This is a genomic window from Roseateles noduli, from assembly GCF_050626985.1.
In the GTDB taxonomy this organism is placed as follows: domain Bacteria; phylum Pseudomonadota; class Gammaproteobacteria; order Burkholderiales; family Burkholderiaceae_C; genus Roseateles; species Roseateles noduli_A.
Genome location: NZ_CP192463.1, coordinates 3,893,888 through 3,949,790, shown reverse-complemented (window position 1 = coordinate 3,949,790; position 55,903 = coordinate 3,893,888). Strand labels below are relative to the sequence as shown.

Annotated in this window: 52 protein-coding genes (2 of these 52 cut by a window edge); 39 read left to right on the top strand and 13 right to left on the bottom strand. The window is 68.9% G+C overall.

Going from position 1 to position 55,903, the window contains the following annotated elements:
- The 3 genes from mpl to thiD form a co-directional block, all read right to left on the bottom strand.
- On the bottom strand, positions 1–313 hold the 5' end (the start) of the coding sequence (mpl, locus tag ACQ4L4_RS17275) for a UDP-N-acetylmuramate:L-alanyl-gamma-D-glutamyl-meso-diaminopimelate ligase (protein ID WP_431100153.1). It extends 1,052 nt beyond the left edge of the window; 313 of the gene's 1,365 nt are visible here — the first part of the coding sequence; the start codon lies at positions 311–313; the stop codon falls past the left edge of the window.
- A gap of 148 nt (positions 314–461) precedes the next feature.
- The gene (gene hemL / locus ACQ4L4_RS17270) at positions 462–1,748 is read right to left on the bottom strand and encodes a glutamate-1-semialdehyde 2,1-aminomutase (RefSeq protein ID WP_431100152.1); all 1,287 of its coding nucleotides are present in this window, start codon (positions 1,746–1,748) and stop codon (positions 462–464) included.
- 81 nt (positions 1,749–1,829) lie between these two features.
- Positions 1,830–2,789, bottom strand: a complete 960-nt coding sequence (thiD, locus tag ACQ4L4_RS17265) for a bifunctional hydroxymethylpyrimidine kinase/phosphomethylpyrimidine kinase (RefSeq protein ID WP_377160246.1) — start codon at positions 2,787–2,789, stop codon at positions 1,830–1,832.
- A 134-nt stretch (positions 2,790–2,923) separates the two neighbouring features.
- Between thiD and ACQ4L4_RS17260 the strand changes: the two genes are divergently transcribed.
- The 11 genes from ACQ4L4_RS17260 (at position 2,924) to ACQ4L4_RS17210 (ending at position 19,474) form a co-directional block, all read left to right on the top strand.
- On the top strand, positions 2,924–3,115 hold the full coding sequence (locus tag ACQ4L4_RS17260; protein ID WP_431100151.1) for a rubredoxin: 192 nt from the start codon (positions 2,924–2,926) through the stop codon (positions 3,113–3,115).
- 125 nt (positions 3,116–3,240) lie between these two features.
- Positions 3,241–3,636, top strand: coding sequence for a response regulator (locus ACQ4L4_RS17255; protein ID WP_331615093.1), 396 nt, complete (start codon positions 3,241–3,243; stop codon positions 3,634–3,636).
- Positions 3,637–3,758: 122 nt separating this feature from the next.
- A complete protein-coding gene (locus tag ACQ4L4_RS17250) occupies positions 3,759–4,124 on the top strand; it encodes a response regulator transcription factor (RefSeq protein ID WP_088406380.1) in 366 nt (121 codons plus the stop codon).
- A 4-nt stretch (positions 4,125–4,128) separates the two neighbouring features.
- Entirely contained in the window at positions 4,129–4,647 is a 519-nt protein-coding gene (locus ACQ4L4_RS17245) for a chemotaxis protein CheW (protein ID WP_377160250.1), read from the top strand.
- Positions 4,648–4,708: 61 nt separating this feature from the next.
- On the top strand, positions 4,709–6,970 hold the full coding sequence (locus ACQ4L4_RS17240; RefSeq protein ID WP_431100150.1) for a methyl-accepting chemotaxis protein: 2,262 nt from the start codon (positions 4,709–4,711) through the stop codon (positions 6,968–6,970).
- Between the two features lie 86 nt (positions 6,971–7,056).
- The gene (locus ACQ4L4_RS17235) at positions 7,057–13,851 is read left to right on the top strand and encodes an Hpt domain-containing protein (protein ID WP_431100149.1); all 6,795 of its coding nucleotides are present in this window, start codon (positions 7,057–7,059) and stop codon (positions 13,849–13,851) included.
- A gap of 62 nt (positions 13,852–13,913) precedes the next feature.
- Positions 13,914–14,972, top strand: coding sequence for a GGDEF domain-containing protein (locus ACQ4L4_RS17230; protein ID WP_431100148.1), 1,059 nt, complete (start codon positions 13,914–13,916; stop codon positions 14,970–14,972).
- Between the two features lie 4 nt (positions 14,973–14,976).
- Positions 14,977–16,026: an alpha/beta hydrolase family protein gene (locus tag ACQ4L4_RS17225; protein ID WP_431100147.1), complete on the top strand. Its 1,050-nt coding sequence runs from the start codon at positions 14,977–14,979 to the stop codon at positions 16,024–16,026.
- A 342-nt stretch (positions 16,027–16,368) separates the two neighbouring features.
- On the top strand, positions 16,369–17,814 hold the full coding sequence (locus ACQ4L4_RS17220; protein WP_431100146.1) for a CHASE3 domain-containing protein: 1,446 nt from the start codon (positions 16,369–16,371) through the stop codon (positions 17,812–17,814).
- Complete coding sequence (locus tag ACQ4L4_RS17215) at positions 17,795–18,433, top strand: response regulator (RefSeq protein ID WP_431100145.1); 639 nt, start codon at positions 17,795–17,797, stop codon at positions 18,431–18,433. The genes ACQ4L4_RS17220 and ACQ4L4_RS17215 overlap by 20 nt, the downstream gene beginning before the upstream one ends.
- 156 nt (positions 18,434–18,589) lie before the next feature.
- Positions 18,590–19,474 (top strand): response regulator, encoded by an 885-nt coding sequence (locus ACQ4L4_RS17210; RefSeq protein WP_431100144.1) that lies wholly within the window; start codon positions 18,590–18,592, stop codon positions 19,472–19,474.
- 45 nt (positions 19,475–19,519) lie between these two features.
- On the opposite strand, the gene ACQ4L4_RS17205 is transcribed toward ACQ4L4_RS17210, so the two are convergent.
- On the bottom strand, positions 19,520–20,986 hold the full coding sequence (locus ACQ4L4_RS17205) for a cryptochrome/photolyase family protein (protein WP_431100143.1): 1,467 nt from the start codon (positions 20,984–20,986) through the stop codon (positions 19,520–19,522).
- 35 nt (positions 20,987–21,021) lie between these two features.
- On the opposite strand from ACQ4L4_RS17205, the gene ACQ4L4_RS17200 reads away from it, so the two are divergent.
- The 7 genes from ACQ4L4_RS17200 (at position 21,022) to ACQ4L4_RS17170 (ending at position 26,592) form a co-directional block, all read left to right on the top strand.
- A complete protein-coding gene (locus ACQ4L4_RS17200; protein ID WP_377160266.1) occupies positions 21,022–21,600 on the top strand; it encodes a YqgE/AlgH family protein in 579 nt (192 codons plus the stop codon).
- Positions 21,601–21,614: 14 nt separating this feature from the next.
- A complete protein-coding gene (gene ruvX, locus ACQ4L4_RS17195) occupies positions 21,615–22,019 on the top strand; it encodes a Holliday junction resolvase RuvX (RefSeq protein WP_377160268.1) in 405 nt (134 codons plus the stop codon).
- A complete protein-coding gene (gene pyrR / locus ACQ4L4_RS17190) occupies positions 22,016–22,516 on the top strand; it encodes a bifunctional pyr operon transcriptional regulator/uracil phosphoribosyltransferase PyrR (protein ID WP_431100142.1) in 501 nt (166 codons plus the stop codon). Before ruvX ends, pyrR begins: the two co-directional genes overlap by 4 nt.
- Before the next feature lie 4 nt (positions 22,517–22,520).
- Positions 22,521–23,483 carry an aspartate carbamoyltransferase catalytic subunit gene (locus ACQ4L4_RS17185; RefSeq protein ID WP_377160272.1) on the top strand — a complete coding sequence of 321 codons (963 nt, stop codon included), beginning with the start codon at positions 22,521–22,523 and terminating at the stop codon, positions 23,481–23,483.
- Positions 23,484–23,553: 70 nt separating this feature from the next.
- Positions 23,554–24,882, top strand: a complete 1,329-nt coding sequence (locus tag ACQ4L4_RS17180) for a dihydroorotase (RefSeq protein WP_431100141.1) — start codon at positions 23,554–23,556, stop codon at positions 24,880–24,882.
- Entirely contained in the window at positions 24,882–25,619 is a 738-nt protein-coding gene (locus ACQ4L4_RS17175; protein ID WP_431100140.1) for a lysophospholipid acyltransferase family protein, read from the top strand. The genes ACQ4L4_RS17180 and ACQ4L4_RS17175 overlap by 1 nt, the downstream gene beginning before the upstream one ends.
- A 100-nt stretch (positions 25,620–25,719) precedes the next feature.
- A complete protein-coding gene (locus ACQ4L4_RS17170; protein ID WP_431100139.1) occupies positions 25,720–26,592 on the top strand; it encodes a ribose-phosphate diphosphokinase in 873 nt (290 codons plus the stop codon).
- 125 nt (positions 26,593–26,717) lie between these two features.
- Here the strand turns inward: ACQ4L4_RS17170 and gpmA are convergent, their stop codons facing one another.
- Positions 26,718–27,461, bottom strand: a complete 744-nt coding sequence (gene gpmA / locus ACQ4L4_RS17165; RefSeq protein WP_297526590.1) for a 2,3-diphosphoglycerate-dependent phosphoglycerate mutase — start codon at positions 27,459–27,461, stop codon at positions 26,718–26,720.
- 211 nt (positions 27,462–27,672) lie between these two features.
- On the opposite strand from gpmA, the gene ACQ4L4_RS17160 reads away from it, so the two are divergent.
- From ACQ4L4_RS17160 to ACQ4L4_RS17125, 8 genes are all read left to right on the top strand, one after another.
- Positions 27,673–28,878: a hypothetical protein gene (locus tag ACQ4L4_RS17160; RefSeq protein WP_431100138.1), complete on the top strand. Its 1,206-nt coding sequence runs from the start codon at positions 27,673–27,675 to the stop codon at positions 28,876–28,878.
- Positions 28,879–28,899: 21 nt separating this feature from the next.
- The gene (locus ACQ4L4_RS17155; RefSeq protein ID WP_431100137.1) at positions 28,900–29,328 is read left to right on the top strand and encodes a hypothetical protein; all 429 of its coding nucleotides are present in this window, start codon (positions 28,900–28,902) and stop codon (positions 29,326–29,328) included.
- Between the two features lie 150 nt (positions 29,329–29,478).
- A complete protein-coding gene (locus ACQ4L4_RS17150) occupies positions 29,479–30,993 on the top strand; it encodes a methyl-accepting chemotaxis protein (protein WP_431100136.1) in 1,515 nt (504 codons plus the stop codon).
- A 183-nt stretch (positions 30,994–31,176) separates the two neighbouring features.
- Entirely contained in the window at positions 31,177–31,596 is a 420-nt protein-coding gene (locus ACQ4L4_RS17145) for a rhodanese-like domain-containing protein (RefSeq protein ID WP_377160287.1), read from the top strand.
- A 72-nt stretch (positions 31,597–31,668) separates the two neighbouring features.
- Positions 31,669–31,926, top strand: coding sequence for a glutaredoxin 3 (gene grxC / locus ACQ4L4_RS17140; RefSeq protein ID WP_377160289.1), 258 nt, complete (start codon positions 31,669–31,671; stop codon positions 31,924–31,926).
- A 119-nt stretch (positions 31,927–32,045) separates the two neighbouring features.
- Positions 32,046–32,516 (top strand): protein-export chaperone SecB, encoded by a 471-nt coding sequence (gene secB, locus ACQ4L4_RS17135; protein ID WP_431100135.1) that lies wholly within the window; start codon positions 32,046–32,048, stop codon positions 32,514–32,516.
- A 109-nt stretch (positions 32,517–32,625) separates the two neighbouring features.
- A complete protein-coding gene (locus tag ACQ4L4_RS17130; protein ID WP_431104961.1) occupies positions 32,626–33,636 on the top strand; it encodes an NAD(P)H-dependent glycerol-3-phosphate dehydrogenase in 1,011 nt (336 codons plus the stop codon).
- 11 nt (positions 33,637–33,647) lie between these two features.
- Positions 33,648–34,622, top strand: a complete 975-nt coding sequence (locus ACQ4L4_RS17125) for a Bug family tripartite tricarboxylate transporter substrate binding protein (RefSeq protein ID WP_431104960.1) — start codon at positions 33,648–33,650, stop codon at positions 34,620–34,622.
- A 52-nt stretch (positions 34,623–34,674) separates the two neighbouring features.
- Here ACQ4L4_RS17125 and trmL read toward each other — a convergent pair whose 3' ends face one another.
- Together trmL and ACQ4L4_RS17115 are read right to left on the bottom strand one after the other, a co-directional pair.
- The gene (gene trmL / locus ACQ4L4_RS17120; protein WP_431100134.1) at positions 34,675–35,145 is read right to left on the bottom strand and encodes a tRNA (uridine(34)/cytosine(34)/5-carboxymethylaminomethyluridine(34)-2'-O)-methyltransferase TrmL; all 471 of its coding nucleotides are present in this window, start codon (positions 35,143–35,145) and stop codon (positions 34,675–34,677) included.
- 24 nt (positions 35,146–35,169) lie between these two features.
- Positions 35,170–35,877: a ComF family protein gene (locus ACQ4L4_RS17115; RefSeq protein ID WP_431100133.1), complete on the bottom strand. Its 708-nt coding sequence runs from the start codon at positions 35,875–35,877 to the stop codon at positions 35,170–35,172.
- A 63-nt stretch (positions 35,878–35,940) separates the two neighbouring features.
- Here ACQ4L4_RS17115 and ACQ4L4_RS17110 point away from each other — a divergent pair, with 63 nt between their 5' ends.
- From ACQ4L4_RS17110 to ACQ4L4_RS17080, 7 genes are all read left to right on the top strand, one after another.
- Entirely contained in the window at positions 35,941–36,858 is a 918-nt protein-coding gene (locus ACQ4L4_RS17110; RefSeq protein WP_431100132.1) for a biotin synthase, read from the top strand.
- Between the two features lie 279 nt (positions 36,859–37,137).
- On the top strand, positions 37,138–38,322 hold the full coding sequence (gene coxB, locus ACQ4L4_RS17105) for a cytochrome c oxidase subunit II (RefSeq protein WP_431100131.1): 1,185 nt from the start codon (positions 37,138–37,140) through the stop codon (positions 38,320–38,322).
- 87 nt (positions 38,323–38,409) lie between these two features.
- Positions 38,410–40,041, top strand: a complete 1,632-nt coding sequence (ctaD, locus tag ACQ4L4_RS17100; protein WP_431100130.1) for a cytochrome c oxidase subunit I — start codon at positions 38,410–38,412, stop codon at positions 40,039–40,041.
- Between the two features lie 37 nt (positions 40,042–40,078).
- Positions 40,079–40,198: a cytochrome oxidase small assembly protein gene (locus ACQ4L4_RS17095; protein ID WP_431100129.1), complete on the top strand. Its 120-nt coding sequence runs from the start codon at positions 40,079–40,081 to the stop codon at positions 40,196–40,198.
- Positions 40,195–40,815, top strand: a complete 621-nt coding sequence (locus tag ACQ4L4_RS17090) for a cytochrome c oxidase assembly protein (RefSeq protein ID WP_431100128.1) — start codon at positions 40,195–40,197, stop codon at positions 40,813–40,815. Before ACQ4L4_RS17095 ends, ACQ4L4_RS17090 begins: the two co-directional genes overlap by 4 nt.
- Positions 40,816–40,849: 34 nt before the next feature.
- Complete coding sequence (locus tag ACQ4L4_RS17085; RefSeq protein WP_431100127.1) at positions 40,850–41,101, top strand: DUF2970 domain-containing protein; 252 nt, start codon at positions 40,850–40,852, stop codon at positions 41,099–41,101.
- A 25-nt stretch (positions 41,102–41,126) separates the two neighbouring features.
- On the top strand, positions 41,127–42,011 hold the full coding sequence (locus ACQ4L4_RS17080; RefSeq protein WP_431100126.1) for a cytochrome c oxidase subunit 3: 885 nt from the start codon (positions 41,127–41,129) through the stop codon (positions 42,009–42,011).
- 128 nt (positions 42,012–42,139) lie between these two features.
- On the opposite strand, the gene ACQ4L4_RS17075 is transcribed toward ACQ4L4_RS17080, so the two are convergent.
- Entirely contained in the window at positions 42,140–42,349 is a 210-nt protein-coding gene (locus tag ACQ4L4_RS17075) for a DUF2909 domain-containing protein (RefSeq protein WP_297529916.1), read from the bottom strand.
- Positions 42,350–42,416: 67 nt separating this feature from the next.
- On the opposite strand from ACQ4L4_RS17075, the gene ACQ4L4_RS17070 reads away from it, so the two are divergent.
- Genes ACQ4L4_RS17070 through ACQ4L4_RS17050 form a run of 5 tightly spaced genes read left to right on the top strand, consistent with a single transcriptional unit; the run spans position 42,417 to position 46,696 of the window.
- A complete protein-coding gene (locus ACQ4L4_RS17070) occupies positions 42,417–43,199 on the top strand; it encodes an SURF1 family protein (RefSeq protein ID WP_431100125.1) in 783 nt (260 codons plus the stop codon).
- Positions 43,180–43,908 (top strand): SCO family protein, encoded by a 729-nt coding sequence (locus ACQ4L4_RS17065; RefSeq protein WP_431100124.1) that lies wholly within the window; start codon positions 43,180–43,182, stop codon positions 43,906–43,908. Before ACQ4L4_RS17070 ends, ACQ4L4_RS17065 begins: the two co-directional genes overlap by 20 nt.
- 19 nt (positions 43,909–43,927) lie before the next feature.
- Positions 43,928–45,127 carry a COX15/CtaA family protein gene (locus ACQ4L4_RS17060; protein ID WP_431100123.1) on the top strand — a complete coding sequence of 400 codons (1,200 nt, stop codon included), beginning with the start codon at positions 43,928–43,930 and terminating at the stop codon, positions 45,125–45,127.
- Positions 45,124–46,032 (top strand): heme o synthase, encoded by a 909-nt coding sequence (gene cyoE / locus ACQ4L4_RS17055; protein WP_431100122.1) that lies wholly within the window; start codon positions 45,124–45,126, stop codon positions 46,030–46,032. Before ACQ4L4_RS17060 ends, cyoE begins: the two co-directional genes overlap by 4 nt.
- 43 nt (positions 46,033–46,075) lie before the next feature.
- Complete coding sequence (locus tag ACQ4L4_RS17050; protein WP_431100121.1) at positions 46,076–46,696, top strand: SCO family protein; 621 nt, start codon at positions 46,076–46,078, stop codon at positions 46,694–46,696.
- Positions 46,697–46,878: 182 nt separating this feature from the next.
- On the opposite strand, the gene rpoH is transcribed toward ACQ4L4_RS17050, so the two are convergent.
- From rpoH to ACQ4L4_RS17025, 5 genes are all read right to left on the bottom strand, one after another.
- On the bottom strand, positions 46,879–47,793 hold the full coding sequence (gene rpoH / locus ACQ4L4_RS17045) for an RNA polymerase sigma factor RpoH (RefSeq protein WP_431100120.1): 915 nt from the start codon (positions 47,791–47,793) through the stop codon (positions 46,879–46,881).
- Between the two features lie 157 nt (positions 47,794–47,950).
- Entirely contained in the window at positions 47,951–50,767 is a 2,817-nt protein-coding gene (locus ACQ4L4_RS17040) for an ATP-binding protein (protein ID WP_431100118.1), read from the bottom strand.
- 147 nt (positions 50,768–50,914) lie between these two features.
- Positions 50,915–52,345, bottom strand: a complete 1,431-nt coding sequence (locus ACQ4L4_RS17035; protein WP_431104959.1) for an efflux transporter outer membrane subunit — start codon at positions 52,343–52,345, stop codon at positions 50,915–50,917.
- A 118-nt stretch (positions 52,346–52,463) separates the two neighbouring features.
- Positions 52,464–54,104, bottom strand: a complete 1,641-nt coding sequence (locus ACQ4L4_RS17030) for an MDR family MFS transporter (RefSeq protein ID WP_431104958.1) — start codon at positions 54,102–54,104, stop codon at positions 52,464–52,466.
- A 28-nt stretch (positions 54,105–54,132) separates the two neighbouring features.
- Complete coding sequence (locus tag ACQ4L4_RS17025; protein WP_431100117.1) at positions 54,133–55,326, bottom strand: HlyD family secretion protein; 1,194 nt, start codon at positions 55,324–55,326, stop codon at positions 54,133–54,135.
- Positions 55,327–55,432: 106 nt separating this feature from the next.
- Between ACQ4L4_RS17025 and ACQ4L4_RS17020 the strand changes: the two genes are divergently transcribed.
- Positions 55,433–55,903: the 5' portion of a CerR family C-terminal domain-containing protein gene (locus ACQ4L4_RS17020; RefSeq protein WP_431100116.1), read on the top strand. It continues 261 nt past the right edge of the window; 471 of the gene's 732 nt are visible here — the first part of the coding sequence; it begins with the start codon at positions 55,433–55,435; the stop codon falls past the right edge of the window.

The window sequence follows — 55,903 nt, the reverse complement described above, 5'->3', positions numbered from 1 at the left end:
GGAGCACGTGCTCCGCCAGCCATTGCGGTCCGCTGGTGTAGGGCAGGCCGGCGTCGAGGATGGCCTCCATCAGCGGGAAGCGTCCCTCGGACGAGCGCGTCACCACGTTGCCGATCACGAACAGGTCGGGCTTGAGGGCCAGCTGTTCCGCGCCGAAGCCCTGGATCAGCTCGATGCCCAGGGCCTCCAGCTGCGTCGACATCGGCGGATAGACGTTGGCATCGCAACCGGTCACCGTGTGGCCGGCTTCGCGGGCGAGGGCCGCCAGGCCGCCCATGAAGGTGCCGCAGATGCCAAGGATGTGGATATGCATGTCTGTCTCTCAGCTGCTGTACCAATCGGTAAGCAAGCGTAATGCCTGTCGCGGTTTGAAAGGATCGCGACAGTGCTGGCTCAGTGTTTGCCGAGGCCAGGCTTTCCCGAACCGGCAACCGGGCCGCCCGCCCGGTCTGCCGACGCGCTCAGCGCAGTGCGGCGCGAGCTGCTGCCAGCGTGGCGTCGATGTCGGCATCGGTGTGCGCGGCGGACACGAAGCCGGCCTCGTACAGCGCCGGTGCCAGGTACACGCCGGCGTCCAGCATCGCGTGGAAGAAGCGGTTGAAGCGCTCCTTGTCCGTCGTCATGACGGTCGTGTAGTTCTGCGGCAGTTCCGGCATCAGGAAGAAGCCGAACATACCGCCTTCGCTGTCGGCGCTGAAGGGCACGCCGTTCTCGGCCGCCACGGCCTTCAGGCCGTCGACCAGACGGCGCGTGCGCGCCGACAGGGCATCGAAGAAGCCGGGCTTCTTGATCTCGCGCAGCGTCGCCAGGCCGCAGGCGGTCGCCACCGGGTTGCCCGACAGCGTGCCCGCCTGGTAGACGCCGCCCAGCGGGGCCAGGTGGCGCATGATCTCGCGGCTCGCGCCGAAGGCCGCCAGCGGCATGCCGCCGCCGATGACCTTGCCGAACACGCTGATGTCCGGCACGAAACCGGGGATCAGGTCGGCGTACACGCCTTGCGCGCTGCGCAGGCCGACGCGGAAACCGGTCATCACCTCGTCCAGCACCAGCAGGGCGCCGTGTTCGCGGCACAGCTCGCGCATCCGGGTCATGAAGGGCACGCTGGCGCGCACGAAGTTCATGTTGCCGGCGATCGGCTCGACGATCACGCAGGCCAGTTCCGGGCCGTGCAGGACGAAGGCCTCTTCCAGCTGGGCGACGTTGTTGTACTCCAGCACGATGGTGTGCTGCGCCGTCGCCTCGGGCACGCCGGCCGAGGTCGGGTGACCGAAGGTCGCCAGTCCCGAGCCTGCCTTCACCAGCAGCGCGTCGGTGTGGCCGTGGTAGCAGCCCTCGAACTTGATGAACTTGTTGCGCTGCGTCGCGCCGCGGGCCAGCCGGATCGCGCTCATCGTCGCCTCGGTGCCGGAGCTGACCAGGCGGACCTGCTCGCAGCTGGGGACCAGCGCCAGGATCTCCTCGGCCAGTTCGACCTCGCGCTCGGTCGGCGCGCCGAAGGAGAAGCCCTCCAGCACGGCCTTCTGGACCGCCTCGACGACCGCCGGATGGCCGTGGCCCAGGATCATCGGGCCCCAGGAGCCGATGTAGTCGATGTAGCGCTTGCCGTCGGCGTCGACGATGTAGGCGCCTTCGCCGCGCGTGATGAAGCGCGGCGTGCCGCCGACCGCGCGGAAGGCGCGCACCGGCGAATTCACGCCGCCGGGAATGACGCGCTGGGCGCGGGCGAACAGGGTCTCGTTCTGGCTCATGGGGAAATCCGGTGCTGCGTGGCGCTCGGCCAACTCAAGGCGGAAAAGGACAAGGGCGCCGCGCGGGCGCCCTCGGCGGTCTCAATGGATGCGGCGAGGGCCGCGGCTGGGCGGCTCGTCGATCGGCATCTCGTCGGTGGCCGGCGCGGTCTCGGCGCCTTCCTCCCCCTCCTCGCCGGGCGGCAGCGCCCAGAAGAAGCGGTCCGGCACCACGTTGCCCATGCCGGGGCGGAAGCCCGCCTCCAGCGACTGGTCGAGGAAGGCGAGCGCCTCGCCGACGGCGTCGTGCGGTTCGGAGCCTACCGACAGCAGCGCCGCCAGCGCCGCCGACAGCGTGTCGCCCGAGCCGACGAAGCTGGCCTCGAAACGCTCGAACTTCTCCCCGGTGATCGCGCCCTGGGAGTTGGCCAGCACGTTGTCGATGTACTGGTTGGGCAGCTGGATGCCGGTCACCAGCACGTTCGCGGCGCCGTGTTGCTGCGCGGCGACGGCCAGCTCGCGCGGGGATGCCGGGCGGTCCGCGTCCCAGTCGGGCAGCAGGCAGTCGCTCAGCGTCTTCTGGTTGCCGACCAGCACCAGCGTCTGCGGCAGCACCAGTTCCCGGAACGCGTCGAGGTAGCTCTGCTGCTGTTCCTCGTCCAGCCAGGAGATGCTGGGCAGGTAGGCCACCAGCGGCACGTCGGGATAGTCGGACAGGACCTCGGCGACCGAGGAGACGCCTTCGGCGCTGCCCAGGAAGCCGACCTTCCAGGCGGCGACCGGGACATCCTCGAGGATGGAGCGGGCCTGCTCGACGATGCAGTCGCCGTCCAGGGTCTGGTGGTCGAAGACCTCGGCGGTGTCGCGCATGACGATGGCGGTGACGACCGGCAGGGCGTGCGCGCCCATGGCGGCGATGGTGGCGACGTCGCCGGCGCTGCCGCCCGCGCCGCTGGGGTCGGACGCGTTGAAGCTCATCACGCAGGCCGGGGGCGGCGAGTCCTGGTCATCGATCGCGGCGGCGTCCTGGGGATCTTGTTGGTGCGGGTCTGGGCGGCTCATGAATGGTTCGGCGATAAGCCGTGAACTGGTGCGCATAACGTGAAGAAGCACCGCAACCGACTGTTGTTTCATCGGTACTTCCGCCCCCCGGGCCTGACCGGGGGCATGGCTACAATCTTTCGATCATTGTAGTGATGCAAAGTCAACCCATCGTGAGCGAAGCAAGGACCTGGATGTGCCTGATCTGCGGCTGGATGTACGACGAGGCCGAGGGCGACCCTGAACACGGCATCGCTGCCGGCACGCGCTGGGAAGATGTCGACATGAACTGGACCTGTCCCGAATGCGGCGCCCGCAAGGAAGACTTCGAAATGGTCCAGATCTGACCCTCGCATCGAGCTTTCGGCCAGGGGCCGGTCCTCGATCATCCGGCGTTCCTTCCAGTGCTCGGCGCCTGTCGCGAGCCTGAAATCTCTTTGACAACCATTGTCTGAACAATACGGAGAAGAGCTTGGATTCCAGCGCAAGCCCCCGCACGGCGACCAAGGTGCTGGTCATCGATGACAGCAACACGATCCGCCGCAGCGCCGAGATCTTCCTGAAGCAGGGCGGCCATGAGGTCGTCCTGGCCGAAGACGGTTTCGACGCGCTGGCCAAGCTGAGCGATTACCAGCCCGACCTCGTGTTCTGCGACATCCTGATGCCGCGCCTGGATGGTTACCAGACCTGCGCCATCATCAAGCGCAACCCGCAGTTCGCGTCGGTGCCCGTGATCATGCTGTCGTCCAAGGACGGCCTGTTCGACAAGGCCCGCGGCCGGATGGTCGGCTCGCAGGACTACCTGACCAAGCCCTTCACGAAGGACCAGCTGCTGCAGGCGGTCCGACAGCATTGCCAGGTGGGCTGACCGGCTCGACGGACAGCCCGCTTTCAACGACCTCATCCACGACATCCAACGACGCTCACGCCTGGCTCGAACGACGAATCCACCGACGCGAATCGACACGAGCCAAGACAGAGGGAGATCCCATGCCCATCCACAAGATCCTGCTGGTCGACGATTCGAAGACCGAGCTGCACGCGCTGAGCGACCTGCTGACCAAGCGCGGCTTCACCGTGCGCACCGCCGAGAACGGCGAAGAGGCGATGAAGCGCCTGGCCGAGGAAAAGCCCGACCTCATCCTGATGGACGTGGTCATGCCCGGCCAGAACGGCTTCCAGCTGACCCGCGCCATCACCCGTGACGAGCGTTATGCCGACGTCCCGGTGATCATGTGCACGAGCAAGAACCAGGAAACCGACAAGGTCTGGGGCATGCGCCAGGGCGCGCGCGACTACGTCGTCAAGCCGGTCAAGGCCGACGAGCTGCTGGCCAAGATCAAGGCGTTGGGCTGACATCATGGCCAACAAGCAAGCGCTGCGCGAACTTCAACAACGGCTGGCGCAGCGCATGCAGGCGGCGCGTGAAGCGCCGCAGGCCGCGAGTTGGCTGGCGGTCGAATGCGCGGGCCTCGGCCTGCTGCTTCCGCTCAAGCAATCCGGCGAAATTTTCACGCCGGTGCCGCTTCAGGCGGTCCCGTACACGCAACCTTGGATGCTGGGCGTGGCCAACTTGCGGGGCGGTCTGCACACGGTCGTGGATCTGTCGGCCTTCCTGGGCCTGCGGGGTCCGGCCCCGCTGACATCGGCCCACCGGCTGGTGTCGATCAATCCGGAACTGGGCATCAACTGCGCGCTGCTGGTGGACCAGCTGCTGGGCTTGCGCGGCGATGAACAGCTCCAGGCCGAGCCCGATGCGGGCGGCCATCCCGATTTCGCTCCTGCCCGCATGCGCGACGGGCAGGGCCGGCGCTGGCAAGTGCTGGACCTGGATGCGCTGACGCAGCATCCGCAATTCCTGCGCATTGTTTTGAACTGATAGCCAGACGACGGTCCCGTCACAGGCGCCGATTCGACGAACGAGATCAAACGAGGGTGAGATGAGCTTCCTGGACAAGATCAAGAACAAGGGCAAGAACGAGGGCAACGACGACTTCGACGCCGGTCCGCAGACCGACGCGGGCTCGGCGCCGGAGGACACGCAAGACTTCCAGCCCTCGATCATCACCACGGCACAGCCCACGCCGGAGTTCCAGGACACGTCCGCGGGCTACCAGCCTTCGGCGTCCGCCCCGGAATCGCCTCAGCCGATGCCGGCCGTGGCGCGCCAGCCCGAGCAGCGCCGCACCGGCCTGTTGACGGCGCTGGTCGCCGTCGGCCTGATCGGCACGGCGACGACGGTGTCCTGGTCGCTCATCAGCTCGAACCGCTCCGCGGCGCAGGTGCGCGGCGCGGGTCAGGCGGCGACGCAGTCCCAACGTCTGGCCAAGGCGGTCTCGACCGCGCTGCTGGGCAACAAGAACGCGTTCCCGGAAATGAAGGAAGCGTCGGAGATCCTGACCGGCGTGATCGGCTCGCTGCGCGACGGCAGCGGTGAGCTGGCCAAGGCGCCGGGCTCGGTCGATCCGCTGCTCGAGAAGATCGCCCCGATGGTGGCGCGCGCCGACAAGAACACCAAGGTCATGCTGGCGCAGGAAAAGGTGTTGACGCAGGTCGGCGCCGCGCTGCGCGCGATCAACCGGCAGTCGTCCGACCTGCTGGAAAGCGCCGAGGCCGTGGCCTCGCTGTCGCTGCAGAGCTCGGCGCCGACGGGCGAAGTCGCGGCGGTCGGCCAGCTGGTGATGCTGACCCAGCGGATCGGCAAGTCCGCCAACGAGTTCCTGACGCAGGAAGGCGTGAGCCCCGAGGCCGTGTTCCTGCTCGGCAAGGACCTGAACGCGTTCCGCGAGATCGCCCAGGCGCTGCTGAACGGCAACCCCGAGCTGCGCCTGAACGGCGCCAAGGACGCGCAGGTGCGCGAACGTCTGAAGGTGCTGCTGACGCAGTATGACCAGACCCGCTCGCAGGCCACCGCCATCCTGTCGAACCTGCAGGGCCTGGTGTCTGCGCGGGAAGCGCAGACGGCGATGCTCAATGACTCGGAATTGCTTCGCAAGGACCTGGACGACCTGGGCGTCGGCCTGGAATCCGCCGGCGGTCTGAATCCGGCGGTGCTGATCGCCATGCTGGCCTCGCTGGCGGTGCTGGTGATCGGTTCGGTCGGCTTCCTGCGGCTGTACGTGTCCGACCAGTCGCGTCGTGCCCAGATGGCGGAAGAACAGCGTCGGGAAGCCGAGGCGCAGGAGCAGGAAGCCAAGCGCGTCAACGACGCGAACCAGGCCGCGATTCTGCGACTGATGAACGAACTGCAGACGGTCGCGGAAGGCGACCTGACGCACCAGGCGACCGTGACCGAGGACATCACGGGCGCGATCGCCGACTCGGTGAACTACACCGTGGAAGAACTGCGCTCGCTGGTGCACCAGGTGCAGACGACGGCGGTCCGGGTGACGGACACGACCGCGCAGGTCGACCAGACCTCGACCGAACTGCTGGCCGCGTCGACCGAACAGCTGCACGAGATCCGCGCCACCGGCGAGGCCGTGCTGCAGATGGCGCACCGGATCAACCAGGTGTCCGCGCAGGCCCAGCAGACCGCCGACGTGGCCCGCCAGTCGCGGGAAGCGGCGGAGCAGGGCCTGGAGGCGATGCAGAACAACATCGGCGGTATGAACCAGATCCGCGACCACATCCAGGAGACGTCCAAGCGCATCAAGCGGCTGGGCGAGTCCTCGCAGGAAATTGGCGAGATCACCGAGCTGATCTCGGACATTACCGAGCAGACCAACGTGCTGGCGCTGAACGCGGCCATCCAGGCGGCGTCGGCCGGCGAAGCGGGCCGCGGCTTCTCGGTCGTGGCGGAAGAAGTGCAGCGTCTGGCGGAACGTTCCGCCGACGCGACGCGCCGGATCGCGGCGCTGGTCAAGACCATTCAGACGGACACGCACGATGCGGTGGCCGCCATGGAGCGCTCCACGCTGGGGGTGGTCGAGGGGACGAAGCTGTCAGACGCGGCCGGTCGCGCGCTGGAAGACATCGACTCGGTGTCGCGTCGCCTGGACGACCTGATCGGCCAGATCTCGACGGTCGCGCAGAACGAAGCGCGCGCCGCCAACGAGGTCGGCGCCAACATCCAGCACATCTTCGCGGTGACCGAGCAGACCTCCGACGGTACGCGTTCCACCGCCCAGATGGTGCATGAGCTGTCGCGGTCGGCGGAAGCGCTGAAGCAATCGGTGGCCCGGTTCAAGGTCACGTCCTGATCGGACGGGCCCCACCACGCGGCCACACCGGTAGACCAGGGATCACCCCGCACCGCGTCGACAATTAGAAGAGAACAAGAGCGAGCATGGACCTTACGCGCGAATCCGAGTTCCCCGCCGACCTGAGCCCCTTGGCCTGGGTCCAGGAGGAGCTGCGCCGCACGCTGGAATCGGTGCACAAGGCCCTTCGCCGCGTGCTGCGCGATGCCGATGCGCGGTCGACGACGCTGGGCGGCGACGGCCAGCCCAGTCCCGCCCTGCAAGGCGCGGCCCAGCAGATGCACCAGGCCGCCGGCGTGCTGGCGGTCGTCAGCCTGCCCGCCGCGGCGCATCTGCTTCGCGCCGCCGAGGCGACGCTGTTCCGCCTGGCCGAGAACCCGGCCGCCGTGAGCATCGCCGAGGTCGAGGCGGTCGAGCGCGCGGACTTCGCGGTGCTCGCCTTCATCGCCAAGACACTGGCTGGCGGACAGCCGAGCTCGCTCGCGCTGTTCCCCGCCTATCAGACGCTGCAGGAGCTCAACGGCGCCGGTCGGATCCACCCGGCCGACCTGTGGACCGAGGAATTCCGCTGGCGCGAACTGCCGCTGGACCGTGGCGTGCGCGCGCTGACGTCCGAGCAGATGCGCACCCCGTTCGAAGCGCTGCTGCTCAAGCAGATGCGCGCGCCGGCGCCGGGACAAGGGCAGCTGCTGAGCGATCTGTGCGCCGGTCTGGCGCTGACACAGACGCAGGCCAACGCGCGGACGCTGTGGATGCTGGCCGCGGGCCAGTTCGAAGCCCAATCGCGCGGCCTGCTGCCGGTGGACACGCTGGTCAAGCGGCTCGGTTCGCGCCTGCTCGCGCAACTGCGCGCCGGCAGCGACGCGGCGCCGTCCGAGCGCCTGGCCAAGGACCTGCTGTTCTTTGCCGCCGCCGCCAAGCATGCGCAGCCGGGTTCCGCGCCGCGCCTGAGCGCGGTGCAGCAGGCCTATGGTCTGGTCGAGGCCGACACCGTCGACTACCGTGACGACGCGCTGGGCCGCATCGATCCGAACTGGGTCGCTGCCGCGAAGCGTCGCGTGGTTGCGGCGAAAGAATCCTGGGCCTCTGCCGCCGAAGGCGAGACCCACCGGCTGGGTGGCCTGGACGAGCAGTTCGCCAACGTCGCCGAGTCGCTGCAGAAGTTGTTCCCGAGCGGTGAAGTGCTGGGCGACACGCTGCGCCGCGCCGTCGTCACGACGCTGCGTTCGGGCCGCGCGCCCGAGCCGGCCCTGGCGATGGAGATCGCCACGTCGATGCTTTATCTGGAGGCCGCGCTCGAGGACGAAGCCTTCGACCAGCCTGAGCAGGGCGAGCGCGTGAAGAGCCTGGCCCGCCGTATTGAGTCGGTCGGTCACGGCGAAGCCCCGCTGGCGCTCGAGAGCTGGATGGAGGAGCTCTATCGCCGCGTCGCCGACCGGCAGACGCTGGGTTCCGTCGTCCATGAACTGCGCGCGAGCCTGTCCGAGGTCGAGCGCCAGTGCGATGAGTATTTCCGCGACCCCAGCAAGCGCGACCTGCTGATTCCGGTGCCGGGACAGCTGCAGGCGATGCGGGGCGTGTTCAGCGTGCTGGGCCTGTCGCAGGCCGCGCAAGCGACGCTGAAGATGCGCGACCAGGTCGACGAGCTGGCCAACACCGAGGTCGATCCGACGCTGTCGGGGCCGCGCGCGCAATTCGACCGGCTCGCCCACAACCTGGGCGCGTTGGGGTTCCTGATCGACATGCTGAGCGTGCAGCCGCAACTGGCCAAGCGCATGTTCCGCTTCGAGGAAGACACCGGACTGCTGCAGTCGCTGGTGGGCCGCGAAAGCGAATTGCAGGCGGACGGGGAGGAACTGGCCGCTGCGGAAGCTGCGGCACAGCCCCAACTGATCGATCAGTTGCAGGCCACGGCGCAAGCGGTTGCGCAGGGCGATCGTTCGACCGAGGATCTGGCCCGCGATCTGGAGCGGATCTCTCACGAAGCCCGCGCCGCCGACGACCTCGGCATGGCGCAGGCGGCCCAGCAGGCGCAGCAGCAGCTGTTGTCGGGCGGCGGCGACGCCGCGGGCAGCCATGCGGCCGAGTCGCTGCAGCAGTTCATCGAGGCCGCCGCCCCCGCGGCCCCGCCGGCGCAGGCGCCGAGCGCGCCGATCCCGCAAGCCGAGGAAGCCATCGACGAGGAGATGCTGGGCATCTTCCTGGAAGAGGCGGCCGAAGTCGTGACGACAGCTCGCGAGGCGATGACCGCGCTCGCCCGCAACGGCAGCGACAAGGAACAGCTGACGACCGCGCGTCGCGCCTTCCACACGTTGAAGGGCAGCTCGCGCATGGTCGGGCTGAACGAGTTCGGCGAAGCGGGCTGGGCCTGCGAACAGCTGTACAACCAGCGCCTGTCGGAGCATCCGCAGGCCGATTCGGACCTGCTGCGCTTCAGCAACGAAGCGCTGGACGCCTTCCAGGCCTGGGCCGCGGCGATCGCCGAAGGGCGTCCGCACGGCTTCCACAGCGCACCATTCCGCGCTTCGGCCGACGCGCTGCGTCTGGAAAACCGCTACGTGCCGCTGCAGGTGTCGGCCGAGCCGGTCGCGCCCGCAGCCGCGCCGATTGCCGCCCTGCCTGAAGCCATCGAGGTGGTGGAAGTGGTCGAGGTCGGCTCGGTCCCTGAAGTGATCGAGGTCGCCGAGGTGGCTGAGGTCGTCGAGGTTCCCACCGTCGACGACGTCCATGACATCGATCTGTCCGGTCTGCCGGAGCTGTCGCTCGCTGACGAGGTCGCGGCGCCTGCGCAGCCGGCCACGTCCGAACCTGCATCCGACGAACGGGCCGCGCTGGACCTGCTCGCCAGCCTGGACGCGGAACCGGTTCCGACGGGCTCGGTCCTGCCGTCGCTGGATCTGCCGGCATTGGATCTTCCCGGTCTGGACGTGCCGGCGCTGCCGGTGGCCGACCTGGGCATCGTCACCGCCGTCGAGCCCGCAACGCCCCCCGCCGATTTCTCCCTGGACTTCCCGGGCGAGCTGCCCGAATTGACCCGGGCGGTGCCGGAACTGCGTTCCTCGATCGACTTGGACGCGTTGTCCGCGGCCGATCTGCCCGCGCTCGACACGACGATGTCGCTGCCGACCGTGGCCGACGTGATCGAACCGTCGTCGCTGACGACACCGTTGACAGCCGAGCCGCCACCTGCCGTCGAGCCGCCGGTCTTCCACGACGAGCCGACGCAGGCCCTGGAGCCGACGCTGACGTCCGCCGAAGCGGCGGATGTGGCGATGGACCTGCCGGCTGGCTGGCCGGAAGACGCGCCGATGGTCGAGATCGAGGCCACGACACCGATGCCGCTGGACGAGTTGCCGGTTGCGTCGGTGGTCGACGAGCCTGCGTTGGACCTGCTGGATCTGTCCGACCTGAACACCGAACCGGTGGCCACGATCGATGCGGCGTCTGCGCCGGATCTGTCGCTGACGCTGGACCTGGGCGAGGAACTGGTCGACACGCCGCCGGAAGGCTTGTCGCCGCGTACCTTGTCGGATCTGGACCTGCCGGACCTCGACCTGGACACGCCGCCCGTGCCCGCGACGCACGCGCCAGCGCTGAGCCTGGTGGGCGGAACGGCGGTCACGCCGCCGGTCGACGAGGCACCGATCGAGACGTCCGACGAGGACGCCGAGGACAGCGACGAAGGCGTCAAGGTCATCGGCCCGCTGCGCATCAGCATCGCGCTGTTCAACATCTTCCTGAACGAAGCCGACGAGCGTTCGCGCCGTCTGCAGGTGGAATTGACCGAGTGGTCGCTGCTCCCGCAATCGCCGCTGCCGCAGGACGCGGAAGCGCTGGCGCACGGCCTGGCCGGCAGCGCGGCGACGGTCGGCTTCGACGACCTGTCGACGCTTGCCCGTTGCCTGGAGCACGCCCTGGGCCGTGCCCAGGGTCATGAGGTCGGCGACCCGACGCTCTTCCAACGCGCCTCGGACGAGATCCGTCGCCTGCTGCATCAGTTCGCCGCGGGCTTCCTGAAGGAAGCCGATCCGGCGCTGCTGGTGGAACTGCAGGCTTTCGAGCCGGGCGCGGCGCTGCCCGACGGTCATGCCGATAGCGACGAGGGCCTGTTGGCCATGTCGCTGGAGGAAGTGTCCACGGCCTCGCTGCCGGCCAGCCTGCTGAGCGTTCCGGTGACGCCGGTCGTTCCGGACGAGCCTGAATTCCCCACCTCGCAGGCGGCCTTCCATCGGGCCGCCGAGGCGACCGACGACGATTTCGACTTCAACCAGCCCGATCAGATCGAGCCGGAACTGATGCCGATCTTCGAGGAGGAAGCCGAGGACCTGCTGGGTGAGTTGCACGGCGCGTTGCGCGAGTGGGCGGCCCAGCCGGCGGACACCAGTCGGGCCGCGGCCTGCATGCGTGTGCTGCACACCTTCAAGGGCGGCGCGCGCCTGTCCGGCGCGATGCGTCTCGGCGAGGAAGCGCACCGCCTGGAATCGCAGATCGAGCACCTCCTGGCCGACGGCGAACCCCGCTTCGAGCAACTGCTCGCGTTGCAGGACGCCGGCGACAGCCTGGAACATACCTTCAAGACGCTCCAGCGGACCTGGCGCAATCCGACGCCGGTGGTGCCCGCACCGATGGCGCCGGCCGCGCCGATCGCCGAGCTTCCCGCGTCCGCCCCGGCCGTGGAAACCGTCGAATCGCCCGCCGAGGGGTCGGATGCGATCCCGGCCTCGGCCGGTGACGTGATGGCCGAACCGGAGATCCCGGTCGCGGAGATTGCGGAGTTGGTCGAACCGGCTGTGCCGGTCGAAGAACCCGTGGCCGAACCGGTGATCGAAGAACCGATCGCCGAACTTGCTGTCGAGCCTGTTGCCGCGATCGCCGAACCGGTCGTCGAGGCGCCGACGGTCGAGGAGGCGCCGGTTCCCGCGCCCGTCGTGGCGGTGCCCGTGGCCGACATCGAGATCGACTGGGCTCACTTCAGCGAGGTCGCCGATCTTGGCCAGCCGCTGGAAAGCGCGCCGGTCGCTCCGGCCGCGCAAGTGCGCGTCCGTGGCGCGCTGCTGGAACGCATGGCCGCGCTCTCCGGCGAAGTGTCCATCCGTCGTGCCCGTCTGGAATCCGAGCTGGGCCAGATGCGCACGTCGCTGTCCGACCTGGACGACAACCTGGAGCGCCTGCGCACGCAGTTGCGTGAGCTGGAATTGCAGGCCGAGGCCCGCATCGCCGCTCGACAGGAAGCCGCGCAGGCCACCGGCAAGGACTTCGACCCGCTGGAGTTCGATCGCTACACCCGCTTCCAGGAACTGACCCGGATGCTGGCCGAGTCCGTCAACGACGTGGCCACGGTCCAGCGCGGCCTGCAGCGCAACGTCGCGGCGGGCGAAGACGAACTGGCCGGCCAGTCCCGTTTGACGCGCGAGCTGCAGGACGACCTGCTGCGCACGCGCATGGTGGAGTTCGACAGCAGCCTGGGCGAGCGTCTGCATCGTGTCGTCCGCCAGGCTTCCCGCGAAAGCGGCAAGCAGGCGCAACTCGAGATTCGCGGCGGCGGCGTCGAACTGGACCGCGCCGTGCTGGAGCGTCTGACGGGCGCCTTCGAGCATCTGCTGCGCAACAGCGTGGTGCACGGCATCGAGACGCCGGACGTCCGCCAGCAGGCCGGCAAGGCCCCGGTGGGCCGCATCGTGCTGAACCTGCATCAGGAAGGCAACGAGATCCAGGTCCGCTTCAGCGATGACGGCGCCGGCCTGAATCTGGCGCGGATCCGTGCCCGCGGCGAGAGCCAGGGCCTGATCCAGCCGGGCCAGGACGTCAGCGATTCGCAGCTGATGGACCTCATCTACGAGCCGGGCTTCTCCACTGCCGATGCGCTGACCGAAATGGCTGGCCGCGGCGTCGGCATGGACGTGGTCCGCTCCGAAGTGAACACGCTGGGCGGCTACGTGCTGACGCAGTCGACCGCGGGGCAGGGCGCGAGCTTCGAGCTGCGCGTGCCGCTGACGACGGCGCTGACGCAGGTCGTCGTGCTGCGCTACGGCGATCGCAAGGTCGCGGTGCCGGCGGCGCTGATGCTGTCGGTGCAGCGCCTGCCGGTCGAGACGGTGGAGCAGGCCTACGTCGATGGCTCGCTGATGGCGGCTGGCGAGCGCATGCCCTTCTACTGGCTCGGCGGCCTGATGCGTCACAGCGACCGCGGCTTCGCCCATGGCAAGACGCTGCCTGTGGCGCTGGTGCATAGCGCGCAACAGCGTCTGGCGCTGCACTGCGACGAAGTCCTGGGCAACCAGGAAGTCGTGATCAAGAACCTGGGCCCGCAGCTGATGCAGGTGCCGGGTCTGGCGGGCATCAGCCTGCTGGCGTCGGGCGACGTGGCGCTGATCTACAACCCGGTGGCGCTGGCCAACCGCTACGGCCATGCCGCGCAGCAGCGCGTGCACGACGCCGAAGCGGCGGCGCGCCAGGTCGTGGTCGAGGAAGCCAAGGTCCAGCTCGCACCGCTGGTGATGGTGGTCGACGACTCGCTGACCGTCCGTCGCGTCACGCAGCGCCTGCTGGAGCGCGAGGGCTACCGCGTGCTGCTCGCCAAGGACGGCCTGGATGCGATGGAGCGCCTGGGCGGTGACGAGTTGCCCACGGTCGTGCTGTCGGACATCGAGATGCCTCGCATGGACGGCTTCGACCTGGTCCGCAACCTGCGTGCCGACGCGCGTCTGGCGGGACTGCCCGTGATCATGATCACGTCGCGGATCGCTCAGAAACATCGCGAGTATGCACAACGGCTCGGAGTCAACGATTACCTGGGCAAGCCCTATGACGAAGAGCACCTGCTGGGCCTGATCGCCCGATACACTTCGCATCTGTCCGCCGGCCAGCCGGCGAGGGCGTAGCGTCCGGCCTCCCGGACATCGGAAAGCCGGCGCCAGGATCCTTCCTCCACGCTGCAAACACCATGTCCGGGGTAGTCGACCATCTTGCCGAACTGACGGGTTTCCGTGACCGCGATGTCATGGACGTCACGCTCGTCACCGCGCTGCGGGATCTGCTCAACGGCCCGGTGGCCGCGGTGGCGATCTACCGCTGCGTCGGCGAGCCCGGCCAGCAACGCTGGCTGACCCGAGCGCGGCTGCGCTCGGGCGACTCGGTCGCCACGGCCGACTCGCTGTGGGTCGATCCCGAATCATTGCCCAGACTGGCCGAGCACGCCCGTCGCCTCGAATGCCTGACGCAGCGCAGCGTGCTGCAGCAGCGCGAGGGCGACGAGTGGGTGACGCTGTTCCCGCTCGCCACCGAGCGCGAGGTCGTCGGCGTGCTGGAACTGCACACCGCGCGCCGCCTCAAGGCCGAGGCGCAGCGCATGGTTTCCAGCGTGCTGCGGATCTATCACAACTTCCAGGGGCTGCTGGACTACAGCGAGCGCGACACGCTGACCGGCCTGCTCAACCGCAAGACCTTCGATGAGAGCTTCCTGAAGGCCGTCTCGGAACTGCCGATGCGTGCGCTGGGCGAGGCCGCCGCGCAGGATGAGGCGGGGGAGGACCGCCGGCATGCCGCCGTGCATCCGCGCTACTGGCTGGGCGTGATCGACATCGACCTGTTCAAGTCGATCAACGACCGTTTCGGCCATCTGATCGGCGATGAGGTCCTGCTGCTGCTGTCGCGCCTGATGCGCAGCAGCTTCCGTTTCAACGACCTGCTCTACCGCTTCGGCGGCGAGGAGTTCGTGGTGCTGATGCGCTGCGAGGACGAGCCCGACGCGGCTCATGCCTTCGAGCGATTCCGCAACAACACCGCGCAGTACGCGTTCCCGCAGGTCGGCCGCATCACGGTCAGCATCGGCTTCACGCAGATCCGCGGTGGCGATTCGCCGGCTGCGGCTTTCGAGCGCGCCGACAAGGCCGTCTATCACGCCAAGGGCGCCGGACGGAACCAGGTGCAAAGCCACGCCACGCTGGTCGCGCAAGGCGCGATGTTCGAGGCGAAGCACCTGAGCGACGTCGAACTCTTCTGACATCGTGACCAGGACGTGGCGCTGGACCGCGCTCGCCGCCTCGGCGGTCGCAGCGTTCACGGCGCTGCTCATCGGCTGCGCCTCTCCCCCGCCTGCGAGCGGGCCCGACTTGCCGGCGCAGCCCGGTGTGCAACTGGCCGACGACGGCAGCCACCACTGGCAGGACTTCGACTGGACCGATCCCGCTCGCCGCCGCGCGGTCCCCGTGCGCGTCTATTGGCCCAGCGGCGCTGCTCCGGCCGGTGGCTGGCCGGTGGTGGTGTTCTCGCATGGCATGGGCGGCTCGCGCCGAGGCTACAGCTATCTTGGCAGCTACTGGGCCGCCCACGGTGTGGTCGCGATGCACGTCCAGCACATCGGCAGCGATCGCCGGCTGTGGACGGGCGGCTTCGGCTGGTCCAACTCGCTGAACCTGGTCCTGCGGCTGCAGCATGCGGCCCAACCGGAAGAAGCCGTCGACCGCACGCAGGACGTGCGCTTCGCGCTGGATCAACTGCTCGCCGGACCCTTGGGTCCTCAGCTCGACCCGGCACGGCTCGCGATCGCAGGACATTCCTACGGCGCCAACACCAGCCTTCTGCTCGCCGGCGCCAAGGTGCCGGCGTCGACGGGATTGCTGGGCGGAAGCGCGCCGATGCCCGCCCTGGCCGATCCGCGCTTCAAGGCGGCGATCCTGATCTCCGCGCCACCGTTCTACGGTGAAGGCGACCCCGCGCCCATCCTGGGCGGCATCGCCATCCCCACGCTGCACATCAGCGCCACCGACGACGAGATCACCATCCCTGGCTACTACAGCGGCCCGGCGGACCGTGTGGCGCTGTTCGATGCGACCGGCGGTCCGCACAAGGCGCTGGCGATGTTCAGCGGCGGCTCGCACAGCATCTTCACCGACCGGATGAACACCGGCGGCTTCGACCTCAATCCCAAGGTCAAGGCGGCCACGCGCGAACTGAGCCTGGCCTATCTCCGGCTGGTGCTGGACGGGGAGGACGCGCCGCTGCGTGACTGGCAACGGCGCCATGGCGCGTTGCTCGCACGCTGGCAAGCCCCCTGATCCGGACTTGAACCGGACGTGGGACCGGGTCAAGTCCTGACCCCGTGATCATGTGTGCCACGAATTGCGGCGCGGTCTCCGGCGGGTCGACGTGGCTTCCGCGGAACGCGGCACGTGAGCAGGGACTTGCTTTTCCGGCGCTACCCCTCTAGCGTTAGGCCCATGTGAACGTTCTCCGCAGAGAGACACGGCACCGGCCCCGGATGCGAGGGGCCGGAGAGAGGCGCGACGACAGGTCGCGAGCAACAGAAGCACTGGGGTGGATGTCGGCGCGGATGTCATCGCTGTGATGCCGTCGTCCACAGGGTTGTACCAACACGGGCGCGCAAGCCCGGACCTTTGATGCGCATGCTGACCTTTCCGGTGGCTGCGGGCCTGTTGCTGGCCGGCTGCGTTGCCTTTGTGGCCACCGCCTACGGCGAGTACCGCAGTCTTGGCGAACTGACGCGTCAGGAGAACGTGCGCGCCCATGCGTTGCGCACGCAGCAACTCATTTCCGACCTCAATGCGCTGCTGATCGACCTCGAGACCGGCACACGCGGTTTCCTGATCACCGGCGACGCCGCGTTCCTGCAGCCGTACGAGCACGCCCAGCGCGACCTCGACGCCCACTATGCCGAGCTCAAGACCGCGCTCGCGCGTTCGGGCGACCGGCAGGAGGCGGCGTTCGTGCGCCTGGACCGCTTCATCGCCGAGCGCCGCCAACAGGTCGAGCGCCAGGTCGAGAGCCGCTGGAAAGAGGGCGAATCGGTGCTGAAGGACCGTCAGGCCTACGTGGCGGGCAAGCAGCTGATGGACGAGATCCGCGGCGAACTCGGCCGCCTGAAGTCCGTTCAGCAGCAGCGGATCGACGGGATCGAAACGGCTGTCGCGATCCAGACGAAGGAGACCACGCTGCTGGCGCAGGTGCTGCCCTTGGCCGGCGGCGTGATGGTGGCTGTGGCGATGGCGGCGCTGTGGATGGAACGCGAGCGGCGTGACCAGGCCGAGCGCGCCTTGCGCGACAGTCACGCGCAACTGGAAGGCGCCGTCGTCGAACGCACCCGCGAATTGACCGAGGCGCTCGGCCGGATCCAGAGTTTCGCGGCGGAGCTGGATCGTAGCGTCGAGGCGGAGCGGCGCCGTCTGGCGCGAGAGGTTCACGATCAACTGGGCCAGCTCGGCACGGCGGCCAAGATGCTGGCCTTGTCCCTGGCGCGCAAGATCGCGCCGGCCAAGGAACCGATGCATGAGGAGATGCTGACCATCGCCGACGAAGTCATCGGCGCGGCGCGGCGCATCGCCAACACGCTGCGTCCGCCGCTGCTGGACGACTTCGGCTTCGCCGCGGCCGTGCAGCACTACGTGCAGGGTCTGCAGCGGCAGAGCGATCTCATCGTCGACGTCGACCTGGCGTCCGACGAGGCCTTGACGCCCGAGCAGCACAACCAGCTGTTCCGCCTGCTCCAGGAGGCCGCGACCAATGTGCTGCGGCATGCGCAGGCGCAGCAGTTGACGATCGAGTCGCGCCTCGAGGACGGCGAGTACCGGTTGAGGATCGAGGACGACGGCGTGGGCCCCGGCCATGTGCGGGTGGACGCGTCAGGTTTACGGAACATGCGGGAACGCGCCGTGCTCGCAGGCGGGGACATGGTGTTCGGGCCGGCGCCCCAGCGCGGCACGCGGATCGACGTCCGGGTGCCGTTGGACGCCCGCGCAGACGACGCGGGGGACGCGGGCGGCATCACCGGTGGGACCGTCGCGAGGCGGGAGAACGAGGAGGGTTGGGATGAGATTTCTGATCGTTGACGACCATCCGATCATGCGACTCGGGGTCAAGCAGTTGATCCAGGGTTACTGGCCGCAGGCGCTGATCGACGAAGCGTCGACCATCGCCGAGGGGCTGCAACTCGGCCAGGCGAACAAGCCCGACGCGCTGGTGCTGGACCTGTCGTTGCCCGACGCGAGCGGGACCGAGGGCGCCAGCCGCATGCTGCGCGCGATCAAGGGCGTGCCCGTGCTGGTGCTGAGCCTCAACGCGGAGTCCGCCTACGCGGCGCGGCTGCTGCAGATGGGCGTCTCCGGCTACCTTCCGAAGGACAAGGCGACCGACGAGCTCGTCGTCGCCTTGCAGCGCCTGCTGCAGGGCGGGCGCTATGTCACGGCGGCCATGGCGGACCACCTGCTGGGGCTGCTGAGCGGCGCGACGCCAGGGCAACTGCCGCATGAGCAGCTGTCGGCGCAGGAGCACCGCGTGATGCTGCTGATCGCCGCCGGCAAGACGCCGGCCGAGATCGCCGACACCATGCACCTGTCGGCCAAGACGGTCGGCACCTACCGCGCGCGCATCCTCGAGAAGACGGGCTGGCGCAACAACACCGAGCTGACGAAGTACTGCGTCCAGCACGGTCTCACCGACATCCAGTGATCGGGCGCAAGACGTAGGTGATCGCCCGACAAACCCTGCGGAGCCAACCCGACACCAGCTTGGGCGCGGTGCTGCTGCTGCGGGCGCAAGGGCGCGCGCAAGATGCCGGGCAGGCGGTGACAACCAGTCGCCGCGTCGATCCGGAGCATCCCCTTCATGGACATCTTTCTCGTCGAGGACTCGTCGGCCATCCGCCGGCTCCTGGCACGCCGGCTTGAAGACCTGCCCGGCGCGCGCGTCGTGGGCGAGGCGGACTCCGCGCCGCAGGCGATCGCGCTGATCGACTGGCTGCAGCCGGACACGGTGTTGCTGGACATGACCCTGCTGGTGGGGACCGGGATCGACGTGCTGCGCAGGCTGCGCGCCAAGGGCTATCGCGGGCGCATCCTGATGCTCACGCATCACGCGATGGACGCCTACCGCGACATGTGCATGAAGGCCGGTGCCGACGGCTTCTACGACAAGGGCACCGGCCTGGAGACGCTCTTTGGTGATCTCGATGAACTGCTGCAGAGCGAGCTGGCGGTCGGGCGGCAGCAGCGGCCGTCGTCGCTGCTGCGCGATGCCGCGACCGGCCTGCTCGGACAGGTGGCGTTGCTCGAGCGGCTGGACCAGGTGTTGCGCATGGTCCATGCCGAGGCCGGCAAGGTGGCCGTCTCGGTGGTCGTGCTGAAGGGGCTGGACGCGCTGCTGCGCAGCCAGGGCGTGGCGGCGGCCGCGCCGGTGCTGGTCGAGATCGGCCGGAGGATGTCGGGCTGCGCCGGCCCGGCCGACCTGCTGGCGCGGCATGCCAACGAACAGTTCGCGCTGGTCGTCTCCCGCTGCGGATCGGCGCAGGAGGCGGAAGCGTTGACAGACCGCATCCGCGAAACGCTGGCCGACCCCTTCGATCTGGGCGGCCATGAGGTCAGGCTGGACAGCCACGTCGGCCTCGCCGTCTACCCGCGCGATGCAGTCTCCGCACGCGGACTTCTCATCCTGGCGGAGGCCCGCGCCCACGGCACGCGGCTGCCCGAAAGCGGCAGCGCCTTGGTGCACTGACGGGACCCCGATGCCCTCGGCGTGATGCTCACGTACCGGTGACGTTCATCCCTCGGGGAACGCCCGGTCCTTCACCACGGCGTAGCGCGCCATCGTTGCCATCCGTGCCGTCTCATGCCGCACGACCGGCTCCGGATAGTCGCGCCCGAGCACCACGCCGCAGGCCGAGAGTTCCGCCGGCTTCGCCAGCCACGGTGCGTGGATCAGCTTGGGCGGCAGCTTCGCGAGTTGCGGCAGGTAGCGCTTGATGAACTTGCCGTCGGGGTCGAACTTCTCGCTCTGGTTGACCGGATTGAAGATGCGGAAGTAGGGCTGTGCATCGCAGCCGCTGGACGAGGCCCATTGCCAGCCGCCGTTGTTGGCGGCGAGGTCGAAGTCGATCAGCTTCTCGGCGAAGTAGGCCTCGCCCCGGCGCCAGTCGATGCCCAGGTCCTTGATGAGGAAGCTGGCCGTGACCATGCGCAGCCGGTTGTGCATGTAGCCGGTCTCGTTGATCTGGTGCATCGCCGCGTCGACCAGCGGATAGCCGGTGCGGCCCTGGCACCAGGCCTCGAAGTCGGCGTCCGCGTCGGGGCCGTCGGCCCAGGCGATGCGGTCGTATTCGGGGCGGAACGCCCCCCCGACGACATGCGGATGGTGATGCAGGACCTGGTGGTAGAAGTCCCGCCAGATCAGTTCGGACAGCCAGGTCTGCGCGCCCGCGCTGACGCGCTCGCCGGCGTGCGGCGCGTAGCCGCGCTGCCAGGCTTCGCGTGCCAGGCGGCGGATCGAGATCGTCCCGAAACGCACGTGTGTGCTGAGATAGCTGGGGCCCTTCGCGGCGGGAAAGTCGCGTGTGTCGGTGTAGCGGTCGATACGTTCAAGGAACTCTTCGAACAGGCGCTGCGCGCCCGCGCTGCCGCCGGTCAACGCCGCGGCGAGACCGGCTGGCTCGAATCCGATGTCGCCCAGCGACGGCACGCCGCGCTGGGGCGCCTCCGCCAGATGGGACGCATAGCGCTCGACCGGATAGCTGCTCAGGAAGAACGGATTGATCTCCCGCAGCCACGCGTTCTTGTAGGGCGTGAAGACGCCGTAAGGCTTGCGTGAGCCGGTCAGGATCTCCGAACGTTCGAAGACGACGTGGTCCTTGAAGCTCTCCACCTGCACGCCGCGTGCGAGCAGCGTGTCGCCGACATCGGCATCGCGGCGCAGCGCGTCCGGCTCGTCGTCGTGGTTGAAGTAGAGCGCGCCAATGTCCAGTTCCGTCGCCAGGGCCGGGATCTGTTCCCGCGCAGTCCCGTGCCGCACGATCAGCCCGGCGCCGGGCGCCAGCGCCGCCAGGTCCGCGTCCAGCACGCGCAGGGCGTCGACGATGAACTCCACGCGGCGGTCCGCGCGCGGCAGCGCGTCCAGGATGTCCGTGTCCAGCACGAAGGCGCAGAACACGCGCGGATGGCGCTTGAGGGCGTGGAACAGGGCGGCATGATCGTCCGCGCGCAGATCGCGCCGGAACCAGACAAGGGCGTTCATGGAGAGGGAGTGTCGGTGAAATAGAATCCGTCCCTATGTCCAAGGAACGCATCGACCTGACCAACCAGTTCCTGATCGCCATGCCCGGCATGGTGGACGAGACCTTTGCCGGCTCCGTCATCTACCTGTGCGAGCACAACGAGAAGGGCGCGCTGGGCCTGGTCATCAACAAGCCGATCTCGCTGACCCTGGGCAACCTGTTCGAGAAGGTCGAGCTGGAGCTGTCCGATGTGGACATGGCGGCGCGGCCGGTGTTCTTCGGCGGCCCGGTCCAGACGGAGCGCGGCTTCGTGCTGCACGAGGCGCTGGACGAGCAGGGCAACCACTACAGCGCGACGCTGGCCGTGCCCGGCGGGCTGGAGATGACCACCAGCCGTGACGTGCTCGAAGCCCTGTCCAACGGCGCCGGCCCCAAGCGCGTGCTGGTCACGCTGGGCTACAGCGGCTGGGCCGCCGGTCAGCTCGAGGAGGAACTCGGCCGCAACGGCTGGATCACCGTCGACGCCACGCCCGAGATCATCTTCGACACGCCGATCGAGGAGCGCTACGACAAGGCGCTCGCGCTGCTCGGCATCGACCCGCGCATGCTCAGCCAGGAGGCCGGGCACGCATGAACCCCGGAAGCGCCATGAGCCTCGCTTCCCCGTCCTCCTTCGTCGCTCCCCTCGCGTTTGATTTCGGTATCAAGCGTCTCGGCGTGGCCACCGGCAACCGGATGTTGGGGAGCGCGCGCGGGCTGCGGACCGTGACCGAGCAGGGCGACGCCCGCTGGGCCGCGATCACGGCGCTGATCCAGGAGTGGCAGCCCGATGCGCTGGTCATCGGCGTGCCGCGTCATCCCGATGGCGCGCCGCACGAGATGACCGCCCGCGCGCTCAAGTTCGCCGGGCAGCTGCGCGGCCGCTACCGGCTGCCCGTGGTCGAAGTCGATGAACGCTATACCAGCGCGGAAGCCCAGTCGCAGGGCGCGCGCGATCTCGATGCCGCGAGCGCGGCATTGATCCTCGAACAATTCTTCCGGGAACATCCATGAGCACATTGCACCTCGATGCGGAAGCGCTCTACGCCGACCTCGTGCGCGGCGTCCAGCGCCTGCTGCAACCCGACTGCGCGCTGGTCGGCATCTGGTCGGGCGGCGCCTGGCTCGCCGAGCGCCTCCAGCAGGATCTCAAGCTGCCCGGTCAGCACGGCGTGATCTCCAGCGCGCTGCACCGCGACGACTTCGGCAGCAAGGGCATGAACGCCAGCGCCGATCACACGAAGCTGCCCTTCGACATCGAGGGCCGCCACGTCCTGTTGATCGACGACGTGCTCTACACGGGCCGCACCACGCGAGCCGTGATCAACGAACTGTTCGACTTCGGCCGCCCCGCGAGCGTCACGCTGGCGGTGCTGGTCGACCGCGGCGGCCGCGAGCTGCCGATCGAGCCGGCGTTCTCCGCCGCGCGTGTGGCGGTCGCGCCGAACCAGCGCCTGAGCCTGGTCAAGGGTGACGGCGGCCGCTTCAGCTTCGACGTGAAGGAGGACTGACCCCATGCTGAGCAAACGCAATCCGCAGCTGAACAAGCATGGCGAGCTGATCCACCTGCTGTCCACCGAAGGCCTGCCCAAGGCCGTGCTGCACCAGATCCTGGACACGGCCGGGACCTTCCTCTCGGTCAACGACCGCGAGGTGAAGAAGGTCCCGCTGCTGCGCGGCAAGTCGGTGTTCAACCTGTTCTTCGAGAACAGCACCCGCACCCGCACCACCTTCGAGATCGCCGCCAAGCGCCTGTCCGCCGACGTCATCAACCTCGACATCGCGCGCTCCAGCACCGCCAAGGGCGAGACCCTGCTCGACACCGTGGCCAACCTGTCGGCGATGCATGCGGACATGTTCGTGGTCCGCCACAGCGAGTCCGGCGCGCCCTACCTGATCGCGCAGCACTGCGCGCCGCATGTGCATGTGGTCAATGCCGGCGACGGCCGTCACGCGCATCCGACGCAGGGCCTGCTCGACATGTACACGATCCGGCACTACAAGAAGGACTTCTCCAACCTGACGGTGGCGATCGTCGGCGACATCGTGCACTCGCGCGTCGCGCGCAGCGACATCCATGCGCTCACGACGCTGGGCGTGCCGGAGATCCGCGCGGTCGGCCCGAAGACGCTTGTGCCGGGCGACCTCAAGGACATGGGCGTGCGCGTGTGCCACGACATGGCCGAGGGCGTTCGCGGTGCCGACGTCATCATCATGCTGCGCCTGCAGAACGAGCGCATGAGCGGCGCGATGCTGCCCAGCGCCGGCGAGTACTTCAAGAGCTTCGGCCTGACGCCCGAGAAGCTGGCGCTGGCCAAGCCCGATGCGATCGTGATGCATCCGGGCCCGATCAACCGCGGCGTGGAGATCTCGTCCACCGTCGCCGACGGCCAGCACAGCGTCATCCTGCCGCAGGTCACCTTCGGCATCGCGGTGCGCATGGCTGTCATGTCCATCCTGGCGGGGAACGAAGCATGATTGACGCCGGGCCGTCCCAAGACAATCAACCCTCCCTCGGGGAGGCGGTGCGCAGCACCTGGAGGGCACAATGAAAATCCTGATCCAGAATGGCCGCCTGCTCGACCCGGCCTCCGGCCTCGACAAGGTCGGCGACCTCGCCATCGCCTCGGGCCGCATCGTCGGCCTCGGCAGCGTCGGCGACTTCAATGCCGATCGTGTCATCGATGCGACCGGTCTCGTCGTCGCGCCGGGCCTTGTCGACCTCGCCGCGCGTCTGCGCGAGCCGGGCCACGAGCACGAAGGCATGCTGGAGAGCGAACTCGCCGCCGCTGCCGCCGGCGGCGTCACCAGCCTCGTCTGCCCGCCCGACACCGATCCGACGCTCGACGAGCCGGGCCTGGTCGACATGCTCAAGTTCCGCGCCCGCAAGCTCAGCCGCTGCCGGCTGTTCCCGCTGGGCGCACTGACGCGCGGTCTTGCCGGCGAATCGCTGACCGAGATGGCCGAGCTGACCGAGTCCGGCTGCGTCGGTTTCTCGCAGGCCTACGTGCCCATCCGCAACACGCTGACCGTGCAGCGCGCGATGCAATACGCGGCGAGCTTCGGCTACACGCTGTGGCTGCATGCGCAGGATCCGTGGCTGAGCGGCGGTGTCGCGGCCAGTGGCGCGGTGGCGACGCGACTGGGCCTGTCCGGCGAGCCGGTCGCGGCCGAGACCATCGCGCTGCACACGATCCTGGAACTGGTCCGCGTCACCGGCTGCCGCGTCCACCTGTGCCGAATCAGCAGCGCTGCTGGCGTGGAGCTCCTGCGCCAGGCCAAGAAGGACGGACTGCCGATCACGGCGGACGTCTCGATCAACTCGCTGCATCTGACCGACGTCGACATCGGCTACTTCAACTCCTCGATGCGCCTGCAGCCGCCGCTGCGCCAGCAGCGCGACCGCGACGCGCTGCGCGCCGCGCTGGCCGACGGCACCATCGATGCGCTGGTCAGCGACCACAACCCGGTCGCCGCCGACGAGAAGACCTTGCCCTTTGCCGAAGCCACGCCCGGCGCGACCGGCCTGGAGCTGCTGCTGAGCCTCGCGCTGCGCTGGGGTCAGGACGAAGGGCTGTCGCTGGCGCAGTCGCTCGACACGATCACTGCGCGTCCGGTCAAGGTGCTGGGCAGCGCGCTCGGCTCATTGGCGGCGAGCGCGGGCCGCCTGGTCGAGGGCGGCGTCGGCGACGTCGTCGTCTTCGATGCCGAGGCCACCGGTGCCGTGACGCCGGAGCGTCTGGTCAGCCAGGGCAAGCACACGCCGTTCGCGTTCGACATCACCGGCTTCGAGCTGCCGGGCCGTGTGCGCTACACGCTGGTGGCCGGCACGGTCGCCTACGAAGCGCTGGTCACCGAAGTCGAACGGACCGCCTGATGCGGGCGCTGGTCGGCGTGTGGCGTGCGCTGCGGATGCTGGCGCACATCGTGCACGGCGTGTACATCGTGCAGGTGCGCTGGCGCGGTTTCGACACGCCGACCAAGCATCGCCACGTCGGCTGGTGGTCCGCCAAGCTGCTGCGGGTACTGGGCGTGCGCCTGGAGTCGCACGGTCCGCAGGCGCCATCGCCGCGGCTGATCACGGCGAACCACATCTCGTGGCTGGACATTGCCGCGATGCATGCGGTGATGCCGGAGGCGCGCTTCGTCTCTAAGGCCGACATCGCGACCTGGCCGCTGGTGGGCGCGCTGGCGACGGCGGTCGGCACGCTCTACATCGAGCGTGCGAGCAAGCGCGACGCGCTGCGTGTCGTGCACAAGACGGCGGAAGCGCTGGCCGCGGGCGAGACGGTGGCAGTCTTCCCCGAGGGCACGACAGGCGCCGGCTATCCGCTGCTGCCTTTGCACGGCAATCTGCTGCAGGCCGCGATCAGCACGCACACGCCGCTGCAACCGGTGGTGCTGCGCTGGCACCAGCCGAACGTGCCGTACAGCGCCGCCGCGCAGTACATCGGTCAGATGTCCTTGATGGAGAGCCTGTGGCGCATCCTGACCGCGAAGGACCTGTCGGTCGAAGTGCGCTCGCTGCCGGCGATGCCCACGGAGGGTCTTGATCGACGCCATCTGGCGGGGGCTCTCTCGGACCGAATCAACAACGCACTCCCCCGGCCCTGAGTCCTGGGTTGATCAGCGACGCCCCAACCACCGGGCTCAATTCGCCCAGCCCGGGTATGCCGGATGCCCTGCGGGTGCCGATTGGTGCGAGGATCCGCCGATGCTGCTTTGTTTCGGAGATGAACAGGAGTTGGCCACGCGACTGGCGCGTGAGTTGGGCCGTCCGCTGGGCGTGATCACGCGCCACCGTTTTCCGGACGGAGAGCTGCGCCTGGTCCTGCCCAAGCCCTTGCCGGTCGACATCATCGTGCTGCGTGGATTGCAGCATCAGCCGAACGATCGCCTGGTCGAGCTGCTGATCGCCGCGCCTGCCGCGCGCGCTTGGGGTGTCCGGCATCTGATGCTGGTGGCGCCGTATCTCGCCTACATGCGACAGGACATGGAGTTCACCCCCGGCGAGGCCGTGAGCCAGCGGCACATCGCCGCGCTGCTGTCGACGCAATTCGACCGCGTGGTGACGGTGGACCCACATCTGCACCGCATCGCGAGCCTGGACGAAGTCATGCCCAAGGGGCGGGGCGTCGCGCTGTCGGCGGCGTCGTTGCTGGGGCGTTTCATCGCGACGCAGGTGCCCGGTGCGGTGCTGGTCGGGCCGGATGAAGAGTCCGGCCAGTGGGTCGCGGAGGCGGCGCGTGCCGCCAAGCTCGAACATGCGATCGGTCGCAAGGTGCGTTTCGGCGATACCCAGGTGCAGCTCGCGTTCCCGGATCTGGACGTGCGCGGTCGCGCGGTGGTGCTGCTCGACGACATGGCGTCGACGGGTCGTACGCTGATCGGCTCGGCGCGCGAGGCATTGGAACGCGGCGCGGCCAGTGTCGACGTCGCGGTGACGCACGCGCTGTTCAATGGCGATGCGTTGCCGGCGTTGCGCGCGGCCGGCGTGCGCCACGTCTGGAGCAGCAACGCGGTGCCGCACGAGAGCAACGCGGTCTGCATCGCGGAACTGCTGGCGACGGCGTTGCGCCGCAAGTAGGGCGCATCCGCGCAGCGCGGCGTTTCGCCCGCCATCAACGAAAAAGCCCGGCACTGCCGGGCTTTCGTTCTTCTGCGTCAGTCCCTGTGCGCCACCTAGCGGAGCACGAGGACTTCGCCCGAACCTCAGGCCTTGCCCTGGTTCGCCACCGCCGCCGCAGCCTTCGCGGCCGCTTCCGCGTCGCCCAGGTAATAGCTCTTGATGGGCTTCAGGTCCTTGTCCAGTTCGTAGACCAGCGGAATGCCATTGGGAATATTCACGCCAACGATGGCTTCGTCGGCGATGCCGTCCAAATACTTCACGAGGGCACGGATCGAGTTGCCGTGGGCTGCGATCAGCACCCGTTGGCCCGACAGAATCGCGGGTGCGATCTGTTCGTTCCAGTAGGGCAGCACGCGGGCCACGGTGTCCTTCAGGCACTCGGTCAGCGGAATGTCCGAGGGCTGCAGTCCGGCATAGCGGATGTCGCCGCGCTCGCTGCGCGGGTCCGACGCTTCCAGCGCCGGCGGCGGGGTGTCATAGCTCCGGCGCCAGACGAGCACCTGCTCGTCGCCGTACTGCTTGGCCATGTCCGCCTTGTTCAGACCCTGAAGGCCGCCGTAGTGGCGTTCGTTCAGGCGCCAGCTGTGCTTCACCGGCAGCCACTGGCGATCCATCTGATCCAGGCAGTGCCACAGGGTCCAGATGGCGCGCTTGAGCACCGAAGTGTGGGCCACGTCGAAGTCGACGCCGGCCTCCTTCAGCAGACGGCCCGCCTGCTTGGCCTGCTCCACCCCGGTGGGCGTCAGATCCACGTCGGTCCAGCCGGTGAAGCGGTTCTCGAGATTCCAGGTCGATTCGCCATGGCGAATCAGCACGAGCTTGTACATGGGTCTTGGGTGGGTTCGTGAGGTTTGGCCGGGTTCCGGCAGGCCCGGCGGATTCTAGAGGCAGCCCTCCAGGGCGCCCGCCTCAAGAAGGCTTCCGCAGGGCCGACAACTGCTTTCGTGCCGGGCGAAAGGCGCACCTGCGCCCCAGTTTGGTTCGTCAAAAGAACATGCCCGCGTTGGGCATTCACGCTGTACAGGAGTACTTGCAATGATGGTGGTGAAGAACTTGCGCATGACGCCGCTGGCGCTGGCGTTGGTGGTTTTCGGCGCGCAGGCGCAGGGCCAGTCGGACTCGATGTTCTCGTTCTCCGGCTTCGGCACGGTCGGCCTGACCGGCACGACCAAGGACGGCGCCGAGTACGTGATCCCCGGCCAGATCCACGGCGCCGACAAGACGGTCAGCGGTGAAGTCGACAGCAAGCTCGGTCTGCAGGGCACGGCGAAGTTCAACTCGCAGTTCTCGGCCACCGTGCAGGTGCTGACCAAGCAGACCGGCAAGGGCGACTGGACGCCGCAGGTCGAATGGGCCTTCGCCAAGTGGCAGGCCACCCCGGGCCTGGCGATCCGTGCCGGCCGCATCGGTGCGCCGTTCTTTGCCGTCTCCGACTTCCGTGACGTGGGATATGCCAACACCTGGCTGCGTCCGCCGATCGACGTCTACGGGCAGGTGCCCGTGAGTCACTTCGACGGCGCCGACGTGAACTGGACGACGCAGGTCGCCGGCAAGAGCGTCTCGCTGCAGGCCTTCGGCGGCGAGGCCTCGTCGTACGTGCGCCAGACCAAGCTCGAGATCAAGAAGATGATTGGCGTGAACGCCACCGTCGAACTGGCCGACGGCCTGAACCTGCGTGTCGGCCATGCGCAGGGCAAGCTGACCGCGCACAGCGCCACCGTCACCTCGCTGGTCGGCGCGTTGCGCCAGACGCCGTTCGCCTCGGTCGGCAACGAGATCGATCCGACCGACAAGGACGCGAGCTTCTCCGGCATCGGCCTGACCTACGACGAAGGCCAGTGGGTCGTCGCCGCCGAGTACACCAAGCGCCGCAACGACTCGTTCGTGCCGGACACCACCGGCTGGTACACGACCGTCGGTTATCGCGTCGGCAAGTTCACCCCGTACGCGACGCTGTCGCAGCAGAAGACCGACAGCAGCAACGTCAACAACACGATCCCGGGCACGGTCGTCGTGGGGGGCCTGCCGCTGCGCGCCGTCGTCGACGCGGTCACCGCCGCGCAGAGCACGCCGCAGAAGACCATCGGTCTGGGTGTGCGCTGGGACGCCTGGCGCAACATCGCCGTCAAGGCCCAGTACGACAGCATCAAGACCACCGGCGCCGGTCAGTTCTACAACGTCCAGCCGGGCTTCAACAACGAGCGCGTCGGCGTCTACAGCGTCGCCGTCGACTTCGTGTTCTAAGCATCAGAAGAAGAGGCCCCCATGCAGTTCAACATGATCAAGCCCGTGATCGCGGCGGCGCTGTTCGCCGCCGCCGTGGCCGCGCAGGCGCAAGTCGCCGTCGTGGTCAATCCGAAGAGCCCCGTCGCCAGCATGACCGCCGACCAGGTCGCGAGCATCTTCCTGGGCAAGTCCAACCAGTTGCCCAACGGCAGCGCCGCGCAGGCGGTGGATCTGCCCGACAGCGCCGCGGCGCGCGAGCACTTCTATTCGAAGGCCACCGGCAAATCGTCCGCGCAGGTGAAGGCCGCGTGGTCGCGCCTGGTGTTCTCGGGCAAGGGCACGCCGCCCAAGGAACTGGGCAGCGCGGCCGACGTGAAGAAGTTCGTCGCCGCGAATGCCGATGCCATCGGCTACATCGAGAAGTCGGCCGTCGACGGCTCGGTGAAGGTGGTGCTCAGCGTCGATTGACGCCGCCGCCCGGGCGGCCCCGGCCGCCCGCGCCTACCGGCGCGAGTCCGCGCAGACGGACCGGCCGGTCGGCGCACCGGCGTCTCGCGAGGAGCGGGCGCCGCCGACCTGGGGAGGTCGTTGGAGACACAGGAAGAATTGGAGTCAGGCATGAAATTGAAGACCCGTATCGCGATGCTGCCGGTGCTGGCGGCGATCGTTTTCGCGGTGGGCATCGCGGTGGTGCTGTTCTTTTCGTCGCGGACCTCGGGTGCGATCCACGCGCTGGGCGTGGCCGACTATCCGTACCTCGTGGCCACCAACCAGGTGGCCGCGCAGCTTGAGGCGTTGGGCGGGACGATCCAGTCCGCCGTCGCCGAGGGCGAGAAGAAGCGCCTGGACGAGGCCGCCGAGCGCGCGACCGCGATGCGCAAGGTGATCGCGTCGATCAAGGCGATCCCGGGTCGCGCCGATGCCGGTGCGAAGCTGGAGAGCGGCTTCGAGGCCTACTACGCCGCCTCGGTCGAGACGGCGCAGCTGTTCCTCGGCATCAAGCAGGGCGATCAGGCGGGCTCGATCCCGAAGATGCAGGCGGCGCAGAAGGCGCTGGAGCAGACGCTCGGCGACGCGCGCGCCGACGCGAAGACCACCTTCGACGCGACGCTGTCGAGCGCCGAGAAGGGCGTCGGCGCCGGCCTGTGGGCGACGGTGCTGAGCGGGCTGATCGTCGTCGTGTGCCTGGGCGCCGGCTCGTGGCTGCTGATCACCAGCGTGTGGCGCCAACTGGGCGGCGAGCCGGAGTACGCCCGCGACGTGATGCGCCAGATGGCCGAGGGTGACCTCTCGCAGGCCATCCGCGTCGCGCCGGGCGCCGAAGCGAGCCTGCTGGCGGCGGTGCGCGACATGTCGCAGGGCTTGTCGGCGATCGTCGGCAACGTGCGCAGCGGCACCGACTCGATGACGGTGGCCTCGCGCGAGATCGCTGCGGGCAACCAGGATCTGTCGGTGCGGACCGAGAAGCAGGCGGGCTCGCTGGAGCAGACGGCGTCCAACATGCAGCAGCTGACCGAGACCGTGCGCCAGAGCGCCGACGCGGCCAGCCAGGCGAACCAGCTGGCCGGCAGCGCGGCGACCGTCGCGAAGAAGGGCGGCGAGGTCGTGGGACAGGTCGTCTCGACGATGGACGAGATCAGCGCGAGTTCGCGCCGGATCGGCGACATCATCGGCACCATCGACGGCATCGCGTTCCAGACCAACATCCTGGCGCTGAATGCGGCGGTCGAAGCGGCCCGCGCGGGCGAGCAGGGCCGCGGTTTCGCCGTGGTCGCGAGCGAAGTCCGTTCGCTGGCCCAGCGCAGCGCCGAAGCGGCCAAGGAGATCAAGACGCTGATCGGCGCGAGCGTGACGCGCGTCGAAGCCGGTTCGCGCCTGGTGCAGGACGCGGGCGCGACGATGGAGGAGATCGTGGCCAGCGTGCAGCGTGTCTCCGACATCATCAGCGAGATCACCGCGGCGTCCGCCGAGCAGAGCCAGGGCATCGGTCACGTCAACGAGTCGGTGGTGCAGCTCGACCAGATGACGCAGCAGAACGCCGCGCTGGTCGAGGAGGCCGCCGCCGCCGCCAACAGCCTCGAGCAGCAGGCCCGCGCGTTGCAGTCCGCAGTCTCCACCTTCAAGCTCAGCTGACGCGGGCATGGACCGAAGTGCTCGGTCCGAGCTGGCGCAAGCCGGGGCGGGGTCGACGATTTGTGGAGCCTGCGAGACGTATGAGGAGACCCCGCCCCGGCTTGCGCCGGCGAGCGGTGTCAGCGGACCCAAGCCGGCTTCCTATAATCCTCGGCTTTTGCATCCAACCGAACGGGCCCCGCCTTGAAGTTCCTGATTGAAAACTGGTATCTCGTGCTGTCGGCCCTGGTGTCGGGCGGTCTGCTGCTGTGGACGTCGATGCGCGGCAAGGCGGGCGGCGTGCCGACGGCCGAGGCGGTGCGCCTGGTCAACCGCGAGAAGGGTGTGCTGGTCGACGTGAGCGAGCCGGAGGAGTTTGCCGCCGCCCACGCGAAGGGCGCCCGCAGCGTGCCGCTGTCGACGTTGACTGGCACGGACCTTCCGGTCAAGCAACTGCCCAGCAACAAGGCCCTGCCGGTGGTGCTGATGTGCAAGACCGGCGCACGCGCGCAGCGCGCTGCTGGCATCCTGCAGAAACAGGGCTACGCAAACGCGGTCGCTGTCCAGGGCGGTCTGACCGCCTGGCGCGAGGCGAGTTTGCCTGTCGAGACGTCCGCGGCCTGACCGCCCTGGCGACCGAGCCGGCACCTCGATTGCCGGAAGAGGACGCTCGACACGATTCTTGGAGAACTGGCGATGGCCGCCGTGAAGATGTATACGACCCTGGTCTGCCCGTACTGTGTGCGGGCGAAGCACCTGCTCAACCAGCGGGGTGTCAGCCAGATCGAGGAGGTCCGCGTGGACCTGGATCCGTCGCAGCGTGACGCGATGATCCAGCAGACCGGTCGGCGCACCGTGCCGCAGATCTTCATCGGCGAGACCCATGTCGGCGGTTGCGACGACCTCATCGCATTGGACCAGCGCGGCGGTCTGCAACCGTTGTTGCAGGCCTGAAACCTCGCCACCGAAGTCCTCGACATTCTCCGGAAACCCCTCACCGGACTGTCGCGAACGCTCGGTCATAATGCCCGCCACGGCTCGCCGCTGGCGGGCTTTTTCATTTGGATGACCCCATGGCCGACGACAACAACGCTCCCGTGTTCCAGATCCAGCGCATGTACCTGAAGGACCTGTCGCTGGAGCAGCCCAACGCCCCGGCGATCCTGCTGGAGCAGGCCCAGCCGCAGGTCGACATCAAGCTCTCGCTGGCCGCCGAACCGGTCGCCGAGGGCCTCTTCGAAGTCAGCGTCACCGCCACCGTCACGACGACGGTGCAGGACAAGACCCTGTTCCTGATCGAAGCCAAGCAGGCCGGCATCTTCGAGATCCGCAACCTGCCGCAGGATCAGCTCGAAGGCATCCTGGCGATCGTCTGCCCGCAGATGATCTACCCGTACCTGCGCGCGATCGTCTCCGACGTCTGCACGCGCGCCGGCTTCCCGCCGGTGATGCTGACGGAAGTGAACTTCCAGGCGATGTTCGAAGCCCAGCAGGCGCAAATGGCCGCCAACGGCCAGGGCAACGGCGAAGCCATCCCGAACTGAGCTTCGGCCCCATGAGCGCGCCGGCCTCGCGGACCTGTCCGCTGGCCGGCGTGTTTCATTGCGAGATTCATTTCACCGATCCTCCGAACAGACCATGACTGCTCCGCGCATGAAGATCAGCGTGCTCGGCGCCGGTGCCTGGGGCACGGCGCTGGCGATCGCCGCGAGCGCGCGCCATGAGGTGACGCTGTGGGCGCGCGACGCCGGCGCGATCGCCGCGATGCGCGCCGACCGTTGCAACGTCCGTTACCTGCCTGATTCGCCGCTGCCGGCCAGCCTGGCCTTGACCGATGACCTCGAGGGCGCGCTCGCGCACGGCCGCGACGGGCTGATCGTCATCGCGACGCCGATGTCGGGTCTGCGCGGCATGCTGGCCCGTTTGCCGGCGGGCGCGCGGGCACAGTGGCTGTGCAAGGGCTTCGAGGCCGGCACCGGTCTGCTGGGCCATGAGATCGCCCGCGAGGTCGCGCCGCAACTGGCCACCGGCATCCTGTCGGGCCCGAGCTTCGCGCAGGAAGTGGCCGCCGGCCAGCCAACCGCGCTCGTGTCCGCGTCCGGCGACGCGGCGCTCGCGCAGCTGGGCGTGTCGGCCTTCCACAGCGAGCGGCTGCGCGTGTATTCGTCGGCCGATCCGATCGGAGTCGAAGTCGGCGGCGCGGTGAAGAACGTGATGGCGATCGCCGTCGGCATCGCCGACGGCTTGCGGCTCGTCGCCGAGGCGAAGGGCGTGAAAGGCCCCGGCCTCAACGCCCGCGCCGCGTTGATCACGCGCGGACTGGCGGAGATGCAGCGGCTCGCGCTCGCGCTCGGCGCGCAGCAGGAGACGCTGCTCGGGCTTGCGGGCCTGGGGGACTTGGTGCTCACCGCCACCGGTGACCTGTCGCGCAACCGCCGTGTCGGCCTGCTGCTCGCCGAGGGCCTGGACCTGCCGGGCATCCTCGTGAAGCTGGGCCACGTCGCCGAAGGCGTCTACAGCGCGCCGACGGTGCTGGCGCGCGCGCAGCGTGCCGGCGTCGACATGCCGATCACCGCCGCGGTCGTCGAAGTCCTCGAGGGACGCATGACCACGCATGAAGCCCTGGATGCGCTGATGGGGCGCCAGGCCAAGTCCGAGTGGTGAAGCGCCGTGGGTTGATCGCCGCGGCCGCGACCACGGCAGCCACGACCGCGTTCGGCGCGTGGCCGTCGTCTGCTCGCGCCGCGACACCGTGGCCATCTCGGCCGATCCGACTCGTGGTGCCGTTCCCGGGTGGAAGCTCACCGGACCTGATCGCGCGTTATGTCGCCGAACCGCTTGCGCAGGCGCTCGGCCAGCCGATCGTCATCGACAACAAGCCTGGAGCGGGCGGCAACATCGGCACTGGCGCAGTTGCGAAGGCCGCGCCCGATGGGCACACGCTGCTGTTCACGATCCAGGGGCCGCTGATCACCGCGCCGCTGCTGGCGAAGGCCTTGCCCTACGACCCGCAGCGCGAGTTGCGCGCGGTCAGCTTCATCGCGAGCTCACCGAACGTGCTCGTCGTGCCGCCGTCGCTCGGCGTGGAGACGCTCGCGCAGTTCGTCGCACTGGCGAAGCAGCGCACGGGAGCGCTGAACTACGGCAGCATCGGCAATGGCAGTGCCGCGCATCTGGCGATGGAATCCTTCATCGCGCGCGCCGGGTTGAAGCTGGTCCACGTGCCGTATGCCGGCTTCCCACAGGTCGTCAACGCGATGCTGGCCGGTCAGATCCACGCCGGCTTCATGGTGCCGGCGATCGCGATGCCGCAGGTCAAGGCCGGCAAGTTGAAGGCGCTGGCTGTGACCAGCGCCGGACGCTTCGGCGCGCTCGCGGAACTGCCGACCGTGGCGGAATCCGGCTATCCCGGCTTTGAGGCCACGTCGTGGCAGGCGCTGCTGGCGCCGGCCGGCACGCCCGAGGCGATCGTGCGTCGCCTGGCCGACGAGGTCATCCGCATCGTCCGCGGCGACGCCTTCCGACGCCAACTGCTGCCGCTGTACTTCAGCGCGGCAGGCACCTCGCCCGAGGGGCTGGACAGCCTCATGAGCGACGAACGCAAGCGCTGGGGCTCGCTGATCCGGCAACTCAAGCTGGAACGCGAATAGGCGTCCTTTGAGGGCCAGCAGCGGTGGGAGTGCCGTCGTGGGGCGTCGGCGATCAGACGCCGTCGGCGTAGCCGTTCTGCCGCCACGCTTCGAAGACCGCCACGGCCACCGCATTGCTGAGGTTCAAGCTGCGCTGCCCGTCTCGCATCGGCAGCCGCACGCGCTGCTCGAGCGGGAAGCTGTCGCGCAAGTCCGTCGGCAGTCCCGCCGTCTCACAACCGAAGACCAGCCAGTCGCCGGGCCTGAGCTCAACCGACGGCAGCAGCCGGCTGCCGCGCGTGGTGAACGCAAACATCCGCGTCGCATCCGGCTGCTCTGCGGCGATGAAGCGTTCCCAGTCCGCGTGCCTCAGCACCGGCGCGTACTCGTGATAGTCGAGGCCGGCGCGCTGCAGCAGCTTGTCCTCCATCGAGAACCCCAGCGGCTCGATCAGGTGTAGCCGGCAGCCGGTGTTGGCCGCCAGCCGGATCACGTTGCCGGTGTTGGGCGGAATCTCCGGATGGACCAGCACGATGTTGAACATGGGGCGAAGCTCTTTCGACAAGGATCAAGGCGTGCGCGCGGCCACCCAGGCCTGCACGTCGTGGGCGCCCGCGCGGCGCAGGGCCAGCGCGGCCTCGTGCAGCGTGGCGCCGCTGGTCATGACGTCGTCGACGATCGCGACCCGCAGCCCGTGCACCGGCTTCACGACGGCGAACGCACCGCGCAGATTGCCGCGGCGCTCGTCGAGCGGCAACTGCGCCTGCTGGTCGGTGTTCCGCACGCGCATCAGCGTCAGCGCGCAAAGCCGGGATTGTCGCTCGGCCTCCGGCGGCAGCACGAGGCGGCGCGCGATCTCGTGCGCCTGGTTGTAGCCGCGCTCGCGCAGGCGCTGCGCCGACAACGGGATCGGCACGATCAGGTCGGGCGGCTCGACCTCGGCGAGCGCCAGCGCGCGCGACAACCGCGCCGCGAGCAGCGGCGCATGTTCGAGCCTTTCGCCGAACTTCAGACCCAGCAGCAGCCGGTCCCACGGGAACAGGTAATCCATCGCCGCGATGCATCGCGACAACGGCATCGGATGCGACGCGCATCGTCCGCAGCGCATCGTGTCCGTGGCGCGCTCGCCCGTCGGCAGTCGAAGGGCGCAGAGCGCGCAGCGCGGGCCCGCGTCGACCGGATGCCCGGCCTCGCAGTCCGCGCACAGCGGTCCCCGGCACCAGCATCGGCAGAACGCGCACTGCCCCGGCCAGAACCGCGCGAGGCCGCTTGCCATCGAGGATCGCGCCAATGACCGGCGCCGGAACAGGTCAAGCATGGCCGCCTACAATCCCGCCCCATGACTGGAGATGAGGCCTTGCCGCCGAGCACACAGCAGATCGATGCGGGCGCGGCGCGGCGGCAGCGCCGTCGCCTGGCCGCGTCGGACCAGGCCCCGTGGCTGCATCAGGAAGTGGCCACGCGCATGCTGGACCGGCTGCCGGTGATCCGGCTGCAGCCGACGGCCGTGCTGCAGAGCCGCCCGTCGATCGGCGGCGGCGACGAAGGCCTGCGCCAGCATTACCCGCAAGCGACCCAGCTGTGGCTCGAACCCGACGCCGACGTTCGCGCGCTGCTCGCGCAACGCCTCAAGCGCGGCTTCATGCAATCGATGGTGGACAAGCTGCGCGGCAGCGCGCCGACCGAGCTCATCACCGAGCCGCCGGCCGGCGCCGCGCAACTGGCGTGGTCCAACATGGAACTGCACGCCGAGGCCGACAAGCCCCAGCTCGTGAAGCGCTGGCACGCGGGCCTCGCGGTCGAAGGCTGCCTGATGTTCTCGTGCCTCGGGCCGGACAGCTTCATCGAACTGCGCCCGATCTTCGCCCGCGAGGGCTGGGGCCCGCCGGCGCCGGACTGGGTCGACATGCACGACCTCGGCGACCTGCTCGTGCACGCGGGCTTCGCCGACCCGGTGATGGACCAGGAACATCTGCGCCTCACCTGGGGTTCGCCGCAGGACCTGCTGCGCGATCTGCGCGCCCTCGGCGGCAACCTCGCGCCGGCGCGTCTGCGCGGTCTGCGCACGAAAGCGTGGCGCGAGCGGCTCATGCACGCGCTCGATTCCCTGCGCGGCGCGGACGGCCGCCTGTCGCTGAGCATCGAACTGGTCTACGGCCATGCGTTCAAGCCTCAACCGAAGGTGAAGGTGACGGCCACGACCGAGGTCTCGCTGGATCAGATGCGGGCGATGGTGCGCGGCGCGGGCAAACACTGACCCCCGTCGTCCGCAGGCTCGGCTAGCCCCGCGTTGTCAGAGGGCGAGAGCGCACCATTCTGCGGGTAATCCTGGGCGGTTCCGCGCGCTGCGCCCAGTCATAGTGCGCCAGGGGGGTGGGCTAGAATCCGCCCCCGACTGGAGTACGTCTGCTGGCCCCGTAGGTTTCCGCCATCGCTTGGCGCCGGAGCCCGCGCTACGAGCGGGCTCGAGCACCGAAGCCGCCTGGCCGAGACCCGGGTGACAAGAGCTTGAGAAAGACTGGATAAAGAGACGACCATGACGATTGAACACAGTTGTGTGCAACTGGGGCGCCGCTGCAGCCAGCTCGCGTTCGGCCTGTCGGCCGCGCTGGCCAGCCAGGTCGCCTTGGCGGTCAACGACCTCCCCGGAGGTCCGGCCGTCAACCAGCTGAATCTGCACCCGCCGGTCACCAAGATCGCGCATGAGCAGATGTGGCTGCACAACATGATGCTGATCCTCTGCCTGGCGATCTTCATCGCCGTGTTCGGAGTCATGTTCTATTCGATCTTCAAGCACCGGAAGTCCAAGGGCGCGGTGCCGGCGAACTTCCACGAGAGCGTGAAGGTCGAGATCGCGTGGACCATCGTGCCCTTCATCATCGTCATCCTGATGGCGCTGCCCGCGACCAAGGTCGTCGTGGCGATGAAGGACACCACCAACTCCGACATCACGATCAAGGCCACCGGCTACCAGTGGAAGTGGGGCTACGACTACCTGAAGGGCGAGGGCGAGGGCATCGGCTTCGTCTCGACGCTGGACGCCTCGCACCGCGCGCTGTCGGACTCCGGCCACCCCGGCCAGGTCGACAACTACCTGCTCAAGGTCGACAACCCGCTGGTGGTGCCGGTCGACAAGAAGATCCGCATCATCACGACCGCCGACGACGTCATCCACGCCTGGATGGTGCCGGCCTTCGGCGTCAAGCAGGACGCGATCCCGGGCTACGTGCGCGACACCTGGTTCAAGGCCGAGCAGGTCGGCGACTTCTACGGCCAGTGCGCCGAGCTCTGCGGCAAGGAACACGCCTACATGCCGATCCACGTCAAGGTGCTCAGCGCCAAGGACTACAGCGCCTGGGTCGGCGAGGAACAGAAGAAGATCGCCGCCAAGGCGGACGATCCGAGCAAGGTCTGGACGATGGACGAGCTGCAGGCCCGCGGCCAGAAGCTGTTCGACGCCAACTGCGCGGTCTGCCACAAGGCCGACGGCAAGGGCACGGGCCAGTTCCCGGCGCTGGACGGCTCCGCGATCGTGAAGGCCGAGGACCACGCCCAGCAGCTCCACCTGGTGCTGAACGGCAAGGGCCAGATGCCGGCCTGGAAGACGGTGCTCAAGGACAGCGAGATCGCCGCCATCGTGACCTATACGAAGAACGCCTGGTCCAACAAGACCGGCCAGATCGTGCAGCCCGCGGAAGTCGTGGCCGAACGCGCCAAGTGACCCCCGTCACGCGCGCCTGACCCGACCTTTTCCGCCTGACCGATTGAACGCCAGATCGCCCCGGCGACCAGCTACCGAGGATTTGACATGAGTGCAGTGCTCGACCACCCGACCGGTCATGCCCATGACCATGACGATCACCACGACCACCACGCCCCGACGGGCTGGCGGCGCTGGGTCTTCGCGACGAACCACAAGGACATCGGCACGATGTACCTGCTGTTCAGCTTCACGATGCTGATGGTCGGCGGCATCCTGGCGCTGTGCATCCGTGCCGAGCTGTTCCATCCGGGCCTGCAGTTCTTCAATCCTGAGCTGTTCAACCAGTTCACGACGATGCACGGCCTGATCATGGTGTTCGGCGCGATCATGCCGGCCTTCGTCGGCTTCGCGAACTGGATGATCCCGCTGCAGATCGGCGCGTCGGACATGGCCTTCGCGCGGATGAACAACTTCAGCTTCTGGCTGATGATCCCGGCGGCGCTGATGCTGGTGGGCTCGTTCTTCATGCCCGGCGGCGCGCCGGCGGCGGGCTGGACGCTCTACGCGCCGCTGACGCTGCAGATGGGCCCGTCGATGGACGCCGGCATCTTCGCGATGCACATCCTGGGCGCGTCCTCGATCATGGGCTCGATCAACATCATCGTGACCATCCTCAACATGCGCGCCCCCGGCATGACGCTGATGAAGATGCCGATGTTCGCGTGGACCTGGCTGATCACCGCCTACCTGCTGATCGCGGTGATGCCGGTGCTGGCCGGCGCGATCACGATGACGCTGACGGACCGCCACTTCGGCACCAGCTTCTTCACGCCCGCGGGCGGCGGCGACCCGGTGATGTACCAGCACATCTTCTGGTTCTTCGGCCACCCCGAGGTCTACATCATGATCCTGCCGGCGTTCGGCATCGTGAGCCAGATCGTCCCGGCCTTCGCCCGCAAGCGCCTGTTCGGCTACGCCTCGATGGTGTACGCGACGGCCTCGATCGCGATCCTGTCCTTCATCGTGTGGGCGCACCACATGTTCGCCACCGGCATGCCGGTCACGGGCCAGCTGTTCTTCATGTACGCGACGATGCTGATCGCGGTCCCGACCGGCGTGAAGATCTTCAACTGGCTGGCGACGATGTGGCGCGGCTCGATGAGCTTCGAGACCCCGATGCTGTGGGCCGTGGGCTTCATCTTCGTGTTCACGATGGGCGGCTTCACGGGCCTTATCCTGGCGGTCGCACCGGTCGACATCCAGCTCCAGGACACCTACTACGTGGTGGCCCACTTCCACTACGTGCTGGTGGCCGGCTCGCTGTACGCGCTGTTTGCCGGCGTCTACTACTGGGGTCCGAAGTGGAGCGGCGTCATGTACTCGGAGACGCGCGGAAAGATCCACTTCTGGGGCTCGCTGATCTTCTTCAACCTGACCTTCTTCCCGATGCACTTCCTCGGCCTGGCCGGCATGCCGCGACGCTACGCCGACTACCCGATGCAGTTCGCCGACTTCAACGCGGTGGCCTCGATCGGCGCCTTCGGCTTCGGTCTGATGCAGGTCTACTTCTTCCTCGCCGTGGCCATCCCGATGATGCGCGGCAAGGGCGCGAAGGCGCCGCAGAAGCCCTGGGAAGCCGCCGAAGGTCTGGAATGGGAAGTGCCGTCGCCGGCGCCGTTCCACACCTTCGAGACGCCGCCCAAGCTCGACGTGACGGCCACGAAGATCATCGCCTGATCGCCGCCGGATCGACGCGGAACCTGAGGAACGATCGATGTCCACGACGCCCGAGCAACGCAAGAGCAACCTGCGGCTGGCGCTGATCCTGGCCAGCGTGGCTGCGATCTTCGGGATCGGCTTCGTGGTCAAGATCGCCTTCCTCGGCGTGTCATGACCGAGCCGACCCGGCGCGCCAGCTGGATCCGCCGGGAGAACCTGCGGATGACCGGCAAGCTGCTGGTCGTGGTGGCGGTGATGTCGTGCTTCGGTTACGCGCTGGTGCCGATGTACCGCGCGATCTGCACGGCGCTGGGCATCAACGTGCTGTCGCTGTCGGAGCGCCAGCATGCGGTGCGCGCCGAGGACGTGAAGAACACGCAGATCGACTACAGCCGGACGATCTCGATCGAGTTCGACGCCAACGCCCGCGGCCCGTGGGACTTCAAGCCGGCCACGCGCCACCTGACGGTCCATCCGGGCGAGCTGACGACGGTCATGTACACGTTCCAGAACATCCAGGCGCGGACCATGTCCGCGCAGGCGATCCCGAGTTACGCGCCCAAGCAGGCGACGCCGTATTTCAACAAGCTCGAGTGCTTCTGCTTCAACGAATACACGCTGAAGCCGGGCGAGCAGAAGGAGTGGCCGGTGGTGTTCGTCATCGACCCGAAGATCCCGAAGGACGTGCGCACGATCACGCTGTCGTACACCTTCTTCGAGGTCGCGGGGAAGGGCAAGGCGCAGGCGGCCGCTCCGGTGACCGTGACGGTGAAGGCGCCGCCGAGCTCTTGAGCGGCGGGCCTGTGGAACGATGAAGTAGACGACGATGTCCGAGGACCTGAAGCCGGGCGAGGATCTGAAGCAGGCGATGCAGCGCAAGGGCTCCTTCTTGGCCACGCTGCGCGCGGTGGCCTGGTCCTTCTTCGGCGTGCGCAAGGGATCGGACTACGAGAAGGATGTATCGCAGCTCAATCCGCTGCACGTGATCGTGGCGGGCGTCATCGCCGCGGCGCTGTTCGTGGTCGGATTGATCCTGCTGGTCCGCTGGGTGGTGAGCAGCGGTGCGGCAATGAACTGAGAACCGAGTTCGAGGAGAAGAACGCATGTCGGCAACGACGACTCATGGCAACACGCCTTATTACTTCGTGCCTGGCCCTTCGCGGCATCCGGCGATGGCCGCGTTCGGCCTGTTCTGGGTGATCCTGGGCGCGGGCCAGTGGATCAACGGCCATGACTGGGGCAAGTGGTCGCTGCTGTTCGGGCTGCTGTGGTGGGCGTTCACGCTCAAGCAGTGGTTCGGCGACGCGATCCGCGAGAGCGAGACCGGCCAGTACAGCGACCGCATCGACCTGTCGTTCCGCTGGAGCATGGGCTGGTTCATCTTCTCGGAGGTGATGTTCTTCGCGGCCTTCTTCGGCGCGCTGTTCTGGTCTCGCGGCTACAGCATCCCGACGCTGGGCAGCCTGGACAACGCGCTGCTGTGGCCCGACTTCAACGGCCTGTGGCCCAGCGTCGCGGCGGGCGCGACGGCCTCGCCGGCGGGCACGGTGGACGCGTTCGCGACGATGGGCCCGTGGCCGATCCCGACGATCAACACCGCGCTGCTGCTGACCTCGGGCATCACGCTGACCATCGCGCACCATGCGCTGATCGCCGGCCACCGCGCCAAGACGATCGCGTGGATGTGGATCACCGTGATCCTGGGCGTGACCTTCCTGGGCTTCCAGGGCTACGAGTACTTCCACGCGTACCACGAGCTCAACCTGAAGCTGAACTCGGGCATCTTCGGCTCGACCTTCTACATGCTGACGGGCTTCCACGGGTTCCACGTGTTCGTCGGCATGCTGATGCTGCTGTTCATCACGCTGCGGTTGATGAAGGGGCACTTCACGCCGGACCGCCACTTCGGCTTCGAGGGCGCGGCCTGGTACTGGCACTTCGTGGACGTGGTGTGGCTGGGCCTCTACGTCATCGTCTACTGGCTGTGACCGCGCCGCGCGGCGCGATCCCCTGAACGACAAAGCGCCGCTCGATGCGGCGCTTTTCTTTTGCGGCGGTCCGGCCGGCGACGGATCGGGCGGTCTGATCAGGCGATGATCGGCCGCCGGTCAGGGGCTCACTTCCCGATCGGCAGGCCCGTAGGATGGATCCATCCCATCCAGGCGCTGAAGAGGATGAACAGGAACAGCGCCACCGACAGCCCGACGCGCACCGCCAGCGCGCGCGCCATGGTGGCCTTGCCCTTCTGCTTGCGCAGCATCAGGATGCCGGCCGAGAAGAGCGCGGCCAGGATGCCGATGAACGCGATGAGGACGATGACTTTCATGGCGGACGATTATTCCCACCCGGCCCCGTCGGGGCCATCGGGCCGGGCCCGAAGGCGTCACGCCGTCGTGGTGATCGCGACGATCGCCGGCGTGGCGGCGGCGCTGTCGCTCGGGGCCTGGCAACTCGATCGGGCCGATCAGAAAAAGACGATGCAGCGGGCGATCGACGAACGCGGACAGGCAGCGCCGCTCGCGACGGCCGCGCTGCCGCGGGCGGACCAGGCGCCACCGCCCACGCTCGAGCATCGTCGTGCGACGCTCACCGGCCAGTGGGACACGGAGCACACGGTCTACCTCGACAACCGCGTGATGGACGGCCACACCGGCTTCTACGTGGTGACGCCGCTGAAGCTCGCGGGACGCGGCGACGCGATCCTCGTGCAGCGCGGCTGGGGCCCGCGCAACGCGGCGCAGCGCGAGGCGCTGCCGCCGGTGTCGACCCCGACGGGCGAGGTGCGGATCGAAGGCCGGCTGGCGGCCTCCGTCTCGAAGGCCTATGCGCTGGGCCGGGACGCGGAGACGGGGCCGATCCGGCAGAATGTCGACCTCGCGGCCTTGCAGGCCGAGACCGGTCTGCGGCTGCTGCCGCTGGTGCTGCTCCAGACGGAGCCGGACCGGGTGGCGCCGTCGGACCGCGCGGCCCCCGCGACCGAAGCCGCCGACGGTCTGCAACGGCACTGGCCGCCGCCCGCGGTCGATGTCCACAAGCATTACGGGTACGCGTTTCAATGGTTTGCGCTCGCCGCGCTGATCCTGGGTCTTTATGTCTGGTTCCAAGTCCTCGCTCCCTACCGCGCTGGCCGAGCCGCCCGTGCCACCAAGGTCTCCGATGAACAGCGTGATGCGTGACGAGCACGACCACGGCCGCGATGCCGCCCCGGCGCCCAACGACACGCCGCTGCCGCCGGACGGTCCGATGACGATGGCCGTCCATTCGGTGCCGATGCCCGACCTCGATCCTCCGAAGCGCACGCGCTGGACGCTGTGGCTGGTGCTGCTGGTCTGCGCGGCGCCGGTGATCGCGTCGTACTTCAGCTTCTACGTGCTGGACCTGCGCGGTCGCGCCTACAGCGACCTGATCACGCCGACGCGCGATCTGCCGGCCGCGATGCCGCTGACGACGCTGCAGGGCGCGCCGGTGGCGGCCGATTCGCTCAAGGGCCAATGGCTGCTGACCTACGTGCCGGACCGCGCCTGCGACGAGGCCTGCGAGCGCATGCTCTTCATGCAGCGCCAGCTGCGCGAGATGCTCGGCAAGGACCGCGACAAGCTCGACAAGCTGGTGCTGCTGCCCGACGACGTGACGCTGACGCCGGCGCAGATCGATGCGCTGACCGGTCACGGCGCGCCGGCGACGGTGCTGCGCGCGCCGCGTGCCGCGATCGAAGGCTGGCTGATGGCCGCACCAGGGCGTCGGATGGGCGAGCACCTGTTCCTGGTCGATCCGATGGGGCGCTGGATGCTGCGCTCGCCAGCGACGCCGGAGCCCTCGCCGCTGAAGAAGGACCTCGAGCGCCTGATGCGCGCCAACGCCGGCTGGGACAAGCCCGGACGGTGATGGAGAGGACGGCCCGCGCATGAACGGATTGGCGATCGGTTTCGATTTCGAGCCGCTGCTGGAGCTGCTGGCGATGGCCGCGCTCGTCGGCGCGGTGCCGCTGGTCTGGTGGCAGTGGCGGCATCGCGGCGACGCGGCGGCGACGCGGCTGCGCGCGCTGACGGTGCTCGCGACCTTCCTGACCTTCGACCTGATCCTGATCGGCGCGCTGACGCGGCTGACCGATTCCGGCCTCGGCTGCCCGGACTGGCCGGGCTGCTACGGCAGCGCCTCGCCGATCGGCGCGAGCGCCGAGATCCTCGCCGCGCAGACGGCGATGCCGACCGGGCCGGTGACGCACGGCAAGGCGTGGATGGAGATGCTGCATCGCTACATGGCGGGTGGCGTCGGTTTCCTGCTCGTGGTGCTGGCGGTCCTGAGCTGGTGGGTGTGGCGGCGCGGCCGCCGCACCGGCGAGGCAACGCCGTCGCCGTGGTGGGCGACGCTGTCGCTCGTCTGGGTCGTGGTGCAGGGCTTCTTCGGCGCCTGGACGGTGACGATGAAGCTCTTCCCCGCGATCGTGACGACGCATCTGCTGCTGGCGCTCGGATTGCTGATGCTGCTGGCCTGGCAGGCCGAGTCCTACGCGCCGAAGCCGCTGGCCTGGCCCACCGGCCTGCGGCGCGCCGTCCTGGCGTTCACGGCGCTGGCGATCGCGCAGGTGGCGCTGGGCGGCTGGGTCAGCACGAACTACGCGGTGCTGGCCTGCCAGGACTTCCCGACCTGCCAGGGACAATGGCTGCCGCCGACCGACTTCGAACACGGCTTCACGCTGTGGCGCGAGCTGGGCCGCGGCGCCCACGGCGGCTGGTTGCCGTTCGAGGCGCTGACGGCGATCCACCTGGCGCATCGCGGTGGCGCGATGATCGTGTTCGCCGCGCTGCTGGCGCTGGCCTGGGCCTTGTGGCGCCAGGGCGGCACCGGCGCCGGCGGTGATGGCCTCGAAGCCCGACGCTGGGCGCGCCGCCTGCTGGCGGTCGGCGCGTGGCAACTGGCCTCCGGCCTTTCCAACGTGGTGCTGGGGTGGCCGCTGGTGGCCGCGCTGGCCCATACCGGCGGCGCCGCGGCGCTGCTGCTGATGTGTGCGATCGTGCTGGCGCGGCTGCGTGCCGGCACGACCCGCAATGTGATCGAGCCGGCGCCCGTGCGCGCCGGCATCCTGACGATGGGTTCGAAATGAGTTCCGCGACGCAGGCCGCCATGCCCTCCCGCTGGTGGCAGTTCTACCAACTGACCAAGCCCAAGGTCGTGCAGCTGATCGTGTTCTGCGCGGTCATCGGCATGGCGCTGGCGATCCCCGGCCTGCCGCAGGGCGAGGAATGGGTGCGCCTGATCGCCGCCACCGGCGGCATCTGGCTGGTGGCGGGCGCGGCGGCGGCGTTCAACTGCCTGATCGAGCAGCACATCGATGCCAAGATGAAGCGCACCGCGTGGCGTCCCACCGCGCGCGGCGAACTCAGCCGCAACCAGACGCTGCTGTTCTCGGGCGGGCTGTGCGCGCTGGGGTCGGCGATCCTGTACGCGCTGGTGAACCCGCTGACGATGTGGCTGACCTTCGCGACCTTCGTCGGCTACGCGATCATCTACACGGTGATCCTGAAGCCGATGACGCCGCAGAACATCGTGATCGGCGGCGCCTCCGGGGCGATGCCGCCGGTGCTGGGCTGGGCGGCGATGCGCGGCGAGCTCGGTGCCGAGGCCTGGCTGATGTGCCTGATCATCTTCCTGTGGACGCCGCCGCACTTCTGGGCGCTGGCGCTGTACCGCAGCGAGGACTACCGCAAGGCCGGGCTGCCGATGCTGCCGGTGACGCACGGCAACGAGTTCACGCGGCTGCAGATCTTCCTTTACACCTGGGTGCTGTTCGCGGCGACGCTGCTGCCCTTCCTGACGGGCATGAGCGGCTGGATCTACCTGGCCGCGGCCATCGTGCTGGGGCTGATGTTCTGCCATCACGCGTTCAAGCTGTGGAAGGCCTATTCGGAAGCGCTGGCGCGCAAGACCTTCCTGTTCTCGATCCTGCATCTGTCGCTGCTCTTCGGCGCGCTGCTGCTCGATCACTACGTCAGTCCCTGGATCAGTTGAGCCGCCTCGGCGCTCGGGACCTTCTTTCGGATCGGATGTGCTGATGATCTCGCGACGTTTTCTGGGCCTCGGCGCCTTGGGGGCCCTGGGTGCGGCGACGCTGCTGGCGGGCTGCGACAAGCTGGGCTTCTCTTCCGCGCCAAAGGCGAGCTTCCAGGGTGTGGACCTGACTGGCGCGGCCTACGCGCGCGGCTTCAGCCTGCCCGACCAGAACGGGAAGACCCGCACACTGGAAGACTTCAAGGGCAAGGTCGTGGTCGTGTTCTTCGGCTTCACGCAGTGCCCCGACGTCTGCCCGACCACGCTGGCCGAACTGGCGCGGGTCAAGAAGGCCCTCGGGCCGGACGGCGACAAGGTCCAGGGCGTCTTCATCACCGTGGATCCGGAACGCGACAAGCCCGAACTGCTGAAGGCCTACCTCGAAAGCTTCGACCCCGGCTTCGTCGCGCTGCGCGGCTCGCCGGAGCAGGTCAAGGAAACGGCCAAGGAGTTCAAGATCTACTACGCCAAGGTGCCTGGGAAGACACCGGACAGCTACACGATGGACCACACGGCGGCGAGCTTCCTGTTCGATCCGCAAGGGCGCGTGCGGGTGTTCTCGCGCTATGGCGCGGGAGCGTCGGCGTTGATGGGCGACATCAAGGCGTTGATCGCCGGGCAATGAACGAGCGCTCGGCCTGCGGGGCCAGGGGCTTGGCCCTCATACGTCTCGCAGGCTCCACAAATCGGGCCAATCCCCTGGCCCCGCAGGCCTCAGGGACGGGGCGTTGACATCCGAAAGACGAAGGCCCCGCAGTGCGGGGCCTTCTTCATGGGGCGTCGATCAGGGATCGGGCGGCTTTCCGATCAAGCGGCTTCCGCCACCATCGCCTTGCGCATCTTCTTCATCGCGGCGACTTCGATCTGCCGGATGCGTTCAGCGGACACGTTGTACTCGGCCGCCAGCTCGTGCAGCGTCATGCCGCCGGAACCGTCGTCGTTGACGTTCAGGTAGCGCTCCGTGACCACGCGGCGGCTGCGGTCGTCGAGCTGCTCCAGCGCCTTCTGCAGGCCGTCCGTGGCCAGCCGGTCGCGCGACTTGGACTCGATCACCCGCGTCGGCTCCTGCGTGTCGTCCGCCAGGTAGGCGATCGGCGCGAAGGTCTCGCCGTCGTCGTCGGTCTGCGGCTCCAGCGCCACGTCACCGCCGGACAACCGCGTCTCCATCTCGACCACGTCCTCGGGCTTGACGTTGAGCTCCTGCGCCACCTGGGCGATCTCGGCTTCCGTCAGCGAGGTGCGCTGCTGGTTCGCGGCGTGTTCCTTGAGCGCGTGCTTCTTCGAGCGCAGGTTGAAGAACAGCTTGCGCTGCGCCTTGGTCGTCGCGACCTTGACCATGCGCCAGTTCTTCAGGATGTACTCGTGGATCTCCGCCTTGATCCAGTGCATCGCGTACGACACCAGCCGCACGTTCTGCTCCGGATCGAAGCGCTTGACCGCCTTCATCAGGCCGACATTGCCTTCCTGGATCAGGTCGCCCTGCGGCAGGCCGTAGCCCAGGTACTGGCGCGAGATCGACACCACCAGCCGCAGGTGCGACAGCACCAGCCGGCCCGCGGCGTCCACGTCGCCATGCGTCTTCAGACGCGTGGCGTAATCCTTCTCTTCTTCCGGCGTCAGCAGAGGAATATGGTTGATCGCCGTGATGTACGCATCCAGGTTCCCGAGCGATGGCACCAGGGACCAGGGATCGCGGACCTTCAATGCAAGGGTGTTGGACATGTGTTCGTTGCTCCTGTATCGGGCCGGTCCTCCGGCTCGACGCTGAGAATATTAGCACTCATGGACGATGAGTGCTAAGGCTCCGGAAATCGGACGCGTCACGGGAGGGCTACCCCTGAAACCGAGTGTGTGCCTGCCGTCTTAGGATCCACTTAAGTCATTGATCTACCGAAGAAATCGGCAGCTCAAAGCTGAATGTGGCCCCCTCGCCGGCGGTGCTGGCGACCCGCAACTGGCTGCCCATCAGCGCCAGCAGCCGCTGGGTGATCACCAGCCCGATCCCCGTGCCTTCGATCCCGCCGACCTCCCGGCCCAGGCGGTTGAACGGCTGGAACAGCTGCGCCTTCTGCGCCTCGGTCAGCCCCGGCCCGGAGTCGGTGACGCTCAGTTCAACCTGCGAATCACCGACCCGCCGCGCCCGGAGCCAGACGCGCCCGCCGTCGTGGTTGTATTTGACGGCGTTGCTGAGCAGGTTGGTCAGCACCTGCTTGAGGCGGGTGGCGTCGGCGCGCACCCGGCCGACCTCGGGGGCCAGTTCGACCTCGATGCTCACCCCGCGCCGCTGGCGCTGGGTCTCGATCATCGCGAGGCTGTCCGCCGCGATCGGCGCCAGATCCTGGTCGTCGATCTGCACGCGCAGGCCGCCGGCGTCCAGCCGCGAGAGGTCCAGGGTGTCGTTGATCATCTCCAGCAGGTGCCAGCCCGACTGCTGGATCTGCGCCAGCCAGCCGCGCTGCCGGGCGCTGAGCGTCGACCCGAGGTCCGACTCCAGCAGTTGCGAGAAGCCGAGCATCGCGTTGAGCGGCGTGCGCAGCTCGTGGCTCATACGGGACAGGAACTCGTTCTTGGCGCGGTTGGCGGCCAGCTCGGCCTCATGGATGCGCTCCAGCTCCGCCAGCCGCAGTTGCTCGCCGATGTCTTCGACGACGCCCAGCAGCCGCGACGGCAGGCCTTGGGCGTCGCGCAGCAGGCTGACGGTGGCCCGGACCGTGATCACCTGACCCTGGCCGCCGATGTAGCGCTTGATGCGGCTGTAGCGGCGGAGTTCGCCCCGGATCAGCGCCATGCCCAGCCGGCTGTCCTCGGCCCGGTCCTCGGGGTGGGTGATCGCCATGATCGAGCGCGCCTGCAACTGCTCGACGCTCATGCCCAGCAGCTGGCAGAAGTAGGGGTTGATCTCCTGGGGCCGCGCCTGGAGGTCGCAGGAGACGACGCCGATCGGCGCGTGCTCGACGATGGTCCGGAAACGCTCCTCGCTGGCGCGCAGGCGCTGGGTGGCTTCCTCGACCCGGCGCGCCACCCGCGCGGTGCTGCCGGTGACCGAGAGCAGCAGCAGGCCCAGCAGCGCGGTGCCGGCCAGCCCCGCGATCGCGAAGGGCAGGGCGGCGCTGCCGTCCAGGGTCGGCAGTCCGGACGGGTTGTAGACGATCAGGCGCCAGGCCCGTCCGGCGAAATCGACGTCGCGGGACCGGCTCGGGAGCGCGGCGGGCAGGTGCAGGCAACGCTCGTCGCCGGCCAGCAGCGGACGGCGGCTGCCGGAGGTGGCGTCGATGAGGCAGTAGTCGAGCCGGCCTGCGCGAGCCGGCAGCGCGTCGTGCAGCAGCGCCTCCGGGCGCAGCGTCGCGAAGGCCACGCCGGTGGGTTTGCGGGCGTGGCCGGCGGCGTCGCGTGGATCGGTGGAGCCGCCCTCGTAGAGCGCGCGGTAGACCACGACGCCCATCAGCGTCACGCCGGCGTCCTGCGACAGCGGGAAGCTTTCGCTGGCCGACGGCTCGCCGGTGGCCATCGCGCGCTCCTGCGCGGCGCGCGCCTGCGGGATGTTGCGGATGTTGGCGCCCATCGCCGGCCGGTTGCGCGCGAACGGTGCGATGAGGCGGATCGGCAGCCTGTCCTCGGCGGGGTCGGGGGTCAGGTCGCCGGGCCGGCGTCGTTCGTAGACGTGATAACCGACGTAGCCGTCGGCCTGGGCCGCGCGTTCGAACGTGGGCACCTCCTGCGGACGCACCAGCGGCGCCCAGCCCACCGCGTACACGGCGCCGCCGGCGCGGGCGCGCTCGGCATGGGCGCGTTCGAAGTCGCCGCGGCGGATGCCCGGCGCGACCAGCAGCAGGCTGTGGTTGGCCTCGAGCGCGGTCAGCGGCATCGACAGCTTGTCGGACAGCGAATTCAGCGCATTCACCGCTTCCAGTTCGAAGGCATGGCGCCGGCGTCCTTCCTCGTTGCGCGCGACATGCAGCGTGGCGCCGAACAGCAAGGCGCACGCGACCAGCATCGGCAGGGCGACGCTCAGTCGTCGCGGCGCCCAGTGCTTGCGCGGCAGGCCGAACAGCGCCAGCGCCACCGGCGCGCCGATCAGCACGCCGATCGCGTCACCGACCCACCACGCGAGCCAATGCGGCAGGACCTGCGACGGCCCGATCGCACCGGTGAACCACAGCGCCGCGACGCCGAAGCTCGGTGCGACCAGGCAGGCGATGCCGGCGGTCGCGGCAAGGAAGCGCAGGAGTTCGGCGGGTTCGCACAGCGGCGGGTTGGCGCCGATCCAGCGTCTCGCGAGCCACGCGCCCAGCCACGCCTGCAAGGCGCCGCCGAGGCCGACCATCAAGGGCTGCAGCGGTTGAAGATGCGCGCGCTCGACGCCGATCGCCAGGCTGACCGCCGCGCCCCCGATCGCGATGCCCGGCAGCGCGCCGGGACCCCAACGCAAGGCGGCGGCGACGGCGAGGCCGGCGGCGGGATAGATGGGGGAGACGAAGTCGGGCGGCAGGATCAGCTTCAGCGCCAGCACGCCGAGCGCGGCGTAGGTCACCGCGAGCGCGATGTTCAGCAGCACCAGGCGGACGGTCCCGCCCGGCGCGCCCGGTGGCGGATCGCCGCTGCCCTGATCGAGCGGGAGCGCGATGGAGGCGGACGTGGCGGGCGTAGCGCCCGCGGCGCTCGTGGCGGCCGGAGCGGGGGAGGACGCGTCGGTCATGAACGCCAGCCTACCCTTGCCACGACCCGCCTGATACGCCGGAATGCCCCCCGGATCTGGCGCTTGTCCTGGGAAACCCACGAGGCGCCCGGCCGGCGGCATCGCGGCGGCCAGGGCCCGATGGCGCGGAGGTCGGCGGTGGCGGCCTCAGGCCGGCAGGTCCCAGCCCAGTCCCAGGCTCTTCTGCAACGCGACGAAGTCCTTCAGCAACGCGGACTCGCCGTCCAGCGCCTTGAGTCGCGCGTCGATGTCGCGGCGCTGCGCGTCGAGCAGGTCGATCTGGCTCGCGACGCCGGCCTGGCGGCGTTGCCCGGTCAGATCGAGTGTCCGCGCCGTGGAGCCTCGCTGCGCGAGCAGATGCTGCACCGACTGACGCTGCCGGCCGAAGCGCGCCAGCGAGGTGTTGGCGTCCTGCAGCGCGCCGAGCACGGCGGACTGGTAGTTGGCGACGGCCTCGTCGCGGCCCGCCTCGGCCTCGCGCACGGCGGCGGCGGTGCGGCCGAAGTCGAGGACGTTCCAGCTCAGGTACGGCACGGCGGCGAGCGCCAGGTTGTCCGTCCGCAGCAGCTTGCCGGGGTCGGTGCCGGCGACGCCGATGTTGCCCAGCAGGCTGAGCTTGGGGAAGTACTTCGCCTTCTCCTGGCCGATCTCCGCCGTGCGGCCGGCCAGGCGGCGCTCGGCCGCGCGGATGTCCGGACGGCGCTGCAGCAGCGCGGCGGGATCGCCGATGGCGACGCGGTCCGGCGCGTGCGGCAGCGCGGGCGTGGCGGCGGCCAGCGCGTCATCGAGCGCGCCCGGCGCCTGTCCCGTGAGCAGCGCGAGCCGGTCGAGCGAGGCGGCGATCTCCGCGGCCACGTCGGCGAGCGAAGCCTGCGTCGCTTCGGCCTGCTGGGCGCGTTGCTCGACATCGTCGGCGGTGGCGACGCCCTGGTCGCGCCGCTGGCGGACCAGCGCCAGCGCCTGCGCGTCGACCGCGGCCGTGTCGCGCAGCAGCGCCTGCCGGGCCTGCTGGGCGCGCAGGCCGACGTAGGTGGACGTGACTTCGGCCGTCAGCGACACCTGCGCATCGGCCAGGTCCGCCTGCACGGCCTGCGCCTGCGCCGAGGCGGATTCGACCGCGCGGCGCGTGCCGCCGAAGAGATCCGCTTCCCAGGTCGCATCGAAACCGACGCTGTAGAGATGGAGCGAGGTTTCGTGGTCGGTGCCCGGGCCTTGCCAGACGCCGGCGCCGAGCGCCGAGGCCGAGCCCTTCGGGCGGCCGTTGGCCTCCTGCGCGTTGAACGCGGCACGCGCCGAACGCAGGCGTGCCTCGGCGGCCTGCAGCGTGGGGCTCTGCTTCAGCGCCTGCGCGACGAGGGCGTCGAGCGTGCTGTCGTCGAGCGCACGCCACCAGCGCGACGCGACGGGCGCGGAGGCGTCGGTGGATGCGTCGGCAGACGCGCTCACGGTCGCGCTGATGATCGCGCCGGTGCTCGCGTCATCGCGATGGAAGCGCGCTTGCCGGAGCGCGTCGGTCGCCACGGCGGGCGCGCCCGGGTAGTCGGGACCGACCGTGGTGCAGCCGGCGAGCAGCAGCATGGCCGCGGCGGCGGCCACGGCCGACAGCGTCGTGACCGTGGTGAGACCGACGCGGAGCGGAGCGGGCCATCGGACGCGGGACAGGAGGGAGACGGGTGGGAAGTGGGTCATGAGGATCTCAATGCGCCTCGTTGGACGCCGGCGCCTGGCCGGGCTGCCGGGGCGTCCTGAGCGTCAGCGCCAGCGGCACGCAGAGCAGCAGCGCGGCCGCGAGCACGTAGAAGGTTTCGGAGAAGGTCATCACGCTGGCCTGCTGATGGACGGTGAGCACCAGTTCCTTCATCGCCTGCAGTTGCGCGTAGGCGAGGTCGCCCCCCTGCGCGAAGTGGCTGGCCGCACTGCCGGCGAGCCGTTCCTGGAGCAGCGTCGAATTCGCGTTGAGCGTCTCGCCCAGCCGGTCGATGTGCAGGCTGTTGCGCCGGTCGATGAAGGTGCCGATGACGGCGAGTCCCACCGAGCCGCCCAGGTTGCGCGCCATGTTGTAGATGCCGGCGGCGTCGCCCGATTCTTCGCGCGTGACCGTCGCCATCGAGGCCTGGTTGAGCGGCATCATGCAGAGCATCTGCCCGACGCCGCGCAGTAGCTGAGAGCCGACGAAGTCGTGGCCGACGCTCTGGGCGGTGAGGCTGATGTCGAGCAGGCAGCTCGCGGCGAAGGCCGTCAGCCCCAGGATCACCATCACGCGCAGGTCCACGCGCGAGATCAGCCGCGGCAGGATGGGCATCATCAGGAAGGCGGGCACGCCGGCCAGCAGCATGATCGCGCCGGACTGCTGCGCGTTGTAGCCGGCGATCAGCGCGAGGAACTGCGGCACCAGGTAGGAGATGCAGTACAGCCCCGCGCCGACGGTGAACACGATGACGATGACGCTGGCGTAGTGCCAGTTGCGCAGCAGCTTCAAGCGCAGGATGGGCCTGGACGCGTAGCGCTGCGAGAGCGCGATCATCGCCATGCCGATCGCCGAGACCAGGCTCAGCGACACGATCAGCGAGGACTCGAACCAGCGTTCGCGCTGGCCTTCCTCGAGCACGACGGTCAGCGTCGACAGCCCGACCGCGAGGCCCACGATGCCGAGCCAGTCGGCGCGGATGAATTCCTCCAGGTGCATGCGCTGCGCGGGCAGTCCCAGCAGCAGCAGGGTCAGCAGCGCGGCGCAGACCGGCACGTTGATGAAGAAGCACCAGTGCCAGCTGGCGTTCTCGGTCAGCCAGCCGCCGAGCACCGGGCCCAGCAGCGGCCCGAGCAGCACGATCAATCCGAACAGCGTCATGCCGACGGGAAGCTGATGGCGCGGCAGCCGCGTGCGGATGATGGTCTGCGCGGTGGGGATCATCGCGCCGCCGGTGAAGCCCTGGCCGATGCGGGCGAGGATCAGCATCGGCAGGCTGCCCGAGAGGCCGCACAGCACCGAGAAGAAGGTGAACAGCGCCGCGTTGCCGACCAGGAAGTTGCGCAGCCCGAAGACGCGCGTGAGCCACGCGGCCAGCGGGATCATGACGATCTCCGACATCAGGTAGCCGGTGGAGATCCAGGTGCCCTCGGTGCCGGTCGCGCCGATCGCACCCTGGATCTGCGGCAGCGCCGAGTTGGTGATGGAGATGTCCAGCGTCGCCATCAGCGCGCCGAGCGCGCCGGCCGCGACGGCGATCCAGTCGCCCGTGCCCGCGTTGGGCTCGGCGTGCGGGGCCGCACCGGCCGCGCGCGGCGCAGCTTGCGCACTTGGCGCACCCGTTGCACCCGATCCACCCGGTGCACCCATTGCACCCGGCGCGGCCGACGACGCGGCCTCAGCCATGGCGGGCTCCGCGGGTGTCGACGTCGGTCGTCACGGAGAGTCCGGGCAGCAGGCGGTCGCGCAGCGCCGGATCCGCCTTCGGATCGAGCTGCACGCGGATGCGCACCGGCACGCGCTGGACGATCTTCGTGAAGTTGCCGGTGGCGTTCTCCGACGGCAGCAGCGCGAACTGCGCGCCGGTGCCGGGCGAGAAGCTCTCGACGGTGCCGTGCAGGTCCAGGTCGGGCAGGGCGTCGACGTGCAGCGTCGCCGGCTGGCCGGCGCGCATGCGGCCGATCTGCGTCTCTTTGAAGTTGGCGACGAGGTAGACGTCCTGCGTCGGCACGACGGTCATCATCCGCGTGCCCGGCTGCACGAATTGCCCGACGCGCACGGTGGTGTCGCCGATGCGGCCGTCGATGGCGGCGCGCACGACGGTGTCGTCGACGTCGAGGTGGTTCTGGCGCAGCGCGGCCTCGGCGGCCTCGACCTGCGCCTTCGACTGCGCGACCTGCGCTTCGCTCGACTTCAGCCGGCCATCGGCGGCCTTCACCGCGGCGTCGGCGGCGGCCAGGCTGGCGACGGCCTGGTCGCGCGTGTTGCGCAGCTCGGCCAGACGTTCGGCGGTCGTGGCGCCGGTGGCGGCCAGCGGCGTGTGGCGGGTGACCTCGTCCTGCGCGTGCGCAAGCGCCAACCGCGAGGCCTCGGCCTGGGCGCGGGTCTGCGCGAGCTGGCCCTGCTGCTGGAGGATGTCCGCCTCGAAGCGACGGATGTCGGCCTTGCGGCCGTCGATGGTCGCCTGCGACTGGTCGGCGGCGGCCTGGTACTGACGGGCGTCCAGCTTCACGAGCGGATCGCCGCGCTTCACCGCCTGGTTCGCGACGACGTAGACCTGCGTCACGTAACCGCCGACCTTGGGCGCGGCGGTGACGCTGTCGGCCTTCAGGTAGGCGTCGTCGGTGGTCTCGATGAAGCGGCCGGTGGTCCACCAGTGCACGCCGTAGGCGCCCGCGGCGAGGAGCGCCGCGGCGGCGATCACCAGCAGCACGGGTCTGCGGTTCGAAGGCGACTTCGCTGAGGCCTTGGCGGGCGGGCTGCCGGGCGGATTGGCGGCAGGCGACGAGGGCGGCACCGGCACCGGAGCCGACGCGGGGGTGGACGCCGAGGCGTCGGGCCCGTTCGGGCCGGCTGGGGTCTGGGAAGACATGGGCGTGGCCGGCTCACCGGCTCGAAGAATTATTCCGGTCGCTATCTTTTTCCAGTTGGAAGATTTCTGTCAACTGCTATATTTTTGACTTCAGCTTCCTTTACACATGACCGAACGCCCCGTCCGAGCTCCCCGACACCGCGCCGATGCCGGCTATGCACGCGGCGAGGAGACCCGTCGCCGCATCATCGATGTCGCGCTGCGGCTGTTCGGCGAGCGCGGCTTCGAAGGCGCGTCGACGCGGGAGATCGCCAAGGCGGCGGGGGTGAACGCGCCGGCGCTGCAGTACTACTTCGACAACAAGGAAGGCGTGTACCGGGCCTGCGCGCAGTACATCGCGGACAGTTTGGCGGCGCATTTCGGGCCGGTGGTCGAGCAGACGAAGGCGGTGCTCGCCGACCCCGCGGCGACGCCGGACCAGCTCTTCGAGGCCTTCGGCGTGATGCTGGACGCGCTGACCGATTTCCAGCTGCTGCCCGACGATGCCGAGTACCGCCGCCTGTTCATCGCGCACGAGCAGATCGGTCATGCGCCCGGCGTGCTGTTCGAGATCTTCGACAAGACGATGCGCCCGCAG

Excerpts from the sequence above, each read along its gene's own strand:
- ACQ4L4_RS17245 (WP_377160250.1), top strand. The coding sequence starts at position 4,129 with ATGGCCAACAAGCAAGCGCTGCGCGAACTTCAACAACGGCTGGCGCAG.
- ACQ4L4_RS17260 (WP_431100151.1), top strand. The coding sequence starts at position 2,924 with ATGCAAAGTCAACCCATCGTGAGCGAAGCAAGGACCTGGATGTGCCTG.
- ACQ4L4_RS17220 (WP_431100146.1), top strand. The coding sequence starts at position 16,369 with ATGCGCATGCTGACCTTTCCGGTGGCTGCGGGCCTGTTGCTGGCCGGC.
- grxC (WP_377160289.1), top strand. The coding sequence starts at position 31,669 with ATGGCCGCCGTGAAGATGTATACGACCCTGGTCTGCCCGTACTGTGTG.
- ACQ4L4_RS17075 (WP_297529916.1), bottom strand. The coding sequence starts at position 42,349 with ATGAAAGTCATCGTCCTCATCGCGTTCATCGGCATCCTGGCCGCGCTC.
- ACQ4L4_RS17090 (WP_431100128.1), top strand. The coding sequence starts at position 40,195 with ATGACCGAGCCGACCCGGCGCGCCAGCTGGATCCGCCGGGAGAACCTG.
- rpoH (WP_431100120.1), bottom strand. The coding sequence starts at position 47,793 with ATGTCCAACACCCTTGCATTGAAGGTCCGCGATCCCTGGTCCCTGGTG.
- ACQ4L4_RS17200 (WP_377160266.1), top strand. The coding sequence starts at position 21,022 with ATGTCCAAGGAACGCATCGACCTGACCAACCAGTTCCTGATCGCCATG.
- ACQ4L4_RS17160 (WP_431100138.1), top strand. The coding sequence starts at position 27,673 with ATGGTGGTGAAGAACTTGCGCATGACGCCGCTGGCGCTGGCGTTGGTG.
- ACQ4L4_RS17115 (WP_431100133.1), bottom strand. The coding sequence starts at position 35,877 with ATGGCAAGCGGCCTCGCGCGGTTCTGGCCGGGGCAGTGCGCGTTCTGC.
- ACQ4L4_RS17050 (WP_431100121.1), top strand. The coding sequence starts at position 46,076 with ATGATCTCGCGACGTTTTCTGGGCCTCGGCGCCTTGGGGGCCCTGGGT.
- ACQ4L4_RS17025 (WP_431100117.1), bottom strand. The coding sequence starts at position 55,326 with ATGTCTTCCCAGACCCCAGCCGGCCCGAACGGGCCCGACGCCTCGGCG.
- ACQ4L4_RS17060 (WP_431100123.1), top strand. The coding sequence starts at position 43,928 with ATGAACGGATTGGCGATCGGTTTCGATTTCGAGCCGCTGCTGGAGCTG.
- ACQ4L4_RS17170 (WP_431100139.1), top strand. The coding sequence starts at position 25,720 with ATGCTGCTTTGTTTCGGAGATGAACAGGAGTTGGCCACGCGACTGGCG.
- ACQ4L4_RS17205 (WP_431100143.1), bottom strand. The coding sequence starts at position 20,986 with ATGAACGCCCTTGTCTGGTTCCGGCGCGATCTGCGCGCGGACGATCAT.
- hemL (WP_431100152.1), bottom strand. The coding sequence starts at position 1,748 with ATGAGCCAGAACGAGACCCTGTTCGCCCGCGCCCAGCGCGTCATTCCC.
- ACQ4L4_RS17080 (WP_431100126.1), top strand. The coding sequence starts at position 41,127 with ATGTCGGCAACGACGACTCATGGCAACACGCCTTATTACTTCGTGCCT.
- thiD (WP_377160246.1), bottom strand. The coding sequence starts at position 2,789 with ATGAGCCGCCCAGACCCGCACCAACAAGATCCCCAGGACGCCGCCGCG.
- pyrR (WP_431100142.1), top strand. The coding sequence starts at position 22,016 with ATGAGCACATTGCACCTCGATGCGGAAGCGCTCTACGCCGACCTCGTG.
- cyoE (WP_431100122.1), top strand. The coding sequence starts at position 45,124 with ATGAGTTCCGCGACGCAGGCCGCCATGCCCTCCCGCTGGTGGCAGTTC.
- coxB (WP_431100131.1), top strand. The coding sequence starts at position 37,138 with ATGACGATTGAACACAGTTGTGTGCAACTGGGGCGCCGCTGCAGCCAG.
- ACQ4L4_RS17230 (WP_431100148.1), top strand. The coding sequence starts at position 13,914 with ATGTCCGGGGTAGTCGACCATCTTGCCGAACTGACGGGTTTCCGTGAC.
- ACQ4L4_RS17215 (WP_431100145.1), top strand. The coding sequence starts at position 17,795 with ATGAGATTTCTGATCGTTGACGACCATCCGATCATGCGACTCGGGGTC.
- ACQ4L4_RS17130 (WP_431104961.1), top strand. The coding sequence starts at position 32,626 with ATGAAGATCAGCGTGCTCGGCGCCGGTGCCTGGGGCACGGCGCTGGCG.
- secB (WP_431100135.1), top strand. The coding sequence starts at position 32,046 with ATGGCCGACGACAACAACGCTCCCGTGTTCCAGATCCAGCGCATGTAC.
- ctaD (WP_431100130.1), top strand. The coding sequence starts at position 38,410 with ATGAGTGCAGTGCTCGACCACCCGACCGGTCATGCCCATGACCATGAC.
- ACQ4L4_RS17150 (WP_431100136.1), top strand. The coding sequence starts at position 29,479 with ATGAAATTGAAGACCCGTATCGCGATGCTGCCGGTGCTGGCGGCGATC.
- ACQ4L4_RS17210 (WP_431100144.1), top strand. The coding sequence starts at position 18,590 with ATGGACATCTTTCTCGTCGAGGACTCGTCGGCCATCCGCCGGCTCCTG.
- ruvX (WP_377160268.1), top strand. The coding sequence starts at position 21,615 with ATGAGCCTCGCTTCCCCGTCCTCCTTCGTCGCTCCCCTCGCGTTTGAT.
- ACQ4L4_RS17095 (WP_431100129.1), top strand. The coding sequence starts at position 40,079 with ATGTCCACGACGCCCGAGCAACGCAAGAGCAACCTGCGGCTGGCGCTG.
- ACQ4L4_RS17110 (WP_431100132.1), top strand. The coding sequence starts at position 35,941 with ATGACTGGAGATGAGGCCTTGCCGCCGAGCACACAGCAGATCGATGCG.
- ACQ4L4_RS17180 (WP_431100141.1), top strand. The coding sequence starts at position 23,554 with ATGAAAATCCTGATCCAGAATGGCCGCCTGCTCGACCCGGCCTCCGGC.
- trmL (WP_431100134.1), bottom strand. The coding sequence starts at position 35,145 with ATGTTCAACATCGTGCTGGTCCATCCGGAGATTCCGCCCAACACCGGC.
- ACQ4L4_RS17250 (WP_088406380.1), top strand. The coding sequence starts at position 3,759 with ATGCCCATCCACAAGATCCTGCTGGTCGACGATTCGAAGACCGAGCTG.
- ACQ4L4_RS17155 (WP_431100137.1), top strand. The coding sequence starts at position 28,900 with ATGCAGTTCAACATGATCAAGCCCGTGATCGCGGCGGCGCTGTTCGCC.
- ACQ4L4_RS17040 (WP_431100118.1), bottom strand. The coding sequence starts at position 50,767 with ATGACCGACGCGTCCTCCCCCGCTCCGGCCGCCACGAGCGCCGCGGGC.
- ACQ4L4_RS17065 (WP_431100124.1), top strand. The coding sequence starts at position 43,180 with ATGAACAGCGTGATGCGTGACGAGCACGACCACGGCCGCGATGCCGCC.
- ACQ4L4_RS17030 (WP_431104958.1), bottom strand. The coding sequence starts at position 54,104 with ATGGGTGCACCGGGTGGATCGGGTGCAACGGGTGCGCCAAGTGCGCAA.
- ACQ4L4_RS17235 (WP_431100149.1), top strand. The coding sequence starts at position 7,057 with ATGGACCTTACGCGCGAATCCGAGTTCCCCGCCGACCTGAGCCCCTTG.
- ACQ4L4_RS17085 (WP_431100127.1), top strand. The coding sequence starts at position 40,850 with ATGTCCGAGGACCTGAAGCCGGGCGAGGATCTGAAGCAGGCGATGCAG.
- ACQ4L4_RS17175 (WP_431100140.1), top strand. The coding sequence starts at position 24,882 with ATGCGGGCGCTGGTCGGCGTGTGGCGTGCGCTGCGGATGCTGGCGCAC.
- ACQ4L4_RS17240 (WP_431100150.1), top strand. The coding sequence starts at position 4,709 with ATGAGCTTCCTGGACAAGATCAAGAACAAGGGCAAGAACGAGGGCAAC.
- gpmA (WP_297526590.1), bottom strand. The coding sequence starts at position 27,461 with ATGTACAAGCTCGTGCTGATTCGCCATGGCGAATCGACCTGGAATCTC.
- ACQ4L4_RS17035 (WP_431104959.1), bottom strand. The coding sequence starts at position 52,345 with ATGCTGCTGCTCGCCGGCTGCACCACGGTCGGTCCCGACTACCCGGGC.
- ACQ4L4_RS17185 (WP_377160272.1), top strand. The coding sequence starts at position 22,521 with ATGCTGAGCAAACGCAATCCGCAGCTGAACAAGCATGGCGAGCTGATC.